The 40915-nt window shown below is 38.8% G+C and carries 37 protein-coding genes and 1 pseudogene; 22 read left to right on the top strand and 16 right to left on the bottom strand.

The window, feature by feature from the left end; translation table 11 throughout:
• Positions 1-269: transposase domain-containing protein (locus L655_RS0107720; protein ID WP_029751642.1), on the bottom strand; the 269-nt coding region annotated here is incomplete at its 3' end.
• Positions 270-399: 130 nt separating this feature from the next.
• Positions 400-1260, bottom strand: a complete 861-nt coding sequence (locus tag L655_RS0107725; RefSeq protein ID WP_024604667.1) for a mechanosensitive ion channel domain-containing protein — start codon at positions 1258-1260, stop codon at positions 400-402.
• 201 nt (positions 1261-1461) lie between these two features.
• On the opposite strand from L655_RS0107725, the gene L655_RS0107730 reads away from it, so the two are divergent.
• From L655_RS0107730 to L655_RS0107750, 5 genes are all read left to right on the top strand, one after another.
• Positions 1462-1671 (top strand): hypothetical protein, encoded by a 210-nt coding sequence (locus tag L655_RS0107730; protein ID WP_024604668.1) that lies wholly within the window; start codon positions 1462-1464, stop codon positions 1669-1671.
• Between the two features lie 210 nt (positions 1672-1881).
• Positions 1882-4017: a M3 family metallopeptidase gene (locus tag L655_RS0107735; protein ID WP_024604669.1), complete on the top strand. Its 2136-nt coding sequence runs from the start codon at positions 1882-1884 to the stop codon at positions 4015-4017.
• A gap of 117 nt (positions 4018-4134) precedes the next feature.
• Positions 4135-4980: a carboxylate/amino acid/amine transporter gene (locus L655_RS0107740; RefSeq protein ID WP_024604670.1), complete on the top strand. Its 846-nt coding sequence runs from the start codon at positions 4135-4137 to the stop codon at positions 4978-4980.
• A gap of 74 nt (positions 4981-5054) precedes the next feature.
• Entirely contained in the window at positions 5055-6380 is a 1326-nt protein-coding gene (locus L655_RS0107745; RefSeq protein ID WP_024604671.1) for a glycerophosphodiester phosphodiesterase family protein, read from the top strand.
• 82 nt (positions 6381-6462) lie between these two features.
• Positions 6463-7197: a dienelactone hydrolase family protein gene (locus L655_RS0107750; RefSeq protein ID WP_024604672.1), complete on the top strand. Its 735-nt coding sequence runs from the start codon at positions 6463-6465 to the stop codon at positions 7195-7197.
• Between the two features lie 19 nt (positions 7198-7216).
• Here the strand turns inward: L655_RS0107750 and L655_RS0107755 are convergent, their stop codons facing one another.
• Entirely contained in the window at positions 7217-8140 is a 924-nt protein-coding gene (locus L655_RS0107755) for a LysR family transcriptional regulator (RefSeq protein WP_024597041.1), read from the bottom strand.
• 157 nt (positions 8141-8297) lie between these two features.
• Here L655_RS0107755 and L655_RS0107760 point away from each other — a divergent pair, with 157 nt between their 5' ends.
• The 5 genes from L655_RS0107760 (at position 8298) to L655_RS0107785 (ending at position 14691) form a co-directional block, all read left to right on the top strand.
• On the top strand, positions 8298-8981 hold the full coding sequence (locus L655_RS0107760) for a type 1 glutamine amidotransferase domain-containing protein (protein ID WP_007581292.1): 684 nt from the start codon (positions 8298-8300) through the stop codon (positions 8979-8981).
• A gap of 116 nt (positions 8982-9097) precedes the next feature.
• A complete protein-coding gene (locus tag L655_RS0107765; RefSeq protein WP_010555361.1) occupies positions 9098-9679 on the top strand; it encodes a rhomboid family intramembrane serine protease in 582 nt (193 codons plus the stop codon).
• 87 nt (positions 9680-9766) lie between these two features.
• Complete coding sequence (yghU, locus tag L655_RS0107770) at positions 9767-10612, top strand: glutathione-dependent disulfide-bond oxidoreductase (protein ID WP_024604673.1); 846 nt, start codon at positions 9767-9769, stop codon at positions 10610-10612.
• A gap of 259 nt (positions 10613-10871) precedes the next feature.
• The gene (locus tag L655_RS0107775) at positions 10872-12812 is read left to right on the top strand and encodes an EAL domain-containing protein (protein WP_024604674.1); all 1941 of its coding nucleotides are present in this window, start codon (positions 10872-10874) and stop codon (positions 12810-12812) included.
• 499 nt (positions 12813-13311) lie between these two features.
• Positions 13312-14691 (top strand): VCBS repeat-containing protein, encoded by a 1380-nt coding sequence (locus tag L655_RS0107785; RefSeq protein WP_024604675.1) that lies wholly within the window; start codon positions 13312-13314, stop codon positions 14689-14691.
• An 88-nt stretch (positions 14692-14779) separates the two neighbouring features.
• On the opposite strand, the gene L655_RS0107790 is transcribed toward L655_RS0107785, so the two are convergent.
• Positions 14780-15235, bottom strand: coding sequence for a hypothetical protein (locus L655_RS0107790; protein ID WP_024604676.1), 456 nt, complete (start codon positions 15233-15235; stop codon positions 14780-14782).
• 12 nt (positions 15236-15247) lie between these two features.
• Positions 15248-15523, bottom strand: coding sequence for an EF-hand domain-containing protein (locus L655_RS0107795; RefSeq protein ID WP_007581281.1), 276 nt, complete (start codon positions 15521-15523; stop codon positions 15248-15250).
• A gap of 302 nt (positions 15524-15825) precedes the next feature.
• Between L655_RS0107795 and L655_RS0107800 the strand changes: the two genes are divergently transcribed.
• Positions 15826-16683 carry a PA4780 family RIO1-like protein kinase gene (locus L655_RS0107800; RefSeq protein WP_024604677.1) on the top strand — a complete coding sequence of 286 codons (858 nt, stop codon included), beginning with the start codon at positions 15826-15828 and terminating at the stop codon, positions 16681-16683.
• A gap of 24 nt (positions 16684-16707) precedes the next feature.
• Here the strand turns inward: L655_RS0107800 and L655_RS0107805 are convergent, their stop codons facing one another.
• The 6 genes and pseudogenes from L655_RS0107805 to fucP form a co-directional block, all read right to left on the bottom strand.
• Positions 16708-17382: a response regulator gene (locus tag L655_RS0107805; RefSeq protein ID WP_024604678.1), complete on the bottom strand. Its 675-nt coding sequence runs from the start codon at positions 17380-17382 to the stop codon at positions 16708-16710.
• A gap of 38 nt (positions 17383-17420) precedes the next feature.
• A pseudogene (locus L655_RS01000000125305) lies at positions 17421-18866 on the bottom strand (ATP-binding protein).
• Complete coding sequence (locus L655_RS0107815; RefSeq protein WP_024604679.1) at positions 18866-19396, bottom strand: hypothetical protein; 531 nt, start codon at positions 19394-19396, stop codon at positions 18866-18868. The pseudogene L655_RS01000000125305 and the gene L655_RS0107815 overlap by 1 nt, the downstream one beginning before the upstream one ends.
• Positions 19397-19405: 9 nt before the next feature.
• Complete coding sequence (locus L655_RS0107820; protein ID WP_024604680.1) at positions 19406-21085, bottom strand: YHYH protein; 1680 nt, start codon at positions 21083-21085, stop codon at positions 19406-19408.
• Positions 21086-21118: 33 nt separating this feature from the next.
• A complete protein-coding gene (locus L655_RS0107825; RefSeq protein ID WP_024604681.1) occupies positions 21119-21727 on the bottom strand; it encodes a flavin reductase family protein in 609 nt (202 codons plus the stop codon).
• 131 nt (positions 21728-21858) lie between these two features.
• Positions 21859-23166, bottom strand: a complete 1308-nt coding sequence (gene fucP / locus L655_RS0107830; RefSeq protein ID WP_033011698.1) for an L-fucose:H+ symporter permease — start codon at positions 23164-23166, stop codon at positions 21859-21861.
• A gap of 286 nt (positions 23167-23452) precedes the next feature.
• Between fucP and L655_RS0107835 the strand changes: the two genes are divergently transcribed.
• From L655_RS0107835 to L655_RS0107865, 7 genes are all read left to right on the top strand, one after another.
• Positions 23453-24610, top strand: a complete 1158-nt coding sequence (locus tag L655_RS0107835; protein ID WP_220467209.1) for an ROK family transcriptional regulator — start codon at positions 23453-23455, stop codon at positions 24608-24610.
• Between the two features lie 250 nt (positions 24611-24860).
• Positions 24861-25028, top strand: coding sequence for a hypothetical protein (locus tag L655_RS1000000127905; protein ID WP_241764460.1), 168 nt, complete (start codon positions 24861-24863; stop codon positions 25026-25028).
• A 15-nt stretch (positions 25029-25043) separates the two neighbouring features.
• Positions 25044-27431 (top strand): TonB-dependent receptor, encoded by a 2388-nt coding sequence (locus L655_RS01000000125310; protein ID WP_241764461.1) that lies wholly within the window; start codon positions 25044-25046, stop codon positions 27429-27431.
• Positions 27432-27494: 63 nt separating this feature from the next.
• Positions 27495-28487: a carbohydrate kinase gene (locus L655_RS0107845; RefSeq protein ID WP_024604684.1), complete on the top strand. Its 993-nt coding sequence runs from the start codon at positions 27495-27497 to the stop codon at positions 28485-28487.
• Between the two features lie 445 nt (positions 28488-28932).
• Complete coding sequence (locus tag L655_RS0107855; protein ID WP_024604685.1) at positions 28933-30462, top strand: deoxyribodipyrimidine photo-lyase; 1530 nt, start codon at positions 28933-28935, stop codon at positions 30460-30462.
• A 2-nt stretch (positions 30463-30464) separates the two neighbouring features.
• On the top strand, positions 30465-30605 hold the full coding sequence (locus L655_RS1000000126565) for a DUF2256 domain-containing protein (RefSeq protein ID WP_007376862.1): 141 nt from the start codon (positions 30465-30467) through the stop codon (positions 30603-30605).
• 124 nt (positions 30606-30729) lie between these two features.
• The gene (locus L655_RS0107865; protein ID WP_024604686.1) at positions 30730-31167 is read left to right on the top strand and encodes an OsmC family protein; all 438 of its coding nucleotides are present in this window, start codon (positions 30730-30732) and stop codon (positions 31165-31167) included.
• Between the two features lie 76 nt (positions 31168-31243).
• Here L655_RS0107865 and L655_RS0107875 read toward each other — a convergent pair whose 3' ends face one another.
• The gene (locus L655_RS0107875) at positions 31244-31426 is read right to left on the bottom strand and encodes a 2TM domain-containing protein (protein WP_002958152.1); all 183 of its coding nucleotides are present in this window, start codon (positions 31424-31426) and stop codon (positions 31244-31246) included.
• 217 nt (positions 31427-31643) lie between these two features.
• On the opposite strand from L655_RS0107875, the gene L655_RS0107880 reads away from it, so the two are divergent.
• Both L655_RS0107880 and L655_RS0107885 read left to right on the top strand, forming a co-directional pair.
• Positions 31644-32411 carry an EAL domain-containing protein gene (locus tag L655_RS0107880; protein WP_024604687.1) on the top strand — a complete coding sequence of 256 codons (768 nt, stop codon included), beginning with the start codon at positions 31644-31646 and terminating at the stop codon, positions 32409-32411.
• Between the two features lie 124 nt (positions 32412-32535).
• Positions 32536-33309, top strand: a complete 774-nt coding sequence (locus tag L655_RS0107885; protein ID WP_241764462.1) for a putative porin — start codon at positions 32536-32538, stop codon at positions 33307-33309.
• A 72-nt stretch (positions 33310-33381) separates the two neighbouring features.
• Here the strand turns inward: L655_RS0107885 and L655_RS0107890 are convergent, their stop codons facing one another.
• A complete protein-coding gene (locus L655_RS0107890) occupies positions 33382-34869 on the bottom strand; it encodes a dipeptidase (RefSeq protein ID WP_024604689.1) in 1488 nt (495 codons plus the stop codon).
• 137 nt (positions 34870-35006) lie between these two features.
• Here L655_RS0107890 and L655_RS1000000126570 point away from each other — a divergent pair, with 137 nt between their 5' ends.
• A complete protein-coding gene (locus L655_RS1000000126570; RefSeq protein ID WP_198925097.1) occupies positions 35007-35219 on the top strand; it encodes a DUF2986 domain-containing protein in 213 nt (70 codons plus the stop codon).
• A 61-nt stretch (positions 35220-35280) separates the two neighbouring features.
• Here the strand turns inward: L655_RS1000000126570 and L655_RS0107900 are convergent, their stop codons facing one another.
• Together L655_RS0107900 and L655_RS0107905 are read right to left on the bottom strand one after the other, a co-directional pair.
• Entirely contained in the window at positions 35281-37416 is a 2136-nt protein-coding gene (locus L655_RS0107900; protein WP_024604690.1) for a TonB-dependent receptor plug domain-containing protein, read from the bottom strand.
• A gap of 101 nt (positions 37417-37517) precedes the next feature.
• Positions 37518-38738: a PAS domain-containing methyl-accepting chemotaxis protein gene (locus L655_RS0107905; protein ID WP_024604691.1), complete on the bottom strand. Its 1221-nt coding sequence runs from the start codon at positions 38736-38738 to the stop codon at positions 37518-37520.
• Positions 38739-39090: 352 nt separating this feature from the next.
• Between L655_RS0107905 and L655_RS0107910 the strand changes: the two genes are divergently transcribed.
• Positions 39091-40296: an MFS transporter gene (locus L655_RS0107910; protein ID WP_024604692.1), complete on the top strand. Its 1206-nt coding sequence runs from the start codon at positions 39091-39093 to the stop codon at positions 40294-40296.
• A 58-nt stretch (positions 40297-40354) separates the two neighbouring features.
• Here L655_RS0107910 and L655_RS0107915 read toward each other — a convergent pair.
• Positions 40355-40915 (bottom strand): transposase (locus L655_RS0107915; protein WP_024604693.1); only part of this gene is annotated, 561 nt, incomplete at its 5' end.

Raw genomic sequence — 40915 nt, forward strand, 5'->3', positions numbered from 1 at the left:
GCACTTGGAGCAACCGTATCGCCCAGGGTATCAGTGAGTGTTAAATCTAACTTCTCAACAACGTCACTAATAGAGCGGTCGCGAAAAAGACCCATTGCAATGATAAGCCAGACGACAAGCTCAGCAGGTAACTTACGTTTGCGAATACTTGCTTTATCGGTCTGCTCGAGCACATTAGAAATCCACTCAAGAGGGATATGTTTCTGAAATGTAGATAAAGAGTCAGGAGTGGCGAATATATCCGTATCAAGTAACCAATGACTAAGCATAAAAATACCCTCATAATCAAAAGATGATAAGGATATTGTGAAGCAACCAAAAGATCGGTCAACCGATCAAAAACACCTTAACTGATCGGTGTTAGCCCAAGAGCGACTTTTAATATTTACTATATTTGAGCTATGAGCGCTTAAATGCAATTTCACCGTCGATATGAATATCACGCTGCGGAAAAGCAATCACTACATCATGCTTTTCAAATACAGCGTAAATACTAAAACGAATATCACTGCGTACTTTTCTAAGCATGGTTTCAGACTCGGCACATACCCAAAAAATAGCATTAAAGACGAGCGAGTTATCTGCAAAGTCATCAAACAATACCGACGATTTTGGATTAGTCAAAATAGCCTCATGGTCATCAAGTACTTGCTGAATTAACTTTTTAACCAGCAGCACGTCTGATCCATATGCAACGCCTACACTTACCGATGATCGTGCATTACCATCAATCAGTGTCCAATTTGTTACTGTGTTTTCTAAAAGCTGAGAGTTAGGTATAAGCATATGAACACCGTCATTTCGACGAATACGTGTAGAGCGTGTATTAATCGTCTCTACCACGCCTTTTGCATTGCCCACTTCTAAAAAGTCGCCAATACGTATTGGTCTCTCCCACATTAATATCCAGCCACTAATGAAGTTATTAATTATATTTTGCGCACCAAAGCCTACGCCAATAGCTATCGCACCTGACACAAAAGCAAATGCAGTCAGCGGTATGCTTAATACCTCTAAAGATGTAAAAATTAAAATTGCGATACTTAAAATAAAGTAAATACGTGTGAATAAATGCACGGCATCTTGGCTTAATTTTTTTGCCAATAACGTTTTTGTTATTAGCTTGCCAACGCGTGTAACAATAAACCAAATAGCGAAAAGTATTAAAGGCACTTGAATAATTTTTGCTACGGTAATGTGTACATCGCTGTAACTAAATACAACAAAGGCAAGAATTTGGTTTATGTGTTCTAAGGTCATTTATTTTCCAAAACAAGCAAAGGAGCGCTTTAAATTTAAATCACTGTAAAGTAAAAGCGGTTCAGTGTTGGGTAAGTTTAGCAGTCATAATATAACTAAAACGCCAAGTTAATAAGTTCAAAATGCTTTTTATGAACAATTTATTAACTCTTTATTGCACCGAGTGCTATATAAATAGTGTACAAGCACTGGAGATCACATATGACACAACTTACTTTAAATCAAAGACTCGCTACTTTGCTGCCACAGGTAGACTTACATTTATTTGAGAGCAGCCTAGATTATCGAAATAAAATTTTGTGCCTTCTTGCAGAGCAAGAGCAAACATTGGCATCTATTAACAAAGAGTTTGGCCAACAACAACCTAGCAACTTTGGCTCTGAGAGAAAATTTGTACTTGGATATAATTAAGCAAATTATTACTCAACGACTTGATTAAGTAGCTCAAGTGTTTACTTTTAGAGCTACTTTTACCTCCCTTAAAGCTAAATATTAGCTAATTTGCGTTCAAATCCCGCTTAATACCGATAAACTTTATTGTATAAACCCCAAAATTTGATAAGTTAACTAGGTTTTTCGACTCGCAAAGCCTATTCCGGCTAATCTTTCTATGGAGTTATTATGCGTAAAACCCTGATCGCCACTACTATTGCTAGTGCTTTAATATTATCTGCCTGTTCATCTAACGATACACAAAACATGGCAAAAGAAGGCGCAGCACAAGTGCAAGACATGAACGCAAACAATGTTTTATTTAAGCCAAGCCCATTGCAGTATATGGCACCAGAATTTGATAAGTTTGGTACAAAAGATTACGAAGCTGCATTTGATGCAGGTATCGCTCAGCACACAGCACAAGTAAAAGCGATTGCTAACAACCCTGCTCCTGCAACATTTGAAAACACATTAGTTAAAATGGAGTTATCAGGTGAGCTATTAAATCGCGTATCAGCTGCGTTTTATAACTTATCTGGCTTAATTTCAGATGCTGAATACCAGCGTATTGATGAAAAAATGGCACCTGTATTATCTGCTCACTCAGATGATATTTACCTAAATGGTGCTTTATTCAAACGTGTACAAACAATTTACGACAACCAAGATAAATTAAACGCAGAAGACAAACGCCTAGTTGATTTTTACTACAAGCAATTTGTAAAAGCAGGTGCTAAATTAAACGACGCTGAAAAAGCTAAAATGCGTGAAATTAACTCAGAGCTAGCTCAGCTATCTACTGCGTTTTCACAAAACATTTTAAAATCGTTTAAAGAAGACGTTATTGTAGTTACAGATAAAAGTGAATTAGCGGGTCTTTCTGAAGGTGAAATTGCAGGCCTTGCAGCTTCGGCTAAAAAAGCGGGCAAAGACGGCTACATGATCACTTTGGTAAATACAACGCAACAACCAATTTTAAGTAGCCTTGAAAACCGTGACCTACGTGAGCGTATTTTTAAAGCCTCTGCAAACCGTGCAGCAAAAACTAACGGCCCTATTATTATTAAAGAAACCAACCTACGCGCTCAAAAAGCAGAGCTTTTAGGCTACAAAGATTGGGCTTCTTATGTAATGACTTCACGTATGGCACAAACAACTGATAACGTTTACGGCATCCTTGATGACCTAGCACCAAAAGCAGTTGAAAAAGCTAAAATTGAAGCTGCAGCAATTCAAAAAGTGATTAACGATTCAGGCGAGAGCTTTGAGCTTAAACCGTGGGATTGGACTTTTTATGCTGAAAAAGTACGTGCAGAAAAGTACAACTTAGACCCAGCACTTGTTAAACCATACTTTGAAATGCAATCGGTTATTCACGATGGCTTATTCTTTGCAATGAACAAACTGTACGGTATTACGTTTAAAGAACGTAAAGATCTTCCTGTTTATCATGAAGATGTAACCGTATACGAAGTATTTAACGCTGATGGCAGCGCTATTGGTTTATTTTACTTAGACCCATATGCACGTGAAGGCAAACGTGGCGGCGCATGGATGAGTGCATACGTTAGCGAAAGCGGCTTAAAAGGCACCAAACCTGTTATTTACAATGCGCAGAACATTCCAAAACCTGCTGCAGGCGAGCCTACGCTAATGACATTTGATGAAGTGTCTACTATGTTCCATGAATTTGGTCATGCTGCTCACGGTTTATTCTCAGATGTTAAATACCCAAGCCTAGCGGGTACTGCAACGGCGCGTGACTTTGTTGAATTTCCGTCACAAGCAAATGAAGATTGGATGATTGAACCAACAGTACTTGCAAACTATGCGAAACATTACAAAACAGGTGAGCCAATTCCACAAGCTTTACTTGATAAAGTACTTGAATCGCAAAAATTCAACCAAGGTTACGGCACTACTGAGTATTTAGCAGCAGCACTACTTGATATGGAATGGCATTCATTTGGTTCTGATAAGAAAATTACTGACGTTCAAAAGTTTGAGCAAGACGCGCTAGAAAAACACGGTATTGCTTACTACCCTGTTCCACCACGTTACAAATCAAACTTCTTTAGCCACACATTTGCAGGTGGTTATTCAGCGGGTTACTACGCGTACCTATGGACTGAAGTGTTTGCAGCAGACGCCTTTGCACATATGGAAAACAACGGCGGCTTAACACGTAAAAACGGTGATAAGTTCCGTAAAGAAATCCTATCAAAAGGTAACAGCCGCGACTTAATGCAAAGCTACATTGAGTTTAGAGGTCAAAAACCAACTACCGACGCACTACTTAAGCGCCGTGGTTTAGTTGAATAATTAATAACTTAGTTTATTAATTATTGCTTTATAAAAGCCCGCTTGCGGGCTTTTATTGTTTATACATTAATTTATAACAGATAAACTGCTGCCATTAATTATTTAGAGACGACGGCTATGCGGTACTTATTTGCAGTAACTTTACTTTGGGCATTTTCATTTAGTTTAATTGGCGTGTATTTAGCAGGTCAGGTTGACGCATGGTTTAGTGTGTTAATTCGCATAGCACTAGCAACCCTCGTATTTTTACCATTTTTAAAGTTTAAACAAACACCTAAACCTTTAGCCTTAAAGCTCATGCTGATTGGCGCTATACAACTTGGTGTTATGTATAGCTTTTACTACCACTCCTTTTTATTTTTAAGCGTCCCCGAAGTACTGCTATTTACAGTAATGACTCCTTTGTACATTACCTTGCTAAATGATGCATTGAACAAACATTTTAACCCACGCTTTTTTATAGTCGCACTTATTGCTGTAATTGGTGCAATTACCATTCGTTACGAAAATCTAAATAGCAATTTCATAATTGGCTTATTATTAGTTCAAGGTGCGAACATAAGTTTTGCTGTAGGCCAAGTAACCTATAAACGCTTAATGATGAACAATAAGCTTGATGATAAAACCGTATTTGGATGGTTTTTTATAGGCGCACTTATTATTGCCACAATTTGTTATGCATTATTTGGTAATTCAAACAAATTACCAACCACTTCTACTCAGTGGGGCATACTGATTTATTTAGGGGTTGTTGCATCAGGCCTTGGTTACTTTATGTGGAATAAAGGCGCAACACTCGTCAACGTTGGAGCTCTGGCAGTCATGAATAACTTACTTATCCCAGCAGGGATTATTGTTAACGTGCTTATTTGGAACAGAGATGCTGACATAGTTAGGTTAAGTATTGGTGCAGCTATAATGTTAGGTGCATTATTAGTGAATCAAATGCTTAATAAAAAGTAAATTAATAAACTTGTAGCTAAATTGTCATTAATAATCATTAAGGTAGTACAAATTTTACTTTTTAAGGATAAACAATGAAACGTATTACCTTACTTACAGGCTGTATATTGTTAGCCACACTTGCTGGCTGCGACGACGATGTAGAAATAGTAGAAAAAGAAGTGGTTGTTACCAACACCGAAGTGGAAATTGTTGAAGTACCTACGCCCATTGTTGTAGAGGTTGCTGAAGGAGTAAATATTCAGCTAGGGACTCGCCCTGACTATTTAATTAACGATATGGCTCAAAGCACACTAAAAACAAAATTAGAGTCATGCAGCGAAGGTCCTTTTTACCGCACCGATTTTTCTATTGGTCATCGCGGTGCATCAATGCAATACCCAGAACACACTAAAGAAGCCTACATTGCTGCAGCTAGAATGGGCGCTGGCATTGTTGAATGCGATGTTACATTTACAAACGACAAAGAGCTTGTTTGTCGCCACTCTCAATGCGATTTGCATACCACAACTAATATTTTAGCCATTCCTGAACTTGCAGCTAAATGCAGTGTGCCATTTACACCAGCCAACCCTGCTAATGGTATTGCCGCTTCTGCAAAATGTTGTACCAGCGATATAAGCTTAGCGGAGTTTTTAACCCTTGAAGGTAAAATGGATGGTGCAAACACTGATGCAACGACCGTAGCCGATTACATGGATGGCACACCAAGTTGGCGCACTGATTTATATGCCACCAACGGCACATTGATGACCCATAAACAAAGCATTGCACTGTTTAATGAGCTAGGTGTAAAAATGACACCAGAGCTAAAATCGCCACAAGTAAGTATGCCATTTGATGGAATGACACAAGAACAATATGCGCAAAAAATGCTAGACGAGTACACGCAAATGGGTGTGCCAGCCTCAAAAGTTTATCCGCAATCATTTAACCTTGAAGACGTAAAATACTGGATTAACAATAACCCTGACTTTGCAGATAAAAGCGTTTACCTAGATGGACGTGACAGTGAAGCCGGATTTGATCCAAGTAACCCACAAACATGGCAACCGGGTATGGATGAGTTAGTGGCTGATGGGGTGAAAATTTTAGCTCCTCCAATTTGGATGATGCTAACAATAGATAACGAAAGTAATATTGTGCCATCGCAATACGCTATTGACGCAAAAGCAGCAGGTTTAAAGCTTATTGCATGGAGCCTTGAGCGCTCGGGCCCGCTTAATGAAGGTGGAGGTTATTACTATCAATCAATTGCTGATGTTATAGATAACGATGGCGACATGATGACAGTAGTCGACGTACTCGCAAAGGACGTGGGGGTAATGGGTATTTTTTCAGATTGGCCGGCTACGGTAAGTTACTACGCCAGTTGTAATAAAATGCCTGCCAGCATTTAAAAAACCATTTCAGCGGTCGTTTATTCTGCTGCGCTCAGTTACCATAAAGAAAGAGTCTAAACCTTTTTAACTGAGCGCTTTTATGATCATCCAACAACATAATGCTGACTTGCCAACACCGACAGGTTTAATGCGAACAACTGTATATCGCCCTCAAGCGCAAGGACAGTTCCCTGCTATCATTTTTTATTCTGAAATATTTCAGCAAACTGCCCCCATCGCACGCAGCGCAGCTATTTTAGCAAGCCATGGCTTTGTAGTGTTAGTGCCTGAAGTGTTTCATGAGTTAAACCCTATAGGCACTGTGCTTGCTTATGATGATACAGGTAAAGACAAAGGCAATGCCGACAAGTGGGCAAAGCCACTTGAGCACCACGACAGTGACACACAAACTATGATCGACTTCATTAGATTACAAAGCTATTGCACAGGCTCCGTCGGCGCAATGGGCGTATGTATTGGCGGTCACTTAGCTTACAGAGCGGCACTAAATCCTGAAATTAATGCGGCTTTTTGTTTATACGCAACTGATATTCACAGCAATACATTACCTGCGCAACCTGGAAATAACTCATTCGAGCGTATGGCTGATATACAAGGCGAAATTCACTTTATATGGGGCAAACAAGACCCGCATGTGCCAAAAGAAGGCCGCGCTAAAATATACCAGCAATGCGTAAGCACAGGCATCAATTACCAGTGGCAGGAAGTTAACGCACAGCATGCCTTTATGCGTGATGAAGGTGAGCGATACGATGCAGCCCTTGCGATAAATATGTATCAACAAGCGGTGGCATTATTTACCCGAACTTTATAAATGCTGTAAAAACTACTCATTAAGTACTTTTCAGCATACCTAAAGCGGTATGCTGTTTTACAAAGTATGCTTTTAAGTAATCAATAAACAATCGTAGCTTTTTAGAGCCCGCAGCCCCTGGCGGAAATACCCCGTAAAGCTCAATATCTTTGCTTTTATAATCATCTAATATTATTTCAAGCAGTCCAGCTTGCACTTTTGGCCACGCATCGTAAAGCGGAATACGCCCAATGCCATGCCCTGCTTCAACAAAAGCAGTACGAGCAGCGGCATTATTGGTACTTAAGGCGCCTTGCATTGTAATATCGTGTTTTTTGCCATCTTTTTGAAGTGTTAATGTTTTACTGCCCAATTGATAAACGACCCATTGGTGCTCTGCTAGCTCTAAAGGCGTTTTAGGTTTACCAAAATGTGCAAAGTATTCAGGCGCGCCACAAATACAAGTGCTCATTGTAGTCAGCTTGGTTGCCTGCAAGTTGGAGTCACTCAGTGCCACGCCCCTAATTGCAAAATCAAACCCATTTTTAATAATATCAACCACATCGTCAGTAAGCTGTAAGTCTATTTGAATTTTAGGGTATTGGCGCTTAAACGTATTTATTGCAGGCACAATTAACTGCATTCCCACATTTACTGGGCAACTAATTTTAAGTAAACCTTGTGGCTCGCTCTTTATATTTTCTATTTGCTGATTAGCCGCATTAGCTTGTTCGGTAATTATTCTACAACGCTCATAATAAGCAATGCCTGCTTCAGTGAGCGCCATGGTACGGGTTGAGCGATTTAATAAAGTAACTTCAAGCTGCGTTTCTAATTTTTTTAAATGATAACTTGCAACTGCTCGCGTAAGCCCTAGCTGTTTGGCAGCAGCGGTTAAGCTGCCCTGCTCTACAATTTGTGCAAATACAACCATGCTCTTTAACTGCTCAAACGACACTTTCATAAATGCTCCGTAGTGTGTTTTAAATTCAACCTTTTTATTGTATCAATAATTAAATCAATAAAGTTAAATTTATCATCGTTGTTTAAAGCAGTGTTAGTGCATATAGTAATTGGTAAGCAAGATAAACTAATTCAAATCATCAGAAGGAATATATTCAATGTCTAAAAAAATACTTATGGTTCTTACATCTCACGCAGAACTTGGTAACACTGGCGAAAAAACAGGTTTTTGGGTAGAAGAATTTGCAGCCCCTTATTACGCATTTGTTGATGCAGGCGTTGAAGTAACATTAGCGTCTCCAGCTGGCGGCCAACCACCCATTGATCCGACAAGTACACTTTCTGATTTTCAAACAGATGCAACAAAACGTTACGACGCAGACAGCGCGGCGCAAACATTAATGGCAAACACTAAAGTGTTGAGTGAGGTTAAATCTAGCGATTTTGACGCTGTATTTTACCCAGGCGGTCACGGTCCATTATGGGACTTGGTTGACAACACAGATTCAATTTCACTTATCGAAAGCTTTGTAAAAGAGCAAAAACCTGTTGCTGCGGTATGCCATGCAAGTGCTGCATTTTTAAATGTTAAAGATGCCGATGGCAATGCATTAGTAGCGGGTAAAAAAGTAACTGGTTTTACTAACTCTGAAGAAGCTGCAGTGCAACTTACCGATATCGTGCCATTTTTAGTTGAAGACGAGCTAATTAAAAAAGGTGGTGATTATCAAAAAACTGACGACTGGGGTGTATTAGCGCTAGAAGACGGTTTAGTAATTACCGGCCAAAACCCAGCAAGCTCTGAACTAGCTGCAAAAAAACTATTAACTAAATTAGGTTAATAGTGAGTAATAATTAAAATTAAGCACAGCATTTTATGCTGTGCTTTTTTAATTGCTTTTCATTAGCAAATACAATTCCTATACTGGCAACTCTTAAAGTCAATTAGGGCGATTATATGGCAACCAAGCCAACCACACTGTCATTACTAACTAGTACCCGTTTCGCAATATTTAGTATTGTTGTTATTTGCTTCGTACTACAAGTGATCAATAGTCTACCTGGCATAAATCTTAATGGTTTAGGCATATATCCACGCAGTATCCAAGGATTAATTGGCATACTATGCGCACCTTTTTTACATGGTAGCTGGTGGCACTTTGCCAGTAATATGATCCCATTTGTAGTATTAAGTTGGCTAATTTGCCAGTACAGCGTAAAACGTTTTTATAACGTATTTATTTTTACCGCTCTAGTCGGTGGACTTTTAGTTTGGGCATTTGGGCGCAGTAACATACATGTTGGTTTAAGCGGTGTTATATATGGTTTATGGGGCTTTATTCTATGCTACGGCTTAGTAAGACGCTCATTAAAATCAATTATAATTGCAGTTGTAGTGGCTATACTTTATAGCGGTTTTATATGGGGTGTTTTACCTCAGCGCTATCATGTATCGTTTGAAAGCCATTTATTTGGAGCGCTAAGCGGGTTGTTTTTAGGTTATAGATTAGCAAAAGCCGATAAATTAAAAGGTCGGTAAATTAAATATTTAGGGCCTTTAATTAATTTTTTATGGCCACATTTATGAGTAAGTATTAAACATTTCCATTTAACATTGAGGTTATTTATGAGTGATCAAAACGAATACACGCCACCGAAAGTATGGACGTGGGAAAGTGAAAGTGGCGGTAAATTTGCCAGCATTAACCGCCCAATTGCAGGCGCGACTCATGACAAAACTCTACCTATTGGCGAGCACGCATTTCAGCTTTATTCTCTTGCTACGCCAAATGGCCAAAAAGCTACAATCATGTTTGAAGAGCTTTTACAGCTTGGTTGCACCGATGCAGACTATGACGCATATTTAATAAACATAGGTGATGGCGATCAGTTTGGATCTGACTTTGTTGATATTAATCCAAACTCAAAAATCCCAGCGCTAATGGATCATTCAACCACACCACCTACTCGCATCTTTGAATCAGGTTCTATTTTACAGTATTTGGCTGAAAAATTTGATGTACTCATCCCTAAGGATTTAAAAGCTAAAACAGAGTGTCGTAACTGGCTATTTTGGCAAATGGGCTCAGCGCCATACTTAGGTGGTGGGTTTGGTCACTTTTATAGTTACGCACCAAGTAAAATGCAATACCCTATTGATCGTTTTACTATGGAAACTAAACGCCAACTTGACGTGTTAAATCGTCATTTAAGCGAAAATGAATACATGGCGGGTGATGAATACTCAATTGCCGATATTGCAATTTGGCCCTGGTATGGCTCGCTTGTTTTAGGCGACTTATATGACGCAGCTGAATTTTTAGATGTTGCCTCATACACTCATGTTGTTCGTTGGGCAAAACAAGTTGCTGATCGCCCTGCTGTAAAGCGCGGCCGCCGCGTAAATCGCACATGGGGCCCTGAAGAAGAGCAAATGGCAGAGCGCCATAACGATAGCGATTTCGAAGGTTAAATCTATAGAACAGCGAGTAAAGTTCTTAAGACTTTAACCTGCTTGATAATTTTAAGGCTCAAAATGATTATTTATTATGAGCCTTTTTACTGTGCTAACTTTTTTTTTTGCTTTCATAAACTATATTTATTCTTATACTCAGGATTAGAGCCTAGCTAATCGATGTTTAATACGCTTTTGTTCATCTGAAATATTTGCTGTATTTCTTGAACGTTTCTCCATCGCTAGTTGGAGTGACTTTTGTATAAGGTTTTACTTAGTGCCATATAAAAATCTAAATAGTGAAGAACGCAGAGAAACCGTTAAAATTTTATACTCTAATGCCATCTCTGGTATTGCCATATCGACTGTAGTCAGTTTTATATTAGTGTTTGCTTTTGATTTAAATAACCAGAAAATATCCTACGAAAAAAGTATTTGGCTAAGCATTATGGTTGTCTTATTAGCAGCTCGCGCTATTGATGTAATATGGTTTTATAAAACCAAAAAGGATAGCCCGCTATTTAATGCTGACACATACTCAAAAAGATTTTCAACGGGGTGTATTTTAACTGCGCTATCGTGGTGTGGGTATGCACTTTGGTTTCATAGCACCTCATCAGCAATAGAGACGACAACCACGATTGCTATTTTATCTGCCTTTGCAGGAGGCTCTGCAAATCTGCTTTCAGGAAGTCGAGTAACCGCTGTACTCTATAGCATTATTTTACTGGCGCCCTACTCTTTTTTATTAACCTTTTCTAACGAAAACTACAACTCTGTCCTCGGTATTTTAGGCCTAGCATTTACTGCTATTATGGTGGCTTCATCGTACAAATCAGCCACATTTACACACAGCGCAATCAAGCTCAAAAACCAAAACAGAGAGCTGCTTAATGAAATGGAAAACAAGGTTGAGCAACGCACAGAAGAAATCTACCGTTTATCGAATACCGATCCACTTACAAATCTATTAAACCGAACCGCATTTTTAAAAAATGCAAACAGACAACTAGCAGACAACCCTCAAGAACCCTTTGCTTTATTATTCGTAGATTTAGATGGGTTTAAACAAATAAATGATTCGTTGGGTCATAAAGTAGGCGATAAAGTATTAAAAGAAATAGCACGAAGAATTAGTAATGTATGCAATCAACAGCTATTTAAATGCCGATGGGGCGGGGATGAGTTTTTAATTTTAGCAACGTATCAAAAACAAGCTGAGCTTATCGAGTTTGCAGATAGAGTACTTCAAAGCATTGGTGCCGAGCATGAAACATATAAATATCAAAAATGGGTATCTGCAACTATTGGTATTGCCATGTATCCTGAGCACGGGAGTGATTTTAATACTTTAATTCGCTCTGCTGATACTGCAATGTATCACCAAAAACGCATGGCGAAAGGTAATATCAATATTTATAACGATTCACTCAAATTAATACAAGAAAGAGAGTATCTTTTGAGTCAACGCTTAGCCAGTGCCATAGAAGAAAATAGTTTAAGGCTAGTATTTCAACCAATTGTTGATAGCAAAACCTCAAAAGTAACCTCTTTTGAATCATTATTACGCTGGCAACTAGATGGTGAAAATATTTTCCCTGATGAATTTATAGCTATTGCCGAGCAATACGGTTTAATAACCGAGTTAGGTATTTGGGTAATAGAACAGGCATGTATACAAGCAACAAAATTAAGTCACTTACAACCACAAATTGCTATAAGCGTAAACGTATCGGTTATTCAGCTACAAGATCCTGATTTTGTATCTAAAGTATTAAAAATAGTAAATCGCCACCAGGTAGAACCTAAAAACCTACACATAGAAATTACTGAGTCAGTATTTGCCGAGGATAAACTCACATTTTTGACAGCCGTTAAAGCACTACAAAAACAAGGCTTTTGTATTTCAATTGATGATTTTGGTACAGGCTACTCATCACTATCAAGCATGCTTGATATTGGTGTAGATATAGTAAAAATAGACAGAAGCTTTATTCAAAATATGGATAAAAGAGGGTTAAGTATTATTCATGCAATTGTACAAATGGCCTCTACTTTAGATTTTACTGTTGTTGCAGAAGGCGTTGAAACTATTGAGCAAGCAAACACACTCACTAAAATTGGTGTATCTCACCTACAAGGTTATTACTTTTCAAAACCGATGGAAGTAGGTTTTGTAGATGCTTATTTAAATGAGCAAAATAAGCAATGTAGTTAATAGCAAACACCTCTAAAAGCGCTTAGCTACCATATGAGTTATGCGCAACCTTTCTTATTAGGGCCTGTTTATTTTTTGAGGTTGAATTTGCAGTAGACTGTCTGGTATTTAAGCAAGGCAGAGCCTATGAAGTGTGGTTATTAACCATACATAGTTGATAACGTAGTATTAATGCCAAACATGCGCTGCCCAAAGGTTCTGCCTAGGGAGATAGACTCTTTGTTACTAGGTTACAAACCTCGCGCCGCGATTAAATCGTCCTTAGATTGAACAAATTTCAATCCTTAAAGGTCAACAGCCCCTTCCTAAAACATAATCTTACAATTGCTTACACCCAGTAAATAGTAATTAGCGTAGGCTAAATATAATCCAACTTACATATGTATATTACGTTTAAACGAAAAAGCCCCAGCGCTGGATAGTAGGCAAAATTATGCGCTGACGCTGCTTAAATAATAAAAACTTTAACGATACAACTAAATATAAAAAAGGAATTTGCATGATAAAACCACTTTGCTATTCACTCATCACTTTACTTACCCCCATAAGCGTTATAGCTCAAACAATGGCAATAAAAACAACGGATGAATTAGTATCAACCGATTCAGAGATTTTATTTGCATATAATAAAGAATCAAAACAATTAGAAGCCATCAATTTACTTACATCACTTAGTAGTGAACTTGCTTTACCAAAAAACGCCATCGGGTTTGATGTGGCAACACTTGCTAACATCACCGATAAACAAGCACTCGTACTAACAAGTGATGGCGTATATAAAGCCCAAGCAGGTAAACCAACATTGTTGTTTAATTATGAGTCGGTTCTTAATCAATTAAAAATAGATAAATTTGAAAAAGTAGACTTTGTTTTCGATGCTAACAACGATGGTCTAAGCGATATTTTTATCCCCGGGTTAGCAAGCAGTACTTTATACATTCAAAATAAAGATGGCAGCTTTAAGCCTAACAAATTTAAACAAACGCCTAAGTATGAAGGCCGCTTTTCAGGAAAAGGGCTTTCTTTAGAAGTTAATATTAACAATAAACCTGTGGTTATCGATTTTAACCACGACGGATTAAACGACCTGGTTTTTTCAAATGACTTTGGAGCAGATGTACTACTTGCTAATTCAGAGGGCTTAGAGCAAAAGCTTACCTCAATTGATTTTAACATTGAGCTAGGCGAGCTAAGCAATGGCGAGACTCGCAAAATAAAGCAAATTATTGATATTAATAACGACGGATTTCTAGATTTTACAACCAGACAGTTTAAGCCTACACAAGGTATGGATTCGTTAGATATAAAAATAGCACATACTTTGTACCTAGGGAGTGCTAAAGGTTTTACTAATACGCCCATTACCTTATTTGAAACACAGGGCCCTAGTGAGTTATTGCTCAAAACTGACTTTAATAATGATGGCTTAATTGATTTACAAAAAATGGACTTAGATATTGGCTTAGGTACTATCGCCTCTATGGCATTAGGCGGTGGCAGTACTGATGTAGATGTAGAAATGAATCTTTATAAGCAGCAACCCGACGGCTCATTTGCCAATAAATCGAGTATTGAACTTGATTTAGAAATGGAAGTGGGGATGAATGGCGATGAATCAGAACCGGTTCTCTATTTAGGTGACATTAACGGCGATAACTATATTGATGCGGTATACAAATACAGTAAAAAAACGCTGTATATTTATTATGGAGAGCAAGACTCACTGCTAAATGATAAATGCAAAAAATTAAAGCTAACGCTGCCTAAAAATAATAAAGATATTCTTCTGGTAGATATAAACCAAGACGGTAAAAAAGATTTTGTATTTAAATTTACCGAAGAAGGTGGCACCAGCAAAATAGAAACACGGTTAAATTAAGCCAATAAAAAAGCCCAACAGAGTTAACCGTTGGGCTTTGGACTTAAGACTTTCGAGTAACAGTCAGCTTTACTCTAAGTTATAACACCTAAGCAGTTACATTTAGCAGCGAGTCGCCTTCACTTAAACCAAATTTCTCTTGCACTGATGCAAGGATTGATTCTTTATCTTCATCAGACAACTGGTTTGAATACTCAGTTAAGAGCTCATCTAAGTAGCTCACTACCTCGTCTGTATCGACTGATTCTAATGAGTTTTGTGGCGGTGGCGGCGGTCTTTGACCTTCAGCTCTTCCTGCATCACCAATGCTTTTAGCATCAAACTCGAGTTCGCCCATTAAATCAGCAAGCTCTTTTGTTGGTTCAATACCTTGTTCTTTAAATGCAGCTTGAATACTTTGCGCATCGTCGCTAGTTAAGTTTTCTGCATCAAACTGTGCAAGCGTTTCTTTAACGAAATCACTTTGCTCTGTTGTTAATTTTGCAGCTTGACTACTTTGTTGCGGCACAAAACTCGCAGAGCTGCTGCCAATATTATTAATCATTTTAGTATCCTTTCAACGTTCACGACGAGGTGGTTTATGATCGCTAAGCTCTTGTTCACTAATTTCGCCATTACCATCGGCATCTATAGAATCAAAAATTGTTTGTGCATCACCGTGCGGCGGTTTTTTAGCACTAAACTCTTCAAAGCTAATTACGCCATCCCCATCAGTATCAATAGTTGAAAAGTCAGGTTTTTCAGGAGGATTGTCACCGCCTCGAGCAGCTACATTAGCTGAAAAAGCAATAGATAATATTGCCACAGTGGCAAGAGTTGAAAAATGCTTCATAGTAATAACCTCGTATTTAAGAATTAAACTAAGATTACGCTTTAAAAACGCAAACAATGTGCAAATAATGAGGAAGTAATAAATTATTTTTAATAAAAACTGATGATTCAAAAAAAGTTCTGGTTGATTGCTTTGCAATCAATATATAAGCTAATAAAATAATACGATTAATTACTCTCTGGCAGTAGTGTTACTGCCCTTAATTCTCAAAGCTGATATACTGCTTGAGCCAATTAAACAAACAAATACAGAGCACTTTCATAAATAATGATTAATAACCAACCCTACTTAGCAGGCAATCTGTGAAAATACCTAAACGCCTACAACCTCTTGTTGATGATGGCCTTATTGACGAAGTAATAAGCCGACTAATGAGCGGTAAAGAAGCCGATGTATTTATTGTGCGTTGTGGTGAACATATTCGCTGTGCGAAAGTGTATAAAGATGCGGTTAAACGTAGTTTTAAAAAAGCGGCACAATATCAAGAAGGCCGAAAAGTACGTGGTGGACGCCAAGCGCGTGCAATGGGTAAACGCTCTAGCTATGGCCGCCAATTAGAAGAAGAAATTTGGCAAAATGCCGAAGTTGATGCGTTATCTCGTTTAGCTGGCGCAGGTGTACGTGTTCCTGACACTTACTTTTGTATTGATGGCGTGCTGCTTATGGAACTTGTGTCGGACGAGGACGGTAACGTAGCCCCTCAACTTGGACATGTCGTTTTTAGTGAAGAGCAAGCGATTGAGCAGTATAAACTCATGATACATTACATTAAGCTTATGCTTTGTGCAGGTATAATACACGGTGATTTATCCGAATTTAATGTACTTGTAGATAATAACGGCCCTGTAATTATAGATTTACCGCAGGCAGTTAATGCTTCAGCAAATAACAGTGCGCAAGCTATGTTTGCACGCGATGTAAATAACATACGCCGCTATTATGGTGAATTTGCGCCAAGCATACTAAAAACTCAATACGCTAAAGAAATGTGGGCACTATTTGAAGAGGCCAATTTAACGCCTAATTCAACGCTTACAGGTGAATTTGAAGACAGCGACGAACTTGCTGATGTAGATTCTATTCTTGATGAAATCCAAGCTGCCGAATACGAAGAGTTTGACCGTTTAGAGCGAATTAAAAATGCTGACGATGATGAGTAACTCATCGTCATAGCTCATCCCACCTTACTGTGGATGCACAAACCGGTAGCCAACCCCATAAACAGACTGGATAACACTTTCAGTTTGTGTCACTTCATCTAGTTTTTTACGCAACTTTTTAATATGGCTATCAATAGTACGATGGCTCACAATACGCTGATCGGCGTACATAGTGTCCATTAAGCTATCGCGCGAATAAATACGATTTGGGTTGTTAAACAAAGGTTTAAATAGTTGAAATTCAAAGTTCGTCAATTCTATACTGTTTGATCTATATTTTACGCTGTAGCTGCTCTCGTCAAGCTTCATTGTTGACTCTGTAACGTCACTTGCGTTATTTAATCGCCTTAAAATAGCTTTTACGCGTGCCACCAGCTCAGCATAACTAAACGGCTTACAAATATAATCATCTGCACCTAATTCCAGCCCAAGCAGCCTATCTATTTCTTCTACTTTTGCCGATACCATAATAATAGGCACGTTTGAAAAGCGCCTGATTGCTTTACACAGTTCAATACCACTTTGCCCTGGTAACATTATGTCTAGCAAGATTACACTCGGCCTGTTAATTTCAAGCCAAGGTAATACTTCATTCCCGTGATGTATTTGATGAGTAATAAAGTGATGGCTGCTTAAAAAGTCACTCATTAAGTTAGCTAGCTTTACTTCATCTTCCACAATTAGTATTTGTTCACTCATAGGCATCTCTGTAAGTAACCTTAACTTTATTTTATAAGCTAAATAGTTGGCAATCTAATAATAATAGCAAGGCCGCCTAAGCTGGCTTTTTCTGCAGCTATTTCACCTTTATGACCTTTAACTATATGCTGGCAAATAGATAAACCTAAGCCAGAACCGCCCTCTTGGCGATTACGCGAACTATCTACTCGGTATAAATATTCAAATAAATGCGATAAATGCGACTGCTCTACACCGACACCATTATCTTCGATTATAAGCTCTAAATAAGTTTGCTCTTTAATGCTTATATTATTAGCCGTTAAAGAAATAGTTGTACATTGTGCATAGTGTACTGCGTTCATTAAAATATTATCGAGTAGCTGCAAAAGGCGTGTTTTATCTGCTTGTACAGTTATGTGTTTAGCGCTATTTAGTAGGTATATTTTTATATTATGTTGTTCAAGCACAACCTGATATTTTTGCTCAATAGTATTTAATAATAACGCCATATCAGTAGGTTGCATAGTGTAGTGCATACCTCCTAACTCTGCGCTATTGAGCATATGCAAGTCGTCTATTAAGCGTTTTAAATGCAAAGCTTCATCGTTAGCCGAACTTATATTTTTTGCGTTCGGTTCTCGTATACCAAGTAGCATAGCTTCAAGTTCACCGAGTAAAATACTCATTGGCGTCCTAAGCTCATGAGAAATATTAGCAAGCCAACGCTTACGTACTTGCTCATCTTTAGCGAGTGTAAATGCAAGCGTATTAAAATCTTCGCTCAACTGTCCTAGCTCGTCTTTTCGCTCAAGTTTGAGTTTGGTCTCGTAATTACCTTGCGTTAAGCGATGCATACCGTTAGCAATTTGCTTTACAGGGCTTACTAGGTGACGAGACAATAAAAAGGTAACTAGCAATGTAAGCAATACCGCAGCTAAAGCAATAAACCATAAGTAGTTAGTTTGCTGCTGTAAAAAATCAAGCTCATAGCCATCAACCAAGCTATCTCTTTTAGAAACTGCTAAGTAACCCACTATTTTATCGTTAACAATAATTGGGGTTGTTATATATTTTAAATCGCTGAGGTATCTACCCACTACTCGCTGTTTATTTTCGTCAAGCAAAGCGTAGTGAGCAATATTTTCTGGCGGTGGGCGGCGATCTTCCTATAAACGAATATGATCTGGCGGCGGTGGTCGCATCATTCGCCCACGCGGACCTGGGCCTTCTTGTGGCCTAGGCAAAAACTGGCTATTTTCTAATTGCGATTCAACACGTTTTCTAAAGCTTTCGCCATTGCCGACAACATGCTCCCATGAGGGTGTTTGTTCGTATTGCTTTGCAAATTGCACAACAAGTGGTTCAAGCGCTTTCACCTCTTTTGCATTAACAAAATCAATTACGCCTTGCCCTATGCTCCACTGTATAAGAACCACAAGCCCTGCAATAACACTAAAGGTAAAACTAAATAGTATTAAAAAAAGTTTATTATGAATTTTCATTAATGCGTGTTTTCAACCTTGCTAGGAAAGCTCTCAAATCGGTATGTTATAAACTCTTTGGTTTGGTCGTTAACATACAGCGTAGCAACTATTTTTTTACCTTGAGCGGTCCAATACATATGACCATGATTATTTAAAGTAACCGATACGGTATTTATACCTGTTTTAAATAAGTTAGCAGGTAAATGCAACGCTTGTCCGTGAATTCGCTGTATTTTAACCCCATTAATGTATAAATGAGCATGACCTTGTAAAAAACCGGTGTCTTGGTTTGTTGTCACGCCCATCATTTGTTGCATGTTCATCGTGCCCTCTGGCGGCACAGACAAATCATAACTCTGTGTATCTAAAATTAAGTTATAACCCGACATACTATCTTTTAATAACTTAAGGCTTAATGCCGGGATTGGCGTGTCATTTGGCACTGCTATAGGCATATGACTATGATCCATCATTTCCTGCTGCGCAAAGAGCTTAAAACTCGATAGCACAGCAGTAGTTAGGATCAATGCGTATTTAAAATAACGCATAGTTACTCCTTACATTCCCGGTGGTGGACCCATTGTTTCGCCAGTATCACAGCGACCAATTGAATTATCGGCTAATTGACCTTTAAAACGAGGCCCTATTTGATAAGGAAAAGAAGGCTGTAATTTACCATCACTGTCTAACGTTAGTGTTATATGGTAGTGATAACCCTTACCATCATTAGTATCGTGGCCGTTATGCTCATCTAATTGAGCACCGGTTACTGTTTTTTGCGCGTAGTAATAATCTTCAAAGTAATAACCATCGTCGGCATTTAATGTGTTACCAGAGAGCGTCGTTACTTGTGCACCAATAGCAGGACCTGCATCACTTGTTTGTGTACCTTGGCTAACATCGTATTGATCAACTAAGGTACAGCTTCGCTCACCCTCAGTACCACAACCCCCTTCACTTGTAGGTGCACCGTAATCTCGCATTTCCCAGCCACTTAATGCTAGTTGTCCGTTACTTTCATAAGGACCATAAAGCGGATAGCCATCAGCTGCAAACCCATAAATAGGTGAATGCGCATCGCCATCATCTTCGAGTAAATCAGCTAAGCAACTCGTATAAAAATGGTGATGATATTCACCGTTAGCTGCATGTCCGCCACACACATCAACATCGTATTGCTCAGCAATGGGCGCTAATGTATACCAAATATTATTTCCGTAGCTCATACCATCGCCCCAGTTAAATATACTGGTGCCATTAACCATTAAGCCAACGGTACCTAAACCTGTTTCGCAAGTTTCAGCGTCAGATAAATCGGTAGGTGTTATCGGAAAATACGCTTCAACCGCTTGTTCTGTTGGGCAACCTGGTCCTGGAGGCCAATAGCCTGCACCGCCTGTGTCATCACAGTTTTCAGTGCTGCTGTTATAGCCAATATCTTCACCAAACGAAATGGTTTGCCCTACTGCTGCTGAGGTTACACCGTTATAAAAATCGGTAGCTGCACGCGGGCGGTTATTTAACGCGTCTACTTGGTCTTGTGTAAGCGTTACGTCATATTTAGGAATGTCAGTTGTTTGCACATACATGTATTCAACGTCAGCATCTTCCTCAGAAACAGTAACAACCTCAACTGATTGAACATCTTCAACCACTGCGCCATTGTTTTGTATATAAGTAGAGGTTGTATCGTTGTTAATTAACCAGCTGGTAAGTTTTGCACTATTATCAACTGTATCTGAGTCTGATGAAGCAATAACATTAACTGTAACTGTATCTACAATGACATCGTTTGTGCCATCATCTGCACTGATTTCAAATACAAGTGCTTCATCGGTTAAAACTTCAGGTGCAACAAACTCAGTAGACGTTGCAGTACTTGAAGATAAACTAACGGTAGTGCCTGATGTTTGTGACCAGCTAACAGATACTTCGCCATCATCTTCAACTGTTGAAATTAAATAAACGGTATCGCCCGCATTAACAGTTTGGTTAATACCGGCGTCAACAGTTTGGTCAATACCGGCGTCAACAGTTGGAGCACTATTACTGACCGTTTCGCCGTCTGTTGTAGTACTTGTAGAATCGCTATTACATGCGCTTAAAGCAATACAAAGCGCGCTTAACGCAAATAACTTAGTGGCATTAACGGCTTTTGTTTTAAGAAGTGTTTTCAATGCTTGAACCTTTACTTTAACGTTTAATAAAACAAAGTTAACAAGTAAAAGTGCAAACAATGTGCACAAACAAAGGAAGAATCTATATTAAAATTACAACTGTGGCCTTTTAAGCAAAAACTTATCTTTGGTTGTACTAAAGTAATCGCCGCCCATTTTGCCCACTGCATTTAATAATTCAGGGTCAATATAGCCACCACTCATCACTTCATCGTCTATACAAATACCCACTACATCCAGCAACATCATTGTTCCACCGCCAGGCTCATTTGAAATACTAATAACTTCGCGTAACTTACATTCAAACCGTACTTTTGAATCGGCAACGCTTGGCGCGTTAACTAACTTACTTGGAGCTTGGGCAATGTTAGCTGCATCAAACTCGCTTATATCACTAGGATAATTTGCACAACTTTGGTTCATTTTTTCAACTAGCTCTTGGCTGACAATATTAACCACACATTCTTTAGTTGCCATTAGATTACTGAGCGTATCTTTATTCGTTTTATCACTAGGGTTTACTTGCGTAACACTTAAAACAGCTGGCTTGCAACTAGCCACAGTAAAAAATGAATAAGGCGCAATATTTTCAATACCTTCGCTATTTAATGTACTTATCCATGCGATAGGTCGTGGGCTAATACCGCCTACTAAGTAAGAGTAAACATTTTGGTTGGTATTTTCGGTGAGATCTAAAAACATATTTTTTCAACTAAATAAGAATATCAACATGCCTAATATCTTAATCCGATGAAGGTTGGGGTTAAAGAAGATTTACAAATGAGAAAAGTTAAAAAGTAAAACCGAGCCTTCAGGCTCGGTTTTCAATCCATTTAGCAAGGCGCTACATTATTGAATACTCTGACTTTTGTTTTTAAATCAAATGCAGCATAAGCTGCAACAATAATAAAACACCCCGCAGGCACAACATAAGAAAACGCGACACTGTATGTATCAATAAACACAGCTTGGAATACAGGAACTATCGCTCCACCTAAAATAGCCATTACTAAACCAGCAGCACCTAGTTTTGCATCATCGCCTAACCCATGTAGTGAAATCGCGTAAATAGTTGGAAACATTAATGATAAGCAAGCCGATATACTTACCAGCGCCCATACGCCACTTATATTTGGCATTTTCACCATATAAAAACACAGCAGCATTGCAATAATAGAGGTTGCCATTAACAGTTTGGCAGGACGAATAAATCCCATAAGCCAGGTCATTACAAATCGAGAAACTAAAAAGGTGATCATACTGTATTGTAAAATACTTCCCCCGGTAACTTCATTTGTATCGAGTGCCTCCATTACGTACTGGATGGTAAATGTCCATACACAAGTTTGCGCCGCAACATTAAAAAACTGGGCGATAACACCAAAGCGGTAATGGGTATTTTTAAACAAGCGCTTTAACGTTGCACTAAATTCTACATGCTTAGAGACTTTTTTTTGCTTACAAAAATTAGGTGTTTTAGTAAACGCAATTGCCAACCAAATAAAAACCAACACACAAGCCACACCAACATAAGGCACCATAACTGCATCAAGTTCTGCGCTTATAATGCTAGTTAATTGCTCACTATTCATATTAGTCCGCTCACCAGAGGTTGCTGTATTGAGCTTTGGTAAAATAAGGGTAGCGGCTAAAAAAACACCAATGTTAGTACCTACAGGGTTAAATGATTGCGCCAAATTCAACCTGCGAGTTGCACCTTGTTGGGTGCCCATTCCCATTACATAAGGGTTTGCTGATGTCTCTAAAATAGATAAGCCTCCAGCTAACACAAACAAAGCCACTAAAAAAAAACCATAAGTCATTGCTTGGCTGGCGGGATAAAACAAAAATGCTCCGATTGCAGCCATCCCTAAACCGGTTAACACACCTGTTTTATACGAAAAGCGTTTATTGATATATGCCGCCGGAATAGCTAAGCAAAAGTAAGCTCCATAGTAGCTAAATTGTACCAATGCAGACTGCACTGACGACATAGTAAAAATTTTACTAAACACTTTTACTAGCGGATCAGTCATGTTTGCCGCAGCTCCCCATGCAGCAAAGCACAGAACAAGTAAAATAAAGGGAACCACCATCTCCTTGGAGACAAGAGGTGTTTGTGTGTGTGTGTGTGTGGTCATTGCCGTGTCTCAGTTGTTAATGTTAAGTAAAGCATTTAACCAGTTAAATATCATCCCGTCAATAAATCAACTATAGTTATTTATTAACCTCCTGTAACTTATTTAAACTCTGTCGTAAATTTAATAATAAGAAATGAACCCGGCAATAAAGCTAATATAGTCGCCAATTACACACACTCGGTGTACAATTAATCAGGTTATTCAAGATAATAACAACTAGGTAGGAATAATTATCAAATCTAAAAACCCTCGACTCTCTTTACAAGAAGGCCGAAGCCAATCTGGCCTGCGTGCTCATAATGAACGCCGAATTATGTCATTAATTCGCCAACACGGTAGTGCTCCAAAAGCTGAAATTGCACAAAAAACAGGGCTTTCAGCACAGGCCGTCACAGTAATTATCAATAGTTTAGAAGCCGAATCGTTATTAATACGGAAAGACCCTCAGCGTGGCAAGGTTGGCCAACCAACCATCCCATTTGCGTTAAATCCAAATGGTGCATTTGGAATTGGCTTAAAAGTAGGTCGTCGCAGTTTTGATTTAACCTTGATTGACTTAGTAGGAAATATACGCGCAACTTTGCACGAAAACTGCGCTTACCCCACAGTACAGAGCTTGCTAACCTTTTTAGAGAAAGGGATCAGCGTACTTAAAATGAGCTTAAGTGACGAATTAGCCAAGCGTATCTTAGGTGTGGGTGTTGCAACCCCTTACGAAATTTGGAACTGGACAGAAGAAGCCGGCGCTCCAAAAACAGTATTGAATGAATGGAAGTCTTTTGATTTTAAAGAAAAAATAAATCAAATTGTACACCTTCCCGTGTATGTATGTAATGATGATACCGCGGCTTGTTCAGCTGAATTAAGCTTTGGTAATCCTGCTCGTTTTAGCGATTTTTTATATATTTTTATTGGTACTTTTATTGGTGGTGGAGTTGTTATAAACGAAACCTTATTTACTGGTAAAAAAGGTAATGCCGGCGCTATAGGTTCATTACCTAGGCCTATGCTTAATAGAGAAGGACAACTAACCTCCCAACAACTTATTATGCAATCATCACTGTATATTCTCGAAAAAATGCTCAAAGGTGATGGCTACAATACTGACATACTATGGAGTTCAAAAGAGTATTGGGGAGACTTAGGCCCCGTACTCGATAAGTGGATAGACCAAGTTGCAGATGGCCTCGCCTACGCGGCATTGTGTTCTTTAGCTATTTTTGATTTTGAGGCAATTGTCATTGATGGCGCCATTCCTATCAATGTCAGAGAAAAAATAGTTTTGGCAACAAAGTTAAAATTGAGCCAGGCTGATCATCGCGGTATTAATCGCTGTGAAGTACAAAGTGGCTCTATTGGCGCCAAGGCTCAATCAGTAGGCTGCGCTAACCTTCCCTTACTTATCAACTTTTCTCAAGATCACGCAAGCCTTTCACACCACTAATATACTTTAAAGTTAAAAAGCAGCCATCGGTAACGTTGGCTGCTTATTTATTTTTTATCAGAGGTAAAAAATTCACTTAAACAATCAAAAAGCTGTACAAAAAATAATAAGTAATAATAGTTGATTTATTATTTTAAGTTCTCTACATTCTATTTACAAATTTGATAACACTGACATGTTTGATTAATAAAACCGCAAATTTGTATACACACAACAAAGAGAGAACAGAAAAATGAAAGTATCAGCAAAAATGACTCTAATTGCAGTCGCTGTAGGTCTATCCATATCCCCTAGCGTCTTGTCACAAGAGCAACAAGTAGCAAAAAGTGATTTAGGGTTTGAGCGCATCATTGTAACGGGAACATCTCGGCCAAAAGAGAAAATCGAATCAACTAATGCAATAACTACCTTTAACTAAGCAAAGTTAGAGCAATTGGCTCCGCACAGTGTTGCTGAATTAGTGCGAAGTATTCCTGGTTTTCATGCCGAAGACACCGGTGGAGAAACCGGTAACAACGTAGCCCCACGAGGCTTTCCGTTATCAACGCAAACAGAGTTTACAGCACTACTTCGTGATGGTATGACCGTGTTTTATAATCAAGATATTTTATTTACTCAAAATGATCGCTTTACCCGTTTGTCTAATTTTGTTGGCAGCGTTGAAGCTATTCGTGGTGGTGCCTCGTCAATTTTTGTTGGTAGCGCGCCAGCTGGGTTTATTAATTTTATTTCTCGTGAAGGCTCCGATGATACCCAAGGTGATGTGTTTTTTGAAACCAACAGCAACAACCGCCTAGGTGGACAAGGTTGGGTTAGCGGATCAATAGATGATCAAACAATCTATGCTGTTGGCGCTTGGTATCGCAAGGATGACTCTGCACGCGATCCGGGGTATACAGCTAACCAAGGTGGTGAGCTTAATGGCAATATTAAGCACTTTTTTAAAGATGGCAGCGGCTTTACTCGCTTTGAGTTTAATAAACAAAATGATAGATCATTCTTTTTTATTCCTCAGCCATTAATAGGCTCAACCACCAATGCTAAAACAATCCCAGGCGGGATGGATATCAGAGATGGCACTACCGGTAATTCAGCAGGTGCGCGTTTATTAACTCTTAATAACGCCCCAAGCGTCGACATTGATTTAGATATTGCAGATGGTAACTACGCTAATGTGACCTACTTTGGCAATACAACCGAAATTGAAATCAACGAAAACTTAGTCTTTTCAAACCAAATGCGTTATACCGATATGCTAACAACCTTTACCGGCATCATTAACGTAAGCAACGCCGAATCGTTAGCTAGCAAAGCACAAGCTATATATGCTGCAAATACTGATGCACTTGCAGATGCCATGGTTGATGGTAACCTAAATTACGATATACGCGATGCAGGAAACGGTTTTGTATTGGCTGATTCAAGCAACGTAAATACCTACAACACCAATGGATACGGAATAAACGCAGGCTTTTGGCATAGACGTTTTGAAGGCGATAACTTTCAAAACGAAACCAGATTCAACTACACCTTTGATGATGTAGGCGAAGGGACTCTTTACGCTAATTTTGGCTTATTCTTCTCTAATATTAATGGCCATGTTACCGACTATCGAATTAATACACTGCAATCAGTAGAGCCCCAGCCACAGCGCTTAGATGTTGTATTTACAGATGCACAAGGTGATGATATTGCCAGCGGTACTTACAAAGGTATTCAGTCTGGATCACATGGTTTTGCCGATATTGTTTATAGTGAAAATACCCTTGCGCCATTTGCTGACTTTGAATACGAGCTTGAAGATGTGTCGTTTAATCTGGGCTTAAGATACGAAAACCTCAAAGCAGATGGTGAAGCGCAAAACCAAGCTAATTACACAATTGACAGTTTTGCTAGCGATACTGATACCGTCAATGGGAATATTGCCCTGCCCTTTGGTGATGGGACTTACCGAAACTTTGATGTTGAATACAACGAAATGGCATGGACAATTGCAGCTAACTACAAATTTAACGACGACTTAGCGGTATTCACTCGATATGCAGATGGTTTTCGTATGCCTGATGTAGATAAATACATGGCGATTACCAACCTAACTAGTCAAGAGGAAATTAATCAATTTAATAACTCTGAGCGACGCGAAACACAACCAGCTTCAACGGTAATGGCCGAGGTGGGCATTAAATATAACGAAGGTGATGTCGCAGCATTTGTAACCGGTTACTTCGCCGCTGCGGATGATTTATTCTTTAATGTACCTACTGTTGAAAATGGTCAAGTAGTGCAACGTCAAGCCTTTAGAAACACAGAAACCTTAGGTGTAGAAGCCGAATTTAACCTGCAAATCACCCAAGACTGGCGCATTGGTGTATCTGCAACGTACCAATCACCCGAATTTGTAAACACACCAGCGGCGCAATACTTGGATGCTAATGGAAGCTCTGCCTCTATTGATATAAACGGCAACTTACCTGTACGTGTGCCTAAGCACTTTGGCCAATTAACTAGTAGCTATCAGTTTGAAGATTTTTCGTGGGGTATGGCAGCTATTCATGGTAGCTACTCTTGGAGCGGTAAACGTTATGCCGACGACGCCAACACAGCAGAACTGCCTATGTATGGCATGTTAAACCTTGGTTTATCCCTTGAAAACGAAGACGGTTATTACCTTCGAGCCGATGTTAAAAACCTAAATAACTCAGAAGGCTTATCAGAGGGGGATCCTCGCGCAGGTGAAACGGTAGCAGGTCAAGCAACTACATTTAATGCGCGCGTTGTCTTACCTCGTACCTTTAGCCTTACTATTGGTAAGCGTTTTTAATTTTACTCTAATCTAGGGTATCGTCATGCAAAGCGATACCCTCGCAATTTTTAGGAAAATATAATGGAAGTAGTTGCAATTGGTGAAGCTTTAATAGATATACTCTCACATGACTGCATGCACAATAAGGCATCAAATAGCGAACTAGACTTCACACAGTTTGCCGGAGGCGCACCCGCTAATGTTGCTGTAGCCGTAGCAAAGCTTGGTGGTTCAAGTTATTTGCTTGGTAAAGTAGGCAATGATAAATTTGGTCGCTTTTTAATAAATGCACTCAAAATGTATAATGTAAACACATCTTATGTTGGCTTTTCAAAAAAAGGGAAGACGGCACTCGCGTTCGTATCGTTGGATGAAAACGGTGAACGTACATTTGAATTTTACGATAAAGATGCTGCACATTACGATTTACAAATAACCGATTTAGAGCCCTCTTTATTTTCAACACCTAAAATTGTGAGTTTTTGTTCAGGCTCTTTTGCAAAACCTTTAGTATTAAATACAACCTTACATGCGCTAAAACACTTTAAAGAATCAGGCTCGGTTACATGCTTTGACATTAACTTTCGTTCAGCCTTCTGGGATGAACCACTCACAGCTAAATCTGTTATTGAGGATGTTGCTAAAACAGTTGATGTTATTAAAGCGAGTAAAGATGAGCTGATCTCGCTTTATGGAATAGAGCATATTGATACCACTATTAGAAGTTGGGTAGATAGTGGCGTAGCTTTAGTTTTAATGACCGATGGTGGCGAGCCTATTACTTTTTCATCTAGCTCATTTAGTGGTACTTATCCTTGCCCTAAGGCATATGTTGTGGATACCACAGCTGCAGGCGATGCGTTTGTAGGTGGTTTTTTATATCAAATATCTTCGCTAGTGAGTAATAAAACAGAATTTACTGACTGGGCAAGTAACTTTACTAACGTTTCAAAGGCTATCGACTTTGCTACTAAGTGCGGAGCCAAAACAGTAGCAACGTTTGGAGCCTTTGATGCCCTACCTACATACCATGATATCTCGGCGAGTACCCTTAAATCTTCGTGTCGATGTTAAAAACCTAAATAACTCAGGAAACTTATCAGAGGGAAGTTTCACTCAGGTGAAACGGTAGCAGATCAATCAATTATATTTAATGCGCGCGTTGTCATATCTCGTGTCTTTAGCTTTACTATTGGTAAGCGTTTTTAATTTTACCCTAACTGAGGGTATCGTCATACAAAGCGATACCCCCGCAAGTTTTAGGAAAAGATAATGGAAGTAGTTGCAATTGGTGAAGCTTTAATAGGTGTACTCTCACATGACTGCAAGTGCCAAAATTGCTTAAGTATCACGGTAATTCTCCCTATTTATAATACTTCTTTTATTGGCGACTCATTTTAGTATCACCTTAACATGAGTTGCCTATATCAAAATCGTTTTTACACTAGTCTTCTTTTACATTTAATACGTATTGGTTTTGTCCTATTATTTATAATGCCACGGTTTTAATATTGCCAGTATGAAAGAAAAAATAAACATCGTGTGGTTTAAACGTGATTTACGTCTTAGCGATCATCAACCATTAAAAAATGCATTTAGTAATGGCTTACCGACCCTGTTATTTTATAACTTTGAGCCATTACTGCTCGAAGATGCACACTACAATGAACGGCACTGGCGCTTTGTGTATCAATCGATAGTTGAGTTAAATAATCAGCTAGCGCGTTTTAACGCCTGTGTTTATATATTTAATTTAAATATGAACGATTTACTTGAGTCGATAAAGACGCAGTTTGAAATAGTTAATATTTTTAGCCATCAAGAAATAGGCTTAAACAACACCTTTGAGCGCGATAAGGCAATAAAAGTATGGTGCCAGCATAACCACATTAATTGGCAAGAGTCGCAAACAGGCGCGGTTATTCGCGGCAAAAAAAATCGTAATAACTGGAATGAACGCTGGCAGCAAACAATGCAAGCACCTATTGCTGTTCCTAATTGGAAGAGTATAAAAACAATTACCCTCAATAACTACCAAGCACCTGAGCTGCCAAGCGCTTACACGCAAGATCACGACAGCTTTCAACAAGGCGGCCCGTTGCATGCACGCCAAGTAATGCAGAGCTTTTTTACCGAGCGCGGTAAAGGTTATCAAAAAGGAATATCGAGCCCAAGTTTAAGCCAAACCCATTGCTCTCGGCTTTCGCCTTATTTAGCGTGGGGGAACATTAGCCTTAGGCAAGTGTATCAAATGGCAATTGATGAATATCACTCAAAGCACCCCGATAAAAGAGGCTGGAAGCGCCCGCTTGCTGCGTTTGTATCGCGCTTGCATTGGCACTGCCACTTTATGCAAAAGTTTGAAAGCGAATGCTCTATGGAATTTTTAGCCCTTAATTCGGGTTATCACGTATTTCCGTATCGCGATGATGAACATGTTAAAAACGATATTGAACGCTGGGCGCAAGGTCAAACAGGTATTCCCATTATTGACGCTTGCATGCGCTGCTTAAAAGCCACCGGTTATATAAACTTTAGAATGCGCGCCATGCTTGTAAGCTTTGTAACCCATCATTTAAATATAAGTTGGCAGCAAGCAAGCTTTCCGCTCGCTAATTACTTTTTAGATTTTGAGCCCGGAATTCACTACCCGCAAATTCAAATGCAAGCCTCGGTAACAGGCATTAACACCATTAGGCACTACAACCCAATTAAGCAGTCAGAAGATCAAGACCCAACAGGCTCGTTTATTAAAAAGTGGTGCCCAGAGCTTGAAAAACTCCCTATTGAATATTTACATCAGCCTTGGGAGCAAACTCCAATGGAAGCACTCTTTAACGACTTTAAATTAGGGGAGGATTATCCCGAACCCATGCTTGATTTAACAGCAGCCTCAAAAGAAGCACGCGAACGCTTATGGCAATACCGTGAGCGAGCCGATGTTAAACGCGCCATAGGGAAAATTCTTAAAAAGCACGTTGGGGGTACTCAAAAAGTTACTCGAACAAAAAGTAAAACGGATACTAAAAATAACAATAAGGCTAAGTAAGCATGGCGCACAAAAAACTAAACTTACCTCAAAAAATGTGTCCTATTTGTAATAAACCTTTTACGTGGCGTAAAAAATGGCAGCGCGACTGGGATAACGTTATTTACTGTTCAGAGCGCTGTAAGCGAAATAAACAGGGGTAACAATTAACTGGCGCCTATTTTGCAACATCATCAGTAATTAGTGCTTTTAAGGCTTTATATAAGTTTATTTTGTAAATAACGCTTAGATAACCTGAAAAGCTTACACTCTAGCAAGGAGAAGATGATGACGATTAAAAAAACGGCAAGTTCAACATGGTCTGGCGACATTAAAACAGGCAAAGGTAGCATATCAACTCAAAGTGGCGCGCTTAATAAACAACCTTATGGTTTTAATACCCGCTTTGAAGATGAGGCGGGCTCAAACCCTGAAGAATTAGTAGGTGCAGCGCACAGTGCATGTTTTAGTATGGCGCTTTCACTTGCATTAGGTGATGCAGGCTTTACCGCAGATAAAATTGATACTAAAGCCACTGTAAGCCTTGATGAAGTAGATGATGGTTTTTCGGTGACGCATATTGCCCTTGAGGTAAAAGCGCGTATTGATGATATTCAAAACGAGCAGTTTCAAGCTTTATGCGAGCAAACCAAAAAGAGCTGCCCTATTTCAAAACTCTTAAATACCGAAATATCACTAGATGTGACACTTCAATCAGCATTTTAAATATTTAGGTTTAGATTACTGTAAATAAAGCACATCAAATTAAAGCCAAGTAAATTATTACTTGGCTTACTAATCATCAAGATACTTTTTTAGAGCTGCTTATACCTAAGACTTCAGATAATAAAGCGATCCCCATGCCAAGCGCGGGCCAAATCACCCATAAGGTGTTTGGTGATGTAATTAAATTAATTAATCCTAAAAACACTAAAGCAACTGCATACTGTTTAAAACTTTGAAATATTGTTGTTGATGTATTCATGTTTATCCTCCTGTTAATGTATAAATCTATTTTTATATAAAAACGAAATGCAAACTCCTGCCAAATGTCATTAAATAGCATGACATTAGTCATCATATTACTCACATATAAATAATCACTTATTACGTTAAAAAAAATATAAGCTAATACTTTAATCTATTTGTGTTAGGATCTACCCTCAACTAACTTTAAAAATAAACATCAGAGGATGAACTAAGTGATCGAAAAATCAAAAGATTGTGAAAAAGTGACATGTAGTAATTGTGCTGACGCCAACGATCTTGAATTTGATTTTTCTATGGCTTTTCAACCGATTATAAACTGTAAAACTCGCCTAATTTATGGCTATGAAGCATTGGTTAGGGGTTTAAATGGCGAGTCTGCTTATTCAATTATTTCAAAAGTGAATGAAAACAACCGCTATGCATTTGATCAGCTTTGTCGTATTAAAGCCATTCAACTAGCCGCAAAGCTGGGCATAACATCAATGCTAAGCATTAACTTTTTACCTAATGCTATTTATAAACCTGAGCGATGTATACGCACCACACTCGAAGCTGCAAAAAAGTATAACTTTCCTATTCAAAATATTATGTTTGAATTTACTGAAGTAGAAAAAATAGAAGACACCGCACACATTAAACGCGTTGTTGATTACTACCAGTCTCTCGGATTTAAAACCGCCACTGATGACTTTGGTGCAGGTTATTCTGGTTTAAATCTACTAGCTGACTTTCAAACAGATATTATCAAGCTGGATATGGCGCTCATACGCGATATTAACAACGACAAAAAACGCCAACTAATAGTAACTCATTGCTTAAATATGTTTCGCGATTTAAACATAACCGCACTAGCTGAAGGCATTGAAACAGTACAAGAATATACATGGCTTAAAAACGCAGGTGTTGAGCTTATGCAAGGGTATTTATTTGCCAAACCAAGCTTCGAAAACTTGCCTGAGGTAACCTACGTTTTTAATTAGGAAAACCTACAATATGCAAACACTTTATTACAATCATTTAATTGCCTTATAAAACTGCATTAATATAACACCCATTCTAGTAACAAGTTTACTCAATTATAAGAAGGGATACTTGCGCTTTTTAATGCCACTCACTTTACTCACACTTAGCTGCACAGCGTCTGTAAACGCTGAGCAGTCAGAATCAAAACAATGGTTTAACTCTATAAACTACGCAAAAATTGATTCTGATTATTACAGCGATGATGTGTATGGGCTATCAACTCACTATTACTTTGAGAAGCATCAAAACTCTGGTGTTTGGGATGATTTTGGCTACTTGGATACAGATAGCAATATAGGCTTAAATTATTTTAATTCAGATGGTTATAGTGGAAAAGGTATTTTTGGAGAAGGCTTTTACGGCAATGCTTTTGCAACTTTTGAACTACCTAATATTGGTGATGCCGACAACTATTCACTAGGTTTAGGTTACTTATTTGCTGATTCACTAAAAGTATCTGTACGTATGTTAGATTATGAATATAGCGATACAGTTTATTTGTTTAAAGCTCAGTATAATCATGAAATTAACGACACCGACTACATTGGTATTACTGTTGAAACAGATGATGAAACAGAGTCGTGGGACCTATCATCACGTTACTTTGCTCACCTTTACGATGAACGCTACTTTACTATAAATATTGACTACCTAGATGCTGGCGATGACCCTTTCTTTAATGTGCTGGCAAATTATTACTTTAATAAACAGGTAGCAGTGGGCATTGGCTTAAGCGACTCAGATTTAGTTGTTGAGGGTAAATACTTTATTAACGATAGCTACTATTTCAGCGCTAATTACACTGATAAAAATAACTATGACATATACAACCTTAGTTTTGTAGCCCAGTTTTAATAAATACAAAAAGCCGCCTTGCTGGATTCACTTCAGCTAAATAAGGCGGCCTTTATATTAAAAACCTATAACTTACATATTACCTAGCTCAATCATCATCGCGGTATACATGCGTAAATTAAGCGCCAATTGCTCAAGCGTAATAAATTCATGCTCTGAGTGGCCTGTATAACGCTTACCTGGCATTGAAGGGCCAAACGATACGGCATTATCAAATAATTTTGCGTTAGTGCCTCCGCCAATTGATACAAAGTCAGCTTTTTCGTCACCTGTAAAATGTTTAAAAATATCCAGTAACTTTTGTGCGTGCGGTGCGTTATCTAACAACATAGGAGTACCAATAATGGTTTCAACTTCAGTAAGCGTTACGTTATTTGCAGTTTCCCACTTATTGATAGCACTGTTAATTTGTTGTTTAAGTACGCTTTCATCTTTACCTACTGGGCGGCGGGCGTTAATGGCTAATGTTAGTGCGTTACCATCGCGTTCAATTACAGTAGGGGCTACGCTCATTGGGCCCATAAATTCGTGCTCGTAGGCAATATCACCAAATTGCTTACCATGAATATCCAAGCCAATTAATTGGTTTACAAATTTTATAAGCTGGCCATCGCTATTATTTTCAAGTGCGACGTCTTTAAATAACTCACTCAGGTGTGCAATAGCATTTACGCCCGACTCTGGCTCTGATGAATGCGCAGACATTCCTTTTACACTTATTTTTAAGCCTTTACCTTGCTCTTCAAACTTAAACTCAACTTCACTAAGCGTTTTAGCTTTAGCTTTTAATGAGTCAATTAAGCTCCCGCTTGCATTGTGAAGTAATAAGCTTGCATCTTCTGGTATTTGGCTTTTAAACGCCCCACCAGCAACATCACTTACATAGACGCCTGTTTGTTTTGAAGTAGCGTTAAAGGTTGGTGCAATTAAGCTCCAGCCTTTTTCGGCAACAACCACAGGATATGATGCATCAATGGTTACTGCATACTTTGGCTGCTCGTAAGTTTTCATAAATTCAGTAAGAGGGCCCCAGTCAGACTCCTCGGCAAGGTAAATCATCAGCTCAATGCGGTTTTCAAGCTTTATGTCTTTATCTTTAATTGCTTTCATAGCATAAAGCGCAGTGGCTATGGCGCCTTTGTCGTCTTCGGTACCGCGCCCTACTAATTTGCCAGGCTCAGAGGTATCAATAATAAATGGGCTTTGCTGCCACTTACCCGCATTAGCTGGCTGTACATCGCCATGTGTTACAACTGTTACTTTGTCTGCTTGTTTACCCATACCAATAAGCACGGTATAGCCTAGGTCTTGGTAATCAAACCCAAGCTCCGCGGCTTTCATTTTTAATACAGATTTAAAGTTAATAAAGTCTGGATTTTGTGGCGCGGGTATTGAGTCTTTATTTACTGTAGGAAAAGCCACTAAGTTAGTTAGCGTATGTACTTGCGCATTTTGGTAGGTGTTTACAGCATAATCGGCAACACTATCAATATTTTTATGTAGCTGTGCATGCGCGCTAAACGCAAAAAAAAGAGCACTGGCTAAAGCTAGCTTTTTCAAAACTTATTCCATTTAATTAATAACTAAGAGCTTTAATTATAGCGCCCACACAGAATTTCAAACAGTGCTTTGCGATGGGCTCACAACTTATAAGCGTAAAATATTTATATAGCGGGTTTAGTGTAGATAGCAGTATAATGCGCGACTTAAATTTATTTAGCTTAAAGGTTTTAGCTGTGAATCGTCGTAAAAAAATCGTCACTAAATTTCAAAAAAAAGATAAACGCGCTAATGCCAAATTACATAAAAGCGGCAAACCTGCTTATGTATCTAAAGCACAGCGCGAAAAGTTAGCTTTAGAAGCCGAGCAATCTCCTTGTGCCGATGAGCAAAGCACGGCTACTGATTAATATTTAATAGTTAAGCCACAACATGGTGATGGCTTAACTATTAAATAATTATTATATGTGCCTAAAAAACATAACTTGCGCTTATATTAAATGAGCGCCCCTGCCCAGCTAATTGAGTAAACCCCGTGCTACTGTCTTGTTTTAGTGCAGCAATACTTACTCCCCCTAATGGCAACTCGTAAAACTCATCAAATAAGTTGGTTATTTCAGCACTAAGCGTTAATGCATTAAAGGTGGCTTTAGAGCTTAAATTCACTAAATTATAGCTGTGCGTTTGGTTTTCAAGGCGGTTAAAGTCAACGCGTGATTTTGTATCTACCCACTCCCACGATAGCGCATTTTCAAATATCCCTATTTGCTGGCTTAATGTTAGCTCTGTATGTAATGGCTTAATTTGATATAGCGGTTGGTTAGTATCGTCGCGCTCACCACGGGTACTTGCAACGTTTGCTGTTAATACCCATTCGCCAAACGCCTTAGATTGATAAAGCGACTTAGTTACATCGAGTTTGGCTCCATATAATGTGGTGTCAACATTACTAAACTGCAAAATATTACGTGATGTGTTCGCTAATCCATAACTATTAAAACTACGTACAATATTTGCGTCAATGTAGTCGTTTACATCGGTGTACCACACATTAGCACTTACACGCCAAGCATCATCTTTAGCTGTTTTTGAATACGTTGCACTAATGGTATTTGCGGTTTCTACATCAAGCTCTGGGTTACCAATATAGCCATTTGCATCGCCGTACCAGCCAATCATAGTGGTGGCCATATTACTTACACCCCAGCTGTAGCGCTCATATAAATTGGGTGCACGGTTTTTGCGAGCAAGGCCTAATTGCAGCTCGTCATATAGTGTAATTTGGTAATTAGCTAATAAATTAACATCAATAATGGTGTCCGTTTTATTTCTATCGGCATTATTAAAGTCATTTGCCGCCATCGCATTATTAGCAGTGCTCATTGAGCTCATATTGCCCATATCCATCATACTCATGCCATCGTTATAGGCCTGCACCTCATCAACTTGCGTATTGACACGCTCAACCCTAACTCCAGTATTTAGCCACAGTTTTTTATTAATTTGGCTTTCATATTCTGCAAATAGGGCAATGCGCTCACACTTACCATTATTGATGTTTACATAGTCATTTGGCCCCATTATGGTTGAGCCTTCAATAGCCGGCCACCAATCATCAATGCGGTAGTTATAGTATTCTTGACCAAGCAATAGTGAGCTATTTTTATCAAGCGTAATGTGCCATTTAAGCTGCGTGCTTATATCTTGCGAGTCTGTTTGCATGGGCATCATGCCGGTTTTTTCTTTACTAAAAAAGCCCATTTCGTGTTTAACGCTGTGCCAGTTAACCTGCCCTTCAAACTCGCTATTTTCAAAACTGCGCTTATATTGGGCAATAGCGCCGTAACTGGTGTTATCAGTCATATCCATGTACTGATTTGCAAACCCTTGGTACGGTATTTTTTGGTGTGTGAGCTTTATAACTAATTGCTGCTTTTCATCGCGTATAGCGCCTGTAAGGCTGTGGTTTTGAGCACGGTACAATGTGTCAAGCACTACATCGCCGTTACCATTTTCATAACTATCTGCATCGCTAAACGACCCTTGGTAGTTAAAACTAAACGTATCACTTGCTAAACGTGCTCCCACGCCTAGCTTTCGGCCATTATCAATACTACTGTATTTTGCCGATACATAACCTGAGTGCCAGGCTAAATCGCTACTTTCGCCGTACTGTGGTGAAATAGAATTAACGCTTATTACACCAGCAATGTTATCGCCACCTGCGCTTATTGGTGACACTCCAGCAACAACCTTGTAAGACGTTATTTGATTTGCAGATATGTAAGAAAGAGGCGGGTTCATATGATTAGCGCACGCTGCTGTTACATCTACGCCATCAACAAGTACTTTTACCCTGTCGCCCATTAAACCATTTAAAATTGGCAAGTTAGAGACCCCGCCCGCAGCAGAAAAATCAACACCTAAATTACTAAGTAATGACTCTGAAGAGCCAAGTGATACATGTTTATTTTGTGCATGACCGTGCACTTCAATAACTTCTAAGTCGTTATCATCAGCGAGCACCGTAGGCGATAAAAAGCCGCTAATTAGTAGCGCTAAAGGAGAGAGTAAATAAGTAGGTTGGATACTTTTTTTGTTATTCATTTATAATTTATGCCACTGTTATGTATGGCAAAAATTATATAATGCGAAGGCGCTATTAAAGCGCGACATAATGTCGCACTTTGTTAAGTAACCAGGTGTAACTAACTATTAAGATGTGCTACGGTTTGCGAAACAACATCTGCACCGCGCTCAATTTCTTTAATCACTTCAGACACATTAGAAATTAATTCTCTACCTTGTTCAGAGGAGTCTGACACTGAGGTAATCTGCTTAGAAATATCGTTTGTTAGTTCTTGATTGTTTTTAACCATAGTCGCAATTTCGTTAGTTGATTTACTTGTACTTGCTGCAAGCTGCCTTACTTCGTCTGCAACCACAGCAAAGCCCCTACCATACTCACCNGAGCCAATAACCGCTGATTGCTCATTTAGGTTTTTAATTAAATCTACCGACTTAAGCACTTGGCTTACAATTGCATCTGAGTTAGTAATGGCACTTTGTAGTATTTCAGAGCCTTGCTTAGCCGTTTCTACCGTTGCCACTGCCGACTCATGTGCAATTGCTGCTGCATCACTTACTGCAGTGTTGTCGTTTATACGGGCCGTTATATCAGACGCAAACTTAATAATTTTAACAACATTACCTTTGCTATCTAATATGGGGTTATAGGTTGCTTCTAGCCAAATTTCTGAACCATCAGAGGTAATGCGTTTAAATTTTCCAGACTTAAACTGACCTTGTGCTAGCTCGTTCCAAAACCGTGGGTTTTTCTCATAAAATAGTGAGGTACAAAACATCTTATGATGCTGCCCTACAATATCCTTTAAGCTGTAGCCAATTGTTGATAAAAAGTTTTGATTGGCGGTTATAATATTTCCTTCTGGGGTAAATTCTATAGTTGCTAAAGCTTTATCAAGTGCCTTTGCTATCGCTTCTTGCGCCTGCCTTTGTATATAGTTTGCAGTAATATCTGAAGCTATTTTTATAACCTTTGTGACAACACCATTTTCTTCTACTGGAAAATATGTGGCTTCTAACCAAAGCTTATCGCCATTGGCTTTAAAACGTAAAAAAGAGCCGCTCGTGGATTTACCTTGTTGTAGGTTCTGCCAAAATTGACTGTATACTTTTGAGTTTGCATATTCAGGTTCACAAAACACTCTATGATGCTCCCCTACAATCTGCTCTTTACTATAACCAATAGTCTCTAAAAATAGTTTATTAGCGTCTAAAATTATTCCTTCAGGTGAAAATTCAATATAAGCAACGTGCTTGTTAATTGCTGACAAGATCGATTGCTTTTGAATTAATTGAAGCTCCAGCTCTTCAATTTTTGTATTCTTTTGAGAAATACCAAACATGTAAAAAAACCTTAAGAAATAATTTAAATTAATAATGTGACATGCAAATGTAATTACATTGTAAATATAGGCTTAAAATAGATGATAACCTAATATTTAAAGTTCTTATAGCTTCATGCTTTATAAATAGTTTTTTACTTTTAAGATTATTGGCAGTTATTTATTCTAATTAACATTTAAAAAAACCTGTAAAACCATTAACTTTATGCATGACTCAATACTCTTTTTAAATTAAAATACCCACCTCACTGAACATCTACTCTCACACCAAAATTTAAGTTTATACACGGCACTCCCCTATTCGAAGTTTGCTGTGCTGTTCTATTTTAAAATTATACCTAAGGGATCATTAATGAGCGCAGATGTCACGTCGCCACCGAGCCAATTAAACCGAACTGCTATTTTAGTGGTATTAGCATTAGGCACATTTATTTTAGGGTTATCTGAATTTTCAATGATGCCGATGCTGCCATTAATTAGCGAAACGTTTGGCTCTACACCTTCGCAAACTGGTTATGCTATTAGTGCCTACGCTATTGGTGTTGTTATCGGTGCTCCAATTTTAATGCTTACTACAGCTAATATGCGTAAACGAAAAGCACTGCTAATATTTTTAAGCTTAATGTGTATATCTAACGGTTTAAGCGCCCTTGCGACCTCTTTAGAACAATTAGTTATTTTTAGATTTTTAAGTGGCTTACCTCATGGAGCTTACTTTGGTGCTGCAATATTGCTAGCGTCTGATATTGCACCGCAAGGCAAACGTGCCAGCTTTATGTCTAAGGTATTTATGGGGTTAACTATTGCCACCATAGTTGGTGTACCTATTGTTACTTTAGTTGGGCAAAACCTTAGCTGGCGCTACTGTTTAGCGGGTGCTGCTGTTTTAGCATTTATCGCCTTTATTTTTGTTTATAAAGTGGTGCCTAATATCGATAACGCTAAGCCTTCTAACTTATTAAACGAATTTGGCGTGCTAAAAAACAAACTTGTTTGGTCAATTTTAGGTATTGTTATTATTGGTTTTGGCGGTGTTTTTTGCATATATACTTACATTGCCGACACTATTTTAGATGTAACTAAAACAGCGCCTTACACTATATCTATTGCAATGGTTATGTTTGGTATTGGCTGTACACTTGGTAACTACGTATTAGGGAAAGCCGCAGACAAGTCGGCAATAAAAACCACGGGCTTTGCGCTTGTATGCACTATTGTTTTTGCATTTGCCTATGTATCAGCAAGCTATAATATTTGGCTGCTTTACATGGTTATTTTTTTCATAGGGTGCAGTGTTGGTTTAGCTACGTTGATTCAAAGTCTTTTAATGGATGTTGCACCTGAGGGGCACGCAATGATAGGCGCATTAGTTCAATGTGCATTTAATACAGCGAATGCAATTGGCCCATGGGTAGGTGGTATCGCGATTGCCAAAGGCGCTGCACCTAATCAAACAGGTTACGTAGCAGCTGCATTGTTTTTAGGTGGTTTGGGTATGTGGCTATTAAGTTACTTACAACTAAACAAACAGCAACCAACAGCGCAAGCAACTAATTAACTGAGTCCTGGTTAATTTAAAATACAAAAAGAGCTGCTAATTAGCTAACACCATTCAGTTAAGCATGCTTTGACTTAATGGTGTACCGAGTTTTTGAAATTCGAACGGTCCTACTTTTGGGCCGTTTTCTTTTTTCTGGAAGAATATAACGTTTCACTCGTTCTCGCATTGCCCTTAATTTCTTTGGAATTGAACCTGGCGAAGCGATGGCACACCAGAGTATTTCATCCTGTATATCCCGCAAAGCCATGACAAAACTAATTCTCAGCGGGGAGACTTTAGCCTCTTTGGCTATTCGACTTATCTCTACTCGAATTAAATTGTAGGCTAGCAATATACCCCATAGCTCTTGATTGACTCCATCCACAGTCTGACTACGCAAAAGAATACTATCCTCAAGCATCTGGTGTTTTATTTCTCCATAGCTATTTTCAATTTCCCAGCGCTCGAAATAGACATCAAGAATGGCCTGTGCACCAAAGGCCTGTTTATCATCCAAAGAGCACAGCAGACCTTTTATTTTTCCAGGCCCCATTGGCTCAGGATAAAGAACCAGTCTGGCCTGCCAGCACTCAGGAAGCGAAGGGTCTTGTTTTCTGGCATGCGCAGATACACTCAT

Source organism: Pseudoalteromonas sp. TAE79 (genome assembly GCF_000498015.1).
Taxonomy (GTDB): Bacteria; Pseudomonadota; Gammaproteobacteria; order Enterobacterales; family Alteromonadaceae; genus Pseudoalteromonas.

Bases quoted from the DNA above. Each gene is read 5' to 3' on its own strand.
- L655_RS0107785 (WP_024604675.1), top strand. From the start codon at position 13,312: ATGATAAAACCACTTTGCTATTCACTCATCACTTTACTTACCCCCATA.
- L655_RS0107765 (WP_010555361.1), top strand. From the start codon at position 9,098: ATGGCAACCAAGCCAACCACACTGTCATTACTAACTAGTACCCGTTTC.
- L655_RS0107725 (WP_024604667.1), bottom strand. From the start codon at position 1,260: ATGACCTTAGAACACATAAACCAAATTCTTGCCTTTGTTGTATTTAGT.
- L655_RS0107745 (WP_024604671.1), top strand. From the start codon at position 5,055: ATGAAACGTATTACCTTACTTACAGGCTGTATATTGTTAGCCACACTT.
- L655_RS0107885 (WP_241764462.1), top strand. From the start codon at position 32,536: ATGCCACTCACTTTACTCACACTTAGCTGCACAGCGTCTGTAAACGCT.
- L655_RS1000000127905 (WP_241764460.1), top strand. From the start codon at position 24,861: ATGACTCTAATTGCAGTCGCTGTAGGTCTATCCATATCCCCTAGCGTC.
- L655_RS0107795 (WP_007581281.1), bottom strand. From the start codon at position 15,523: ATGAAGCATTTTTCAACTCTTGCCACTGTGGCAATATTATCTATTGCT.
- L655_RS0107900 (WP_024604690.1), bottom strand. From the start codon at position 37,416: ATGAATAACAAAAAAAGTATCCAACCTACTTATTTACTCTCTCCTTTA.
- L655_RS0107740 (WP_024604670.1), top strand. From the start codon at position 4,135: ATGCGGTACTTATTTGCAGTAACTTTACTTTGGGCATTTTCATTTAGT.
- fucP (WP_033011698.1), bottom strand. From the start codon at position 23,166: ATGACCACACACACACACACACAAACACCTCTTGTCTCCAAGGAGATG.
- L655_RS0107910 (WP_024604692.1), top strand. From the start codon at position 39,091: ATGAGCGCAGATGTCACGTCGCCACCGAGCCAATTAAACCGAACTGCT.
- L655_RS0107825 (WP_024604681.1), bottom strand. From the start codon at position 21,727: ATGTTTTTAGATCTCACCGAAAATACCAACCAAAATGTTTACTCTTAC.
- L655_RS0107760 (WP_007581292.1), top strand. From the start codon at position 8,298: ATGTCTAAAAAAATACTTATGGTTCTTACATCTCACGCAGAACTTGGT.
- L655_RS0107845 (WP_024604684.1), top strand. From the start codon at position 27,495: ATGGAAGTAGTTGCAATTGGTGAAGCTTTAATAGATATACTCTCACAT.
- L655_RS1000000126570 (WP_198925097.1), top strand. From the start codon at position 35,007: ATGCGCGACTTAAATTTATTTAGCTTAAAGGTTTTAGCTGTGAATCGT.
- L655_RS0107875 (WP_002958152.1), bottom strand. From the start codon at position 31,426: ATGAATACATCAACAACAATATTTCAAAGTTTTAAACAGTATGCAGTT.
- L655_RS0107855 (WP_024604685.1), top strand. From the start codon at position 28,933: ATGAAAGAAAAAATAAACATCGTGTGGTTTAAACGTGATTTACGTCTT.
- L655_RS0107815 (WP_024604679.1), bottom strand. From the start codon at position 19,396: ATGCGTTATTTTAAATACGCATTGATCCTAACTACTGCTGTGCTATCG.
- L655_RS0107730 (WP_024604668.1), top strand. From the start codon at position 1,462: ATGACACAACTTACTTTAAATCAAAGACTCGCTACTTTGCTGCCACAG.
- L655_RS0107865 (WP_024604686.1), top strand. From the start codon at position 30,730: ATGACGATTAAAAAAACGGCAAGTTCAACATGGTCTGGCGACATTAAA.
- L655_RS0107750 (WP_024604672.1), top strand. From the start codon at position 6,463: ATGATCATCCAACAACATAATGCTGACTTGCCAACACCGACAGGTTTA.
- L655_RS0107805 (WP_024604678.1), bottom strand. From the start codon at position 17,382: ATGAGTGAACAAATACTAATTGTGGAAGATGAAGTAAAGCTAGCTAAC.
- L655_RS0107790 (WP_024604676.1), bottom strand. From the start codon at position 15,235: ATGATTAATAATATTGGCAGCAGCTCTGCGAGTTTTGTGCCGCAACAA.
- L655_RS1000000126565 (WP_007376862.1), top strand. From the start codon at position 30,465: ATGGCGCACAAAAAACTAAACTTACCTCAAAAAATGTGTCCTATTTGT.
- L655_RS0107755 (WP_024597041.1), bottom strand. From the start codon at position 8,140: ATGAAAGTGTCGTTTGAGCAGTTAAAGAGCATGGTTGTATTTGCACAA.
- L655_RS0107735 (WP_024604669.1), top strand. From the start codon at position 1,882: ATGCGTAAAACCCTGATCGCCACTACTATTGCTAGTGCTTTAATATTA.
- yghU (WP_024604673.1), top strand. From the start codon at position 9,767: ATGAGTGATCAAAACGAATACACGCCACCGAAAGTATGGACGTGGGAA.